The sequence below is a fragment of the Rhizobium sp. 2YAF20 genome (assembly GCF_052114685.1).
Classification (GTDB): domain Bacteria; phylum Pseudomonadota; class Alphaproteobacteria; order Rhizobiales; family Rhizobiaceae; genus Rhizobium.
In genome coordinates this window covers 57,672-111,634 of record NZ_JBFRFF010000019.1, presented here as the reverse complement: position 1 = coordinate 111,634, position 53,963 = coordinate 57,672, and the positions used below count along the sequence as shown (strand labels likewise).

The 53,963-nt window shown below is 60.4% G+C and carries 60 protein-coding genes and 1 tRNA gene (2 of these 61 cut by a window edge); 25 read left to right on the top strand and 36 right to left on the bottom strand.

Annotated features, from left to right (window positions below; translation table 11 throughout):
- The 3 genes from hisG to hisS all read right to left on the bottom strand — a co-directional run.
- Positions 1-618, bottom strand: the 5' portion of a protein-coding gene (gene hisG / locus AB4Z52_RS20885) for an ATP phosphoribosyltransferase (RefSeq protein WP_442219830.1). 78 nt of this gene lie to the left of the window's left edge; only the first 618 of its 696 coding nucleotides appear in the window; it begins with the start codon at positions 616-618; its stop codon lies off the left edge, out of view.
- Positions 615-1,736: an ATP phosphoribosyltransferase regulatory subunit gene (locus tag AB4Z52_RS20880; RefSeq protein WP_442219829.1), complete on the bottom strand. Its 1,122-nt coding sequence runs from the start codon at positions 1,734-1,736 to the stop codon at positions 615-617. Before AB4Z52_RS20880 ends, hisG begins: the two co-directional genes overlap by 4 nt.
- A gap of 97 nt (positions 1,737-1,833) precedes the next feature.
- Entirely contained in the window at positions 1,834-3,348 is a 1,515-nt protein-coding gene (gene hisS / locus AB4Z52_RS20875) for a histidine--tRNA ligase (RefSeq protein WP_442219828.1), read from the bottom strand.
- A gap of 149 nt (positions 3,349-3,497) precedes the next feature.
- On the opposite strand from hisS, the gene relB reads away from it, so the two are divergent.
- The 6 genes from relB (at position 3,498) to copM (ending at position 6,172) form a co-directional block, all read left to right on the top strand.
- Positions 3,498-3,728, top strand: a complete 231-nt coding sequence (gene relB, locus AB4Z52_RS20870; RefSeq protein ID WP_442219827.1) for a type II toxin-antitoxin system RelB family antitoxin — start codon at positions 3,498-3,500, stop codon at positions 3,726-3,728.
- A gap of 58 nt (positions 3,729-3,786) precedes the next feature.
- Positions 3,787-3,972, top strand: coding sequence for a type II toxin-antitoxin system RelE family toxin (locus AB4Z52_RS20865; protein ID WP_442219826.1), 186 nt, complete (start codon positions 3,787-3,789; stop codon positions 3,970-3,972).
- Entirely contained in the window at positions 3,969-4,748 is a 780-nt protein-coding gene (locus AB4Z52_RS20860) for a hypothetical protein (protein WP_442219825.1), read from the top strand. Before AB4Z52_RS20865 ends, AB4Z52_RS20860 begins: the two co-directional genes overlap by 4 nt.
- Positions 4,749-5,055: 307 nt before the next feature.
- The gene (locus tag AB4Z52_RS20855) at positions 5,056-5,313 is read left to right on the top strand and encodes a BrnA antitoxin family protein (RefSeq protein ID WP_442219824.1); all 258 of its coding nucleotides are present in this window, start codon (positions 5,056-5,058) and stop codon (positions 5,311-5,313) included.
- A 190-nt stretch (positions 5,314-5,503) separates the two neighbouring features.
- Complete coding sequence (locus tag AB4Z52_RS20850) at positions 5,504-5,752, top strand: hypothetical protein (protein WP_442219823.1); 249 nt, start codon at positions 5,504-5,506, stop codon at positions 5,750-5,752.
- 54 nt (positions 5,753-5,806) lie between these two features.
- Positions 5,807-6,172 (top strand): CopM family metallochaperone, encoded by a 366-nt coding sequence (copM, locus tag AB4Z52_RS20845; RefSeq protein WP_442219822.1) that lies wholly within the window; start codon positions 5,807-5,809, stop codon positions 6,170-6,172.
- Between the two features lie 73 nt (positions 6,173-6,245).
- Here the strand turns inward: copM and AB4Z52_RS20840 are convergent, their stop codons facing one another.
- Positions 6,246-7,292 carry an aldo/keto reductase gene (locus tag AB4Z52_RS20840; RefSeq protein ID WP_442219821.1) on the bottom strand — a complete coding sequence of 349 codons (1,047 nt, stop codon included), beginning with the start codon at positions 7,290-7,292 and terminating at the stop codon, positions 6,246-6,248.
- Between the two features lie 256 nt (positions 7,293-7,548).
- Between AB4Z52_RS20840 and AB4Z52_RS20835 the strand changes: the two genes are divergently transcribed.
- On the top strand, positions 7,549-8,253 hold the full coding sequence (locus AB4Z52_RS20835) for an HAD family hydrolase (RefSeq protein WP_442219820.1): 705 nt from the start codon (positions 7,549-7,551) through the stop codon (positions 8,251-8,253).
- Positions 8,254-8,283: 30 nt separating this feature from the next.
- Here the strand turns inward: AB4Z52_RS20835 and AB4Z52_RS20830 are convergent, their stop codons facing one another.
- Genes AB4Z52_RS20830 through AB4Z52_RS20820 form a run of 3 tightly spaced genes read right to left on the bottom strand, consistent with a single transcriptional unit; the run spans position 8,284 to position 10,112 of the window.
- On the bottom strand, positions 8,284-8,895 hold the full coding sequence (locus AB4Z52_RS20830; RefSeq protein ID WP_442219819.1) for a hypothetical protein: 612 nt from the start codon (positions 8,893-8,895) through the stop codon (positions 8,284-8,286).
- Positions 8,896-8,949: 54 nt separating this feature from the next.
- Positions 8,950-9,486 carry a hypothetical protein gene (locus tag AB4Z52_RS20825; RefSeq protein ID WP_442219818.1) on the bottom strand — a complete coding sequence of 179 codons (537 nt, stop codon included), beginning with the start codon at positions 9,484-9,486 and terminating at the stop codon, positions 8,950-8,952.
- Complete coding sequence (locus tag AB4Z52_RS20820; RefSeq protein ID WP_442219817.1) at positions 9,483-10,112, bottom strand: DNA-3-methyladenine glycosylase I; 630 nt, start codon at positions 10,110-10,112, stop codon at positions 9,483-9,485. The genes AB4Z52_RS20825 and AB4Z52_RS20820 overlap by 4 nt, the downstream gene beginning before the upstream one ends.
- 225 nt (positions 10,113-10,337) lie before the next feature.
- Here AB4Z52_RS20820 and AB4Z52_RS20815 point away from each other — a divergent pair, with 225 nt between their 5' ends.
- The 3 genes from AB4Z52_RS20815 to AB4Z52_RS20805 all read left to right on the top strand — a co-directional run bounded on the left by AB4Z52_RS20815 (position 10,338) and on the right by AB4Z52_RS20805 (position 12,622).
- Positions 10,338-11,090, top strand: a complete 753-nt coding sequence (locus AB4Z52_RS20815; protein ID WP_442219838.1) for a L,D-transpeptidase — start codon at positions 10,338-10,340, stop codon at positions 11,088-11,090.
- A gap of 117 nt (positions 11,091-11,207) precedes the next feature.
- Positions 11,208-11,888: a L,D-transpeptidase gene (locus AB4Z52_RS20810; RefSeq protein WP_442219816.1), complete on the top strand. Its 681-nt coding sequence runs from the start codon at positions 11,208-11,210 to the stop codon at positions 11,886-11,888.
- Positions 11,889-11,950: 62 nt separating this feature from the next.
- Positions 11,951-12,622 (top strand): outer membrane protein, encoded by a 672-nt coding sequence (locus AB4Z52_RS20805; protein ID WP_442219815.1) that lies wholly within the window; start codon positions 11,951-11,953, stop codon positions 12,620-12,622.
- Between the two features lie 21 nt (positions 12,623-12,643).
- Here the strand turns inward: AB4Z52_RS20805 and AB4Z52_RS20800 are convergent, their stop codons facing one another.
- The 4 genes from AB4Z52_RS20800 to AB4Z52_RS20785 form a co-directional block, all read right to left on the bottom strand.
- The gene (locus tag AB4Z52_RS20800) at positions 12,644-13,084 is read right to left on the bottom strand and encodes a hypothetical protein (protein WP_442219814.1); all 441 of its coding nucleotides are present in this window, start codon (positions 13,082-13,084) and stop codon (positions 12,644-12,646) included.
- Between the two features lie 39 nt (positions 13,085-13,123).
- Positions 13,124-14,452 (bottom strand): glycolate oxidase subunit GlcF, encoded by a 1,329-nt coding sequence (gene glcF, locus AB4Z52_RS20795; RefSeq protein WP_442219813.1) that lies wholly within the window; start codon positions 14,450-14,452, stop codon positions 13,124-13,126.
- Positions 14,453-14,572: 120 nt separating this feature from the next.
- Positions 14,573-15,775 carry an FAD-binding protein gene (locus AB4Z52_RS20790; RefSeq protein WP_442219812.1) on the bottom strand — a complete coding sequence of 401 codons (1,203 nt, stop codon included), beginning with the start codon at positions 15,773-15,775 and terminating at the stop codon, positions 14,573-14,575.
- Positions 15,772-17,211, bottom strand: a complete 1,440-nt coding sequence (locus AB4Z52_RS20785) for an FAD-linked oxidase C-terminal domain-containing protein (RefSeq protein ID WP_442219811.1) — start codon at positions 17,209-17,211, stop codon at positions 15,772-15,774. Before AB4Z52_RS20785 ends, AB4Z52_RS20790 begins: the two co-directional genes overlap by 4 nt.
- Positions 17,212-17,350: 139 nt before the next feature.
- Between AB4Z52_RS20785 and AB4Z52_RS20780 the strand changes: the two genes are divergently transcribed.
- Positions 17,351-17,605 carry a type II toxin-antitoxin system HicA family toxin gene (locus AB4Z52_RS20780; RefSeq protein WP_442219810.1) on the top strand — a complete coding sequence of 85 codons (255 nt, stop codon included), beginning with the start codon at positions 17,351-17,353 and terminating at the stop codon, positions 17,603-17,605.
- Positions 17,602-17,940: a type II toxin-antitoxin system HicB family antitoxin gene (locus AB4Z52_RS20775; protein WP_442219809.1), complete on the top strand. Its 339-nt coding sequence runs from the start codon at positions 17,602-17,604 to the stop codon at positions 17,938-17,940. The genes AB4Z52_RS20780 and AB4Z52_RS20775 overlap by 4 nt, the downstream gene beginning before the upstream one ends.
- A 20-nt stretch (positions 17,941-17,960) precedes the next feature.
- On the opposite strand, the gene AB4Z52_RS20770 is transcribed toward AB4Z52_RS20775, so the two are convergent.
- On the bottom strand, positions 17,961-18,812 hold the full coding sequence (locus AB4Z52_RS20770) for a LysR family transcriptional regulator (RefSeq protein ID WP_442219808.1): 852 nt from the start codon (positions 18,810-18,812) through the stop codon (positions 17,961-17,963).
- 124 nt (positions 18,813-18,936) lie between these two features.
- Between AB4Z52_RS20770 and AB4Z52_RS20765 the strand changes: the two genes are divergently transcribed.
- The 6 genes from AB4Z52_RS20765 to AB4Z52_RS20740 all read left to right on the top strand — a co-directional run bounded on the left by AB4Z52_RS20765 (position 18,937) and on the right by AB4Z52_RS20740 (position 25,678).
- Complete coding sequence (locus AB4Z52_RS20765; protein WP_442219807.1) at positions 18,937-19,935, top strand: zinc-dependent alcohol dehydrogenase family protein; 999 nt, start codon at positions 18,937-18,939, stop codon at positions 19,933-19,935.
- 390 nt (positions 19,936-20,325) lie between these two features.
- Complete coding sequence (locus AB4Z52_RS20760) at positions 20,326-20,838, top strand: NUDIX hydrolase (RefSeq protein ID WP_442219806.1); 513 nt, start codon at positions 20,326-20,328, stop codon at positions 20,836-20,838.
- A gap of 65 nt (positions 20,839-20,903) precedes the next feature.
- Positions 20,904-22,403: an inorganic phosphate transporter gene (locus tag AB4Z52_RS20755; RefSeq protein WP_442219805.1), complete on the top strand. Its 1,500-nt coding sequence runs from the start codon at positions 20,904-20,906 to the stop codon at positions 22,401-22,403.
- A gap of 15 nt (positions 22,404-22,418) precedes the next feature.
- Complete coding sequence (locus AB4Z52_RS20750) at positions 22,419-23,156, top strand: 16S rRNA (uracil(1498)-N(3))-methyltransferase (RefSeq protein WP_442219804.1); 738 nt, start codon at positions 22,419-22,421, stop codon at positions 23,154-23,156.
- 149 nt (positions 23,157-23,305) lie between these two features.
- A complete protein-coding gene (locus AB4Z52_RS20745) occupies positions 23,306-24,679 on the top strand; it encodes a glutamate--cysteine ligase (protein WP_442219803.1) in 1,374 nt (457 codons plus the stop codon).
- Positions 24,680-24,796: 117 nt separating this feature from the next.
- Positions 24,797-25,678 carry a DUF937 domain-containing protein gene (locus AB4Z52_RS20740; protein WP_442219802.1) on the top strand — a complete coding sequence of 294 codons (882 nt, stop codon included), beginning with the start codon at positions 24,797-24,799 and terminating at the stop codon, positions 25,676-25,678.
- A gap of 106 nt (positions 25,679-25,784) precedes the next feature.
- Here AB4Z52_RS20740 and AB4Z52_RS20735 read toward each other — a convergent pair whose 3' ends face one another.
- Positions 25,785-26,081 carry a DUF1127 domain-containing protein gene (locus tag AB4Z52_RS20735; RefSeq protein WP_442219801.1) on the bottom strand — a complete coding sequence of 99 codons (297 nt, stop codon included), beginning with the start codon at positions 26,079-26,081 and terminating at the stop codon, positions 25,785-25,787.
- A 203-nt stretch (positions 26,082-26,284) separates the two neighbouring features.
- On the opposite strand from AB4Z52_RS20735, the gene AB4Z52_RS20730 reads away from it, so the two are divergent.
- The gene (locus AB4Z52_RS20730) at positions 26,285-27,238 is read left to right on the top strand and encodes a LysR substrate-binding domain-containing protein (RefSeq protein WP_442219800.1); all 954 of its coding nucleotides are present in this window, start codon (positions 26,285-26,287) and stop codon (positions 27,236-27,238) included.
- A gap of 90 nt (positions 27,239-27,328) precedes the next feature.
- Here the strand turns inward: AB4Z52_RS20730 and AB4Z52_RS20725 are convergent, their stop codons facing one another.
- The 4 genes from AB4Z52_RS20725 to AB4Z52_RS20710 all read right to left on the bottom strand — a co-directional run bounded on the left by AB4Z52_RS20725 (position 27,329) and on the right by AB4Z52_RS20710 (position 31,051).
- The gene (locus tag AB4Z52_RS20725; RefSeq protein ID WP_442219799.1) at positions 27,329-27,760 is read right to left on the bottom strand and encodes an MAPEG family protein; all 432 of its coding nucleotides are present in this window, start codon (positions 27,758-27,760) and stop codon (positions 27,329-27,331) included.
- Positions 27,761-27,916: 156 nt separating this feature from the next.
- On the bottom strand, positions 27,917-28,486 hold the full coding sequence (locus AB4Z52_RS20720; protein ID WP_442219798.1) for a hypothetical protein: 570 nt from the start codon (positions 28,484-28,486) through the stop codon (positions 27,917-27,919).
- Positions 28,487-28,489: 3 nt separating this feature from the next.
- Complete coding sequence (guaB, locus tag AB4Z52_RS20715) at positions 28,490-29,995, bottom strand: IMP dehydrogenase (protein WP_442219797.1); 1,506 nt, start codon at positions 29,993-29,995, stop codon at positions 28,490-28,492.
- Positions 29,996-30,181: 186 nt separating this feature from the next.
- Entirely contained in the window at positions 30,182-31,051 is an 870-nt protein-coding gene (locus tag AB4Z52_RS20710) for an MBL fold metallo-hydrolase (protein ID WP_442219796.1), read from the bottom strand.
- 257 nt (positions 31,052-31,308) lie between these two features.
- Here AB4Z52_RS20710 and AB4Z52_RS20705 point away from each other — a divergent pair, with 257 nt between their 5' ends.
- Positions 31,309-32,733, top strand: coding sequence for a DHA2 family efflux MFS transporter permease subunit (locus AB4Z52_RS20705; protein WP_442219795.1), 1,425 nt, complete (start codon positions 31,309-31,311; stop codon positions 32,731-32,733).
- Positions 32,734-32,755: 22 nt separating this feature from the next.
- On the opposite strand, the gene AB4Z52_RS20700 is transcribed toward AB4Z52_RS20705, so the two are convergent.
- The 6 genes from AB4Z52_RS20700 to AB4Z52_RS20675 all read right to left on the bottom strand — a co-directional run bounded on the left by AB4Z52_RS20700 (position 32,756) and on the right by AB4Z52_RS20675 (position 37,710).
- A complete protein-coding gene (locus tag AB4Z52_RS20700) occupies positions 32,756-33,139 on the bottom strand; it encodes a VOC family protein (protein ID WP_442219837.1) in 384 nt (127 codons plus the stop codon).
- Between the two features lie 66 nt (positions 33,140-33,205).
- Complete coding sequence (locus AB4Z52_RS20695) at positions 33,206-33,925, bottom strand: RlmE family RNA methyltransferase (RefSeq protein ID WP_442219794.1); 720 nt, start codon at positions 33,923-33,925, stop codon at positions 33,206-33,208.
- The gene (locus AB4Z52_RS20690; protein WP_442219793.1) at positions 33,925-35,523 is read right to left on the bottom strand and encodes a Ppx/GppA phosphatase family protein; all 1,599 of its coding nucleotides are present in this window, start codon (positions 35,521-35,523) and stop codon (positions 33,925-33,927) included. Before AB4Z52_RS20690 ends, AB4Z52_RS20695 begins: the two co-directional genes overlap by 1 nt.
- Positions 35,524-35,680: 157 nt before the next feature.
- A complete protein-coding gene (locus tag AB4Z52_RS20685; RefSeq protein WP_442219792.1) occupies positions 35,681-36,484 on the bottom strand; it encodes an anti-sigma factor family protein in 804 nt (267 codons plus the stop codon).
- Positions 36,481-37,110: an RNA polymerase sigma factor gene (locus AB4Z52_RS20680; RefSeq protein ID WP_442219791.1), complete on the bottom strand. Its 630-nt coding sequence runs from the start codon at positions 37,108-37,110 to the stop codon at positions 36,481-36,483. Before AB4Z52_RS20680 ends, AB4Z52_RS20685 begins: the two co-directional genes overlap by 4 nt.
- 63 nt (positions 37,111-37,173) lie before the next feature.
- Positions 37,174-37,710 carry a tetratricopeptide repeat protein gene (locus AB4Z52_RS20675; protein ID WP_442219790.1) on the bottom strand — a complete coding sequence of 179 codons (537 nt, stop codon included), beginning with the start codon at positions 37,708-37,710 and terminating at the stop codon, positions 37,174-37,176.
- A gap of 196 nt (positions 37,711-37,906) precedes the next feature.
- Between AB4Z52_RS20675 and AB4Z52_RS20670 the strand changes: the two genes are divergently transcribed.
- The 3 genes from AB4Z52_RS20670 to AB4Z52_RS20660 all read left to right on the top strand — a co-directional run bounded on the left by AB4Z52_RS20670 (position 37,907) and on the right by AB4Z52_RS20660 (position 40,789).
- The gene (locus tag AB4Z52_RS20670; protein ID WP_442219789.1) at positions 37,907-38,959 is read left to right on the top strand and encodes a type III polyketide synthase; all 1,053 of its coding nucleotides are present in this window, start codon (positions 37,907-37,909) and stop codon (positions 38,957-38,959) included.
- Entirely contained in the window at positions 38,956-39,453 is a 498-nt protein-coding gene (locus AB4Z52_RS20665) for an isoprenylcysteine carboxyl methyltransferase family protein (RefSeq protein ID WP_442219788.1), read from the top strand. The genes AB4Z52_RS20670 and AB4Z52_RS20665 overlap by 4 nt, the downstream gene beginning before the upstream one ends.
- A gap of 88 nt (positions 39,454-39,541) precedes the next feature.
- On the top strand, positions 39,542-40,789 hold the full coding sequence (locus AB4Z52_RS20660) for an NAD(P)/FAD-dependent oxidoreductase (protein ID WP_442219787.1): 1,248 nt from the start codon (positions 39,542-39,544) through the stop codon (positions 40,787-40,789).
- Here AB4Z52_RS20660 and AB4Z52_RS20655 read toward each other — a convergent pair.
- From AB4Z52_RS20655 to AB4Z52_RS20615, 9 genes are all read right to left on the bottom strand, one after another.
- A complete protein-coding gene (locus tag AB4Z52_RS20655; protein ID WP_442219786.1) occupies positions 40,786-41,313 on the bottom strand; it encodes a gluconokinase in 528 nt (175 codons plus the stop codon). The two genes, AB4Z52_RS20660 and AB4Z52_RS20655, sit on opposite strands and share 4 nt — an antisense overlap.
- Before the next feature lie 28 nt (positions 41,314-41,341).
- A complete protein-coding gene (locus AB4Z52_RS20650; protein WP_442219785.1) occupies positions 41,342-42,295 on the bottom strand; it encodes a peptide ABC transporter ATP-binding protein in 954 nt (317 codons plus the stop codon).
- On the bottom strand, positions 42,292-43,305 hold the full coding sequence (locus AB4Z52_RS20645) for an ABC transporter ATP-binding protein (RefSeq protein ID WP_442219784.1): 1,014 nt from the start codon (positions 43,303-43,305) through the stop codon (positions 42,292-42,294). Before AB4Z52_RS20645 ends, AB4Z52_RS20650 begins: the two co-directional genes overlap by 4 nt.
- Positions 43,305-44,198, bottom strand: a complete 894-nt coding sequence (locus AB4Z52_RS20640) for an ABC transporter permease subunit (protein WP_442219783.1) — start codon at positions 44,196-44,198, stop codon at positions 43,305-43,307. Before AB4Z52_RS20640 ends, AB4Z52_RS20645 begins: the two co-directional genes overlap by 1 nt.
- Before the next feature lie 9 nt (positions 44,199-44,207).
- Positions 44,208-45,212, bottom strand: coding sequence for an ABC transporter permease subunit (locus AB4Z52_RS20635; protein WP_442219782.1), 1,005 nt, complete (start codon positions 45,210-45,212; stop codon positions 44,208-44,210).
- Positions 45,213-45,305: 93 nt separating this feature from the next.
- Positions 45,306-46,901 (bottom strand): ABC transporter substrate-binding protein, encoded by a 1,596-nt coding sequence (locus AB4Z52_RS20630; protein ID WP_442219781.1) that lies wholly within the window; start codon positions 46,899-46,901, stop codon positions 45,306-45,308.
- Between the two features lie 303 nt (positions 46,902-47,204).
- A complete protein-coding gene (gene rirA, locus AB4Z52_RS20625) occupies positions 47,205-47,693 on the bottom strand; it encodes an iron-responsive transcriptional regulator RirA (protein WP_442219780.1) in 489 nt (162 codons plus the stop codon).
- Positions 47,694-47,798: 105 nt separating this feature from the next.
- A complete protein-coding gene (locus tag AB4Z52_RS20620) occupies positions 47,799-48,146 on the bottom strand; it encodes a VOC family protein (RefSeq protein ID WP_442219779.1) in 348 nt (115 codons plus the stop codon).
- Between the two features lie 141 nt (positions 48,147-48,287).
- Positions 48,288-49,784, bottom strand: a complete 1,497-nt coding sequence (locus AB4Z52_RS20615; protein ID WP_442219778.1) for a CoA-acylating methylmalonate-semialdehyde dehydrogenase — start codon at positions 49,782-49,784, stop codon at positions 48,288-48,290.
- Positions 49,785-49,900: 116 nt separating this feature from the next.
- On the opposite strand from AB4Z52_RS20615, the gene AB4Z52_RS20610 reads away from it, so the two are divergent.
- Positions 49,901-50,782 carry a LysR family transcriptional regulator gene (locus AB4Z52_RS20610; protein WP_442219777.1) on the top strand — a complete coding sequence of 294 codons (882 nt, stop codon included), beginning with the start codon at positions 49,901-49,903 and terminating at the stop codon, positions 50,780-50,782.
- Here the strand turns inward: AB4Z52_RS20610 and AB4Z52_RS20605 are convergent.
- The 4 genes from AB4Z52_RS20605 to AB4Z52_RS20590 all read right to left on the bottom strand — a co-directional run bounded on the left by AB4Z52_RS20605 (position 50,737) and on the right by AB4Z52_RS20590 (position 53,407).
- Positions 50,737-50,949, bottom strand: a complete 213-nt coding sequence (locus AB4Z52_RS20605; RefSeq protein ID WP_442219776.1) for a hypothetical protein — start codon at positions 50,947-50,949, stop codon at positions 50,737-50,739. The two genes, AB4Z52_RS20610 and AB4Z52_RS20605, sit on opposite strands and share 46 nt — an antisense overlap.
- 633 nt (positions 50,950-51,582) lie before the next feature.
- Positions 51,583-52,230, bottom strand: coding sequence for a MarC family protein (locus AB4Z52_RS20600; RefSeq protein ID WP_442219775.1), 648 nt, complete (start codon positions 52,228-52,230; stop codon positions 51,583-51,585).
- Between the two features lie 521 nt (positions 52,231-52,751).
- Positions 52,752-52,828: transfer RNA gene (locus tag AB4Z52_RS20595), tRNA-His, on the bottom strand.
- Between the two features lie 129 nt (positions 52,829-52,957).
- Entirely contained in the window at positions 52,958-53,407 is a 450-nt protein-coding gene (locus AB4Z52_RS20590; protein ID WP_442219774.1) for a phasin, read from the bottom strand.
- A 232-nt stretch (positions 53,408-53,639) separates the two neighbouring features.
- On the opposite strand from AB4Z52_RS20590, the gene AB4Z52_RS20585 reads away from it, so the two are divergent.
- Positions 53,640-53,963 carry the beginning of an ATP-binding protein gene (locus AB4Z52_RS20585; RefSeq protein ID WP_442219773.1) on the top strand. Its footprint extends 3,366 nt past the window's final position, so the window shows 324 of its 3,690 coding nt (coding positions 1-324); the start codon lies at positions 53,640-53,642; its stop codon lies off the right edge, out of view.

The following is a 53,963-nucleotide window of genomic DNA, read 5'->3' as shown; positions in this document are numbered from 1 at the left end:
GAGGCAGGCTTCGGAACGCAGGATGATGCCATCCGAAAGCACCTTGAGATGGTTTGCCTGCAGCGTTGAACCGGTCGACGTGATGTCGACGATAATATCGGCGGAGCCCGAAGCCGGAGCGCCTTCGGTTGCACCCAGGCTTTCGACGATCCTGTAGAGCTGGATGCCGTGCTGGCTGGAAAAGAACTGCTGGGTCAGCCGCCAGTATTTCGTGGCGATCGTCAGCCGCCGGCCGTGACGGGTGCGAAAATCGGCAGCGACATCGCCAAGGTCGGCCATGGTGCCGACATCGAGCCAGATCTCCGGCACCGCGACCACCACATCGGCGCGGCCGAAACCGAGCCGGGCGCAAATTTCGACGCGCCGATCAGCTTCTGCCAGCCCCTCGCGGACAAGGTCCTCGCCGGTCACGCCGAAATCGACCGTGCCGTTGCCGATCTCGCGCGAGATCTCGGAGGCTGACAGGAAGGCGATCTCGACACCCTCCCAGCCTTCCACCCGGCCGCGATAGGAGCGGTCGTTGCCGACGGCGACGATGCTCAACCCGGCGCGCTCGAAGATATCGGAAGCCTCTTCCTTCATCCGTCCCTTGGACGGTAGCGCGATCGTAATGGTCATGCCCTCGCCCTCTCCGTTTCGATGCGATCGAGCCAGAGCGAGAAGCCGACGGCCGGAATGCGGTTTTTCGCACCGAGGAACGTCAGCAGCCGGTCAAAGCGACCACCGCCGGCCAAAACCGCTGACGAGCCTTCCGCCGCAACCTCGAAGACGAGGCCGGTATAATAATCGAGCGGACGGCCGAAGGCGGCACGGTATTCGACCACGGAGAGATCGACCCCTGCATTGGCAACCGCTGCAACGCGGCCGTCAAATCGGGAAAGCGCATTTCCAAGCTTGAGGCCCGCCGCGTCCGCAAAGCCGGCAAGTGCTGCCGACGCGTTTACCAGGGGTACGTTCAAGGACAGGAATTCCTGGAGAACGCGGAAGGCCGCATCGTCGAGCCGGGTCTCGGAAAGCACCAGCTTTTCCTTGAGCCGACGGGCGATCTCCACCGGCGAGCGGCTCGCATTCGTCGAATAGCCGGTCGCCTGCATGGTCTCATTGATATGGGTGACCAGTGCCGCCTCGTCATCGGCCGCGATCAGCCTTGCGACATCGTCGTCAAGATCGGTGACGAATTGCGGGCTGACGAGCCGGGCCAGCAGCGTTTCGATCTGCTCCATGTTGCCGAAGGCGTGGATCAGGCGCTTTTGCCAACCGAGCGGCAATCCCAGGGCCTGCACGACAGCCTCGAAGACCGCCTGATCCCCAAGCGTGATCCGAAGGCGGCGTCCAGGCAGCAGGCGGCGCAGAATGCCGGTCGCATCGGCGATCGCCCGCGCATCGGCACTTGATATGTTGATGTCGCCAAGATCCTCGATCCCGGCCTGATAGAATTCACTGGCACCATCACGGCGCTGGCGGAACACTTCGCCGAGATAGGAATAGCGCTTCGGGGTGCCGGTCGCCGTCTCGATGTGACGGATACAGACGGGAATGGTGAACTCCGGCCGTAGGCAAAGGCTCGCCCCCGTCTCGCTCTCGGTCATGAAGATGCGGCGGCGCAGGTCTTCGCCGGCGATATCAAGAAACGGCTCGGCCGGCTGAATGACAGGCGTGTCTACGCGGGTCGTTTGCCGCGCGGCAAATTCGGAGAGCAGATCGTCGGTGAAATTGGGGAGGTTGATCAGGGGCATGCTGCAAGGACCTCCCGTGTGTCCGTGAAGTACCCCCCTCCGTCAGCCTTGCTGACATCTTCCCCACGAGGGGGGTATCCTGGCACAATCGTCATGCTCAATCCGCCCTCTTGCGATCCTCGGCCTGGGCGGCGAGGATTTCGCGGACCTTGGCGACGAGTTCTTTTTCTGGCACGCTCTCCTGCGCAACCCGCGCTTCGCGCCAGGCCACGTTGTCTTCGATTTCGCCGGACAGGCGCTTGCCCTCGATCAGATCCTTGATCTGCACGACACCCTTCGCCCGCTCGTCTCCGCCCTGGATGATGGCGATCGGGCAGCCGCGGCGGTCGGCATATTTCAGCTGGTTGCCGAACTTCTTCCAATTGCCCTGATACATCTCGGCGCGGATACCGGCGGCACGCAGTTCCTGCGTCATTTTCTGGTAGCGGCCCATGGCGTCGATATCGCCATCCATGACAGTGACTAGCACCGGCTCGATCACCTCGTTCTGCCCGAGCTTGCCGAGGTTTTTGAGTGCCGTCATCAGCCGCGAGACGCCGATGGAGAAACCGGTCGCAGGCACCGGTTGCCCCATAAAGCGTGACACCAGGCCATCATACCGCCCGCCGCCGCCGACCGAACCGAAAACGACCTTTTCGCCCTTTTCGTTGGTGACGTCGAAGAGGAGTTCGGCTTCATAGACGGGGCCGGTATAATATTCGAGGCCGCGGACGATCGAGGGGTCTATCTTGATGCGGTCGGACTGGTAGCCGGCGCTGGCGACGAGGCCGCCGATGAAATTCAACTCATCGACACCCTCGCCGCCACGTGACGTGCAGGCAACGAGCTCAGCGAGCTGGCGGGCACTCTCGGCATAATCCTTGATCCCGACGAAGAACAACACCTTGTCGATCTGAGCCGCATCGAGACCCGCGCCCTTGGTGAAGTCGCCTGATTCATCCTTGCGGCCCGGACCAAGCAGCAATGCGACGCCATCGGGGCCAAACTTGTCGAGCTTATCAATCGCCCGCAGCACGTTCAGCCGCTGGACCGCCTTGTCGTCGCCACCAAGGCCGATCGCCTCGAGCACGCCGTCCAGAACCTTGCGATTGTTGACGCGGATAACGTAATCGCCGCGCTGGATGCCGAGCGCCTCGAGAGTGTCGGCCATCATCATGCACATTTCCGCATCGGCCTGGACGCCGGGCGCGCCGACCGTATCGGCATCGAACTGCATGAACTGGCGGAAGCGGCCGGGGCCGGGCTTCTCGTTGCGAAACACGTAGCCGGCGCGATAGGTGCGGTAAGGAAGCTGTATCTCGTTGAAATTCTCGGCTACATGACGGGCAAGGGGCGCTGTAAGGTCATAGCGCAGGCTCATCCACTGCTCGTCGTCGTCCTGCAGCGAGAACACGCCTTCATTCGGACGGTCAGCATCGGGCAGGAACTTTCCGAGCGCATCAGTATATTCGAACAGCGGCGTCTCGACCGGATCGAAACCATAATGCTCGTAGACCTTGCGGATCTTTTCGACCATCTCGTTGACGGCGCGGATATCGCCAGCCGACCTGTCGACGAAGCCGCGCGGGAGACGGGCCTTGAGCTTTTGCGGTTTCTTCTGCTTATCGTTCATTTCTGCTGCAATCCGGTCATTATGACAGAGGCGGTTTCGTAGCGGATTGGGCGCAGTGCGGCAAGGGTTGCAACGGGAATTCGAGCGGTCGCGGTGGCCGTGGTGATATGCTATAATAAGGTGCCTGTATCTCAACAGGAACTCCGGCCATGAGCAAGCACATCGCCATTCGGCTACCCGACGAAACCTATGGGCGCCTGCAGGCGCTGGCAGAGCGAACCGGTCGTACCGCAACCTTATTATATATTCGCCAGGCGATAGAAACGCATCTGGAGGACCTGGGAGACATTTATCTCACCCAGGCCGCAATGGAGCGGATTCGCAGCGGTGAATCCAAGATCATCAGTGGTGAGGAATTCTGGCGTGGCATGGACGATTGAATTTGACTTTCTAGCTCGAAAACACGTCCAAAAACTTGATCCGCAAACTCGAAAGCGAATGCGCTCGTTGCTTTATGAACGGCTTGCGCTGCTCGATGATCCCATGCGGCTCGGCGATGCATTGCAGGGATCAACGCTCGGCAAATTCTGGCGCTACCGCGTCGGGGATTATCGGACCAGCGACCTTCAAGACCGCCGTCTGGTCGTCGATGTCGGCCATCGCTGCGATGTCTATCGATCATGATCATCGAAGCTGTCCAGTATCTCGCCACGCTGCCCGTTACCGCAAAGCCTTTTCGACCGTTCATCCGCTCCTCGGTCAATCTCTGGTCGCGTGCCGGGCGATGCCGGAAGGCGTGGGCGGATCATGAAGCGCATAGCCGGCAGGCGGTGCTCGACGCGATATCCGGCTTGAGGCAAAGACGCACCGCCGTCGTGCTCGGTTCGGGCCTGCTGCGGGACGTGCCGATCGACGTGCTTTCCAGGGAATTCGACACCGTCGTCCTCGTCGATCTCGTTCACCTCGCCTCCGTCCGTATCTGGTTGAAAGCCACGGGGTATCGCAATGTCCGCCTGATCGATCGCGATCTTACCGGTTTTGAAGAATTGGCCGGTTATAACGAATTGGCCGGCGCAGGAGCGCCAGAGCCACTTGGGTTTCTCCGCCAGGTGCCCTATCTCGATTTCGTTCTGTCCGCCAATTTGCTGTCGCAGATCGGCCGCGGTATCAGCCGACGTCTGCTGGCCGAGCCTGCCGGCAAGATGCCGGCAGATGCCGGGAGACGGTTACTATCGGCTCATATCGAAGGCCTGCGCGGCTTGCCATGCAGGACCTGCCTGATCACCGATATCGCATACTCCGTGGTCGATCGGACGGGCGCGACGCGTGAGGAGGCCGACTTGCTGCTGGGTGCTACGCCACCGGAAGCGCTTCAGCGTTGGACCTGGCCGGTCGCGCCGCTTGGCGAAGAGAGTCCCGACTACGAGATCGTTCACCAGGTCATTGCCGCCTTATCATAGTTCTGGTTGCGTCGTTGCAACCATAAATTTATTGTAGCACTTTTATTATCGACAGACATACGCTTTGCGATGAAGATCACCTGGGACGAGCCGAACCGGCTAAAGAACATCGAGAGACGTGCTGGATTTAGTCGACATCGGGCTCGAGTTCTTTTCGGAAACACTCGTCCTTGAGGCACGACAGCGGCGATTTAAGGCCGTAGGTATTTTTTCGATGACGTCATCGCGTTTATCTTCGTTACTCTCGGCGTCGAGGGGATTTCGCTCATCTCGCTGCGCCGGGCCAGTCGGCAGAAATGGAACATTTGTGCACAGCACCGACCGGAAACTCCGTACACTCACTGACGAGGAAGAGGCTCGTATCCAGAAGGGAATCGCCGAAGATCCAGACAATCCCGAATGGACCGGGAGCATCCGGCGTCAACGCGGCCGGCCGGCCGTCGAGGCCCCCAAGCGGCAGATTTCGCTGCGGCTCGACCCCGATGTCATCGATGCCTTCAAGGCGACCGGCAAAGGCTGGCAGGGCCGTATCAACGAGGCACTACGCAAGGCGGCAAAGCTTTGACGGGGTTTCGTGAAATTTGCGCCTGCGAACCGCTGGATTTCACCTGGCGTTTCACTATGTTGGAAACATGCGCCATTTTGCCGTACTGACAATGATTTTTGCCTGGTTCCTTTATGGAGCCATGCCTGCGCTCGGGGCCTGCCCGATGTGCAATCGGACCGTTGCGGTCCAGGCGCAGTCGGAAATGAGCATGTCGTCGGATATGCCTGGAATGAGCGGGCATGGTGACATGGCCGCCAGCCATGTCAGGGGCGAAAGCACGCCCTGCGACGGGGCGATGGGGCACGCATCCTTTTGTCCAGCATGTCTTGTCATACCGCAGGTCGTGGCGGTCCATGGCGACAAGCCGCTCGCCTTCTCCTATCCGGCACCCGGTCTCGTCAATCCGTTGAGCGATAACAGCCCTGCGCCTGCGTCCCCTCCTCCCCGCTGCGTTTGATCGACGTTAACTGCACCCACGAATTTCAAATTGCAGACAGCGGAAAGGAATCCCATGTCTTTGAAAACCATTCTCACCGCGAGCGCATTCGCCCTCGCATTCTCCACCGCAGCCTTTGCCGACGACATGTCGGGCATGGACATGAGCAAGCCGATGGGCGACCAGGGGCTCTCCAGCCAGGCTTTCGCCGGCGCCAATGCCAAGATGCACAAGGATATGGCGATCAGCTATAGCGGCGATGCCGACGCCGATTTCGTGCGCGGCATGATCCCGCATCACCAGGGCGCAATCGACATGGCCAGGGTGGAACTGAAATACGGCAAGGACCCCGAATTGCGAAAGCTTGCCGGAATGGTCATCAATGCGCAGGAAACCGAGATCAAGGAAATGAATGCCTGGCTGAAGAACCACAGTAAATAGCTCGGACCCTGCTCCCTTGAATTGAAAGGATATGCCGGACCAGGTGCCGGCATATCTATCTTTAATTCCGTGATCAGGCCTTCGGCTCAAAAGCCTCCGGGCGGCGGTTGGCGTTCTGGCGCGGAACCATCCAGCTTGGATATTCGGCCTCAAGGGCGCTGACCTCGTCGAGCTTGGCCATGTCGCCTGCGTCAAGTTTCAAATTGACGGCAGCAAGGTTCTGATCGAGCTGCTCAATCCGTTTTGCGCCGATGATGATGCTGGTAACGAAGGGTTTTGCCAGGACCCAGGCAAGCGCCACCTCAGCAACGCTTACGTCATGCTTGCCCGCGACCTCGCGCATGGCAGCAACGCATGCCCAGGCACGGTCCTTGTTGACGGGCGGGAAGTCGAAATTGGCGCGGCGGCCTTCGCCGTTACCAGGGGCGCCAGGGCCGTACTTTCCGGAAAGCAGACCGCCTGCCAGCGGCGACCACACCATCAGGCCGAGCTTTTCCTCCGCCATCATCGGCACGATCTCGCGCTCGAGATCGCGGCCGGCAATCGAATAATAGGCCTGCACGGTCTCGAAACGAGCAAAGCCGCGGCGCTCCGAAATGCCAAGCGCCTTTTCGATGCGCCAGGCCTGCCAGTTGGAAACGCCTATGTAGCGCACCATGTCGCTGGAGACGAGATCGTCGAGCGCGCGCAGGGTTTCATCGATCGGGGTGATCTGGTCGGTGGCGTGGATCTGATAAAGATCAATGTGATCAACCTGCAGACGTTCGAGGCTGGCCTCTACCGAATCCATGATGTGGCCGCGGGAAGCACCGCGGTCGTTCGGCTTGTCGCCCATGACGCCGTAGAATTTCGTGGCGATGACGACGTCCTTGCGAGGAACCTCGAGGTTCTGCAAAGCCTGCCCAAGGATCGTCTCGGAATTGCCCGACGAATAGACGTCAGCCGTATCGATGAAATTGACGCCCGCGGCAAGCGAACGCTCGACGATCCTGTCAGCAGCATCCTGGTCGACATCGGCAATGGCGCCCCATATGCCAGTGCCGGCGTCGCCGAACGTCATGGTTCCTAGGCAAAGCTCGGAAACGAACATGCCGGTATTTCCCAGTTGATTGTAGCGCATCTTCAAAATTCCCTGTGTTCAGCCGCGGGCTCGATAGCCGCCGGCTGGTGAACGTGGATTGCATATCGCTTTTTGATTGGTCCGTTGTGACAGGCGGCAGCAGCCTTTATTGTGCTGAGAACGGTGACATAATGCACCCGCATGACATTTCAACGCGATCCCCCCTGCCCCTCACAAAGGCGTTACTGCTGGATCGCATTCCAGAACACGGGAGCGATGATTTCGATCTCCCAGCCTTGTAACTAGGAAGAGGCAGATGACCCTCCGCCCGCTGACGACCATAGGCTTCGATGCCGACGATACGCTTTGGCAGAACGAGCAGTTCTACCAGCTGACCGAAAAGCATTTCACCACGCTTCTGGCCGACTATGCCGACGGCGTGCAGATTTCGGGCCGGCTGCTCGAGGCGGAAAGGCGTAATCTCAGGCATTATGGTTTCGGCATCAAGGGCTTCACGCTGTCGATGATCGAGACGGCGATCGAGATCACCGAAGGCCATGTCCCCGCCAAAGTCATCGCCGAAATCCTCGATATCGGTCGGGACTTGTTGTCCCATCCGGTCGAAACGATGCCGCACGTGCATGAAACGCTCGAGGCCCTGACCGGAAACTACCTTCTCGTGTTGATTACCAAGGGCGACCTGTTCGACCAGGAGCGCAAATTGGCGCAATCGGGGCTTGGCGACTTCTTCGATGCCGTGGAAATCGTATCGGACAAGACTGCCGTCACCTACCGGCGCGTGTTTTCCAAGGTTGGCGACGGGCCGGAGCGGGCGATGATGGTGGGCAACTCGCTCAAATCCGACATCGTTCCCGCAATTGCAGCCGGCAGCTACGGCGTTTTCGTGCCGCATGCGCTGACCTGGGTGCTCGAACATGTCGAGGAGCCGACAGACGCGCCGCGGTTTCGCAAGATCGAGCATCTGGGGGAATTGAGGGCGCTGATCGAGCGATTGGCGTGATCGCCCTTTAACTTGACCCGGGAACGGCCGTTACTGCCTCGGCGCAATATCACGCAGGTGAGCGGCGTAGTGCCGCATCGCCTCTGGCGCCAAGTTTATGAGATCCTTGGAGTTCTCGCGCCCAGCCAACTCGATATAGAGACTGCGATCCCTATCCGGCTGCGATATCGCAAGGTAGTTGTCCTCTCCCGAGTCCGGTCGGCTGTGATATCGTCTGGAACGAAAAAACCACGGAGTGACCTCGGTAACATGCCGAACGGTCGCCTTTGCTCTGTCAAGCTTGAACTCGGCGGCAAAAGGCCCAACGCAACTGGTCTCGACAATGAAATTGGAATCCATGCCGATCATTGTTTCGGTGCGTGACAACATGCAGACGATAGCCACGGTAGCAACGATAGCGCTCCAGATCGCGAAGCCAATCAGCCGCTTCCGCGAAAAGAACGGCGTTTCGTCCAACGTCTCGATCTTGTAGGTGGCGTTATAGCCGAAACCATAGCCATACATGCGTTCGGAAGAATAGCCCAACCGCATTGTAAGCAGAACTAGAAGTGCCGCTTGCAGGAGCGTCATGCCAACGAAGACGACGGCCATGCGTTGACCGCACGAGAAATTCGATAGCGTCCCTTGATCCAGGACCTGCATGACATTCACCCCACCGACTGCAAGCTTACATAACAGTCGTTGTTCAATGAAATCTTACTGGGGTTGTGCAGGCGTGGCCGGTTTTGGTGGAAACAGTGATGGCCCCGGAGTAGGTGGCGGGGTCGAGGGCTGAACCTGCGATGGCGGCAAAGCCGGTTGCGGATCGATGACAATGGTGTAGGGGGCGCCGAGGCCGCGTCTGCGGGTCACGCGGGAATAATAGGGCTTGATCAGCCAGGTCGTGTCCTCGTTGACGGTGACGTTGGCGGTCATGCCGTCTTCGTCTGTGCCGAAAAAGGCCTCGTCGGCACTGGAGGTCAGGTCGAAAATCGCCATGTAAGCGTATTGGCTCTTCGAGTTGAACGTCACCTTGACATGCTGGCCTTTCTTGACCGGCAGGGTATAGACCTTGCCCTTGCCAAACTTTGTCCAGCCCTTCAGCTGCATGGTGACGGCGGGAAAACCGAGCTTTTCGAGGGTCTCGCCCTGATCGAGTTGTGGCGGTTGAACCGCGGGCGTTGCCGCACGCAAAGGCGCGGCAGCAGCAAAGATAAAGACAAGGACGGCAATTGCGGAGGCGAATGCCTTCATGGTCTCACCAGTGCTTTTCGCATCGCTTCCACATCAGTGCGGCAATAGCAGCCTTCGATGTGATCGTTGACGAGGCCCATCGCCTGCATGAAGGCATAGACGGTGGTCGGGCCGACGAACGACCAACCGCGCTTCTTCAGGTCCTTGGAAATGCGCACCGACGTCGGCGTTGTCGGATTGGCCGACAGCGTCGGATAGTCGATCATGGCAGGACGATCGCCGGGCTGCGGCTCTTGGCTCCAGAAATAGCGCGCGAGCGAACCGAATTCAGCTCTCATATCGATGGCGCGGCGGGCATTGTTGATCGTCGAGACGATCTTGCCGCGATGGCGGATGATGCCGGCGTCGCCGAGGCAACGCGCGATATCGGCATCGTCGAACAGCGCCACCTTCTCGAAATCAAATCCCGCAAATGCTGCGCGGAAATTCTCGCGTTTGCGCAAGATCGTCAGCCAGGAAAGGCCGGACTGGAAGCCCTCCAGGCAAATCTTTTCAAAGAGCCTGATATCGTCGGTGACGGGGCGTCCCCACTCTTCGTCGTGATAGCGCAGATACTCCGGCAGATTGCCATGCCAGAAGCAGCGATCCCTGCCGTCGTCGCCGGTAATTAAGCCCGTTCCGGTCATTTCAGCGATTCGTTCCTTGTTTTCTTAAGGCTTTACCATTTGCAAACCCTGTTTCCAAACCGACCGGTAACCCTGACGGAAAGTTTATGGATATCGCGGCATTTTCATGATCCCGCATTTACCATTCGCTGGTCGCGCGGTGTCACCATCATTTGGAAAGCAGGCGCCCATCCCCAGATAGGAGCGCCTGGTCCTCCAGGTGCATTGTAGAGAGTTCGCCCGATGATTAGAAAGTGTATTTTGGCAGCTGCCGGGATGATCGGCATGATTTCCTCCCCGGTCCTTGCCAACGACCGCTACCAATCGCGGCCGCCCGTCGTCGTAAGCTCAGACCTTACCGCTCCCTGGGTGACGCAGCTTGGCGGGGCGCGGGTCCAGCCTGTCGTCTATCCGGTTCGGCCGATGACACCACAGCAGCGCGGACTTTTTGCTCCACGCGTCATTCATCCTCTGTTCGGCGGCGCGCCGTTGCAGCCGGTCGTCAACGTTCGCCCCGGCATACCGGCAATCCACTCGACTTTCGATCCGCAATACCTGCCGCAGATTGTCGAGTACCAGACCAAGGAGCGGCCCGGCACAATCATCATCGATACCAACAACCGCTTCCTCTATCTGGTCATGGGCGGCGGCAAGGCTCGCCGTTACGGCGTCGGCGTCGGCAAGCCCGGCTTCGAGTGGGCGGGAGCCCACACCATTACCCGCAAGCAGGAATGGCCGGATTGGACGCCGCCGTCCGAAATGATCGACCGCGAATCCGTCAAGGGACACTATCTTCCGGCCCACATGGAAGGGGGCGTCGGCAATCCGCTGGGCGCCCGCGCCATGTATCTGGGCTCAACGCTCTATCGTATCCACGGGACCAACGCGCCCTGGACAATCGGCAGCGCCGTGTCGTCGGGTTGCATTCGCCTGCGCAATGAGGACGTGTCCGACCTTTACGATCGCGTAAAGGTCGGTACACGCGTCGTCGTGATGTAATTTTGCAATAGATGGCGACGACCGCAGCTCAAAGTGCCGCTACGGTCGTCGCCTGAGCTTGAATTCCAACTCCATTTGATTAGCCTCTCCTCACTTTTGCGTATGAAGGAATCAGGGATGAGGCATTTTATCCAGCTGGCGGCGGCAACAGCTGTCGCGCTAAGCTGTCTGATATCAGCGGCGGATGCGGGTCCGAGTACAACGGCCAGCGATGCAGTCCGCAACGTTCGGCCGACCCGCGAGGTCCCGCCCCAGTTTCACAAGCGCCTCGTCAGGCTCGCGACCGACGAGGCTCCTGGCACCATCATCGTCGATACCAACAACAAGTTTCTCTATCTCGTCGAAGGCAACAACCGCGCCACGCGATACGGCATCGGCGTCGGGCGCGACGGCTTTGGCTGGTCGGGCATAGTGAAGGTCGGGCGCAAGGCGGAATGGCCGGGCTGGACGCCCCCACCTGAAATGCGCGTTCGCGAAGCCAAGGAAGGCCACAAGCTGCCGGCCTTCCAGGAAGGCGGCGAAACCAATCCGCTCGGCGCGCGGGCGATGTATCTCTATCAGAGCGGCCACGACACGGCCTTCCGCATCCACGGCACAAACCAGCCTTGGACGATCGGCCTCAATCTTTCCTCGGGTTGCATCCGCATGATGAACCGCGACGTGACGGAGCTTTACGACCGGGTGTCTGTCGGCACCAAGGTCGTCGTCGTCGGCCCCGGCAACAAGCAGGGCGACATCAGCTATCAGGATCGCGGCATCGATATTTTGCGCACCATGTTCGGCGGGCTGGGCGGTTGAGCTGTAATCGGCCTGTCATATTATTTATCCATCAATGACGGCATCGCCATCGGGGACTAGACATGATCAATAGACTCAGCATTCGCCAGTCCGGTCTCGCCGCGCTGGGTTTCTGCCTTCTCGGCTTTGCTGCAGGCAGCGCCTCGGCGGAAATGCAGTTTTCCGGCTACGGCGGCGTTCAGAGCGCGACAGGCAACAACGTCACACTTTCGGACGGCACGTCCTTTGACCCCGATTGGTCCGGAAAATCCTTCAGCAATCCGCCCTATTACGGCTTTCGCGGCACCTGGTGGCTGGACGGCATGAACCAGCCGAACTGGGGCATTTCGCTCGATTACACCCACGCAAAGGTCTATGGCAACCTCGCCAACACCCCCGGCTGGTCGCACTTCGAATTCACAGACGGCCTGAACCTGCTTACGGTCAACGCGCTCTACCGTTTCCAGGATCCGAGCCGCGACTGGACACCCTATGTCGGCCTCGGCGCCGGCATCAACGTCCCGCATGTCGAGGTGACGCGCGCATCCGGAAAGACCTTTGACTACCAGTTCGGCGGGCTATCGCTCCAGGCGCAGGCCGGCGTCAGCTACAAGATCAGCAAGCACTGGGCGACCTTTGTCGAATACAAGGGCAACTACTCCTTCGTGAACAATGTTTCGATCGACAGCGGAGATACGCTGAAGACCAATGTCTTCACCAACGCGGTGGATTTCGGCGTCTCTTTCAGCTTCTAAGACGGTTTCACACCCGAAGGGCTATTTGACAGAGCAGGTCAGGTGGCCCTTCAATTCCAGCGGCGCCGCATCGGGCACATTGAACGTCAGCACATAGTTGCCGGACATGGGGGCAGCACCGTTCTTGCCGGACGACATGACAATTAGGTCGAAGCTTTTTCCGCTGTCCTGGTCTTCGCCGCGGGCAAAGACTTCGAGCCTGAGGTCGCCATCATAGATCCAGTGGTGAACAAGCTGGCCGGAATCGAGCATCAGCGTCTTGAAGCCGGCGGGCACTTCGGCGGATTTGGCAATCAGCGCTCCGCGAAAATGGTTGAGCTTGGTGGCGCCCGTTTCCTCGAAGCCGGCGTCGATGCTGAGCTTGATGTTGCTGTCATCGGCGGCGCAATAATAACGACCCGCCGAAAAAGCTGGAACGGCGCTTCCAAGCATCGTCACAGATAGCAACAACCTACGCCACATACCGGTATTCCCCGAGCCTATGCCCGCTGGCACGCTGCCTCAGGCCGTTTCGTGGCCATTATGCGACAAAGGCCTTAATTTTTCAGGTATTTCCCCTCCATAGGCCCAATCAATGAGTTCGACGGTGTGTAGGATCGGCATGGCCGTGCCGCTGGCGATCTGGGTGATGCAGCCGATGTTGCCGGTGGCGATGATATCGGCCTTCGTGGCATTGAGGTTTTTCACCTTGCGCGTCTTAAGCTCCGCGGAAATTGCCGGTTGCATGATGTTGTAGGTGCCGGCCGATCCGCAACACAAATGACCCTCGGCAGGATCACGAACAGTAAAGCCCGCGGCTTTCAACAGCTGCTTCGGCGCCATAGTGATCTTCTGGCCATGCTGCATCGAGCAGGCAGAGTGATAGGCGACGACGATGCCTCTCGGCATTTGCGATGGCAAATCAAGGCTCACCAGGTATTCGGTGATATCCTTTGCGAGGTCCGAGACCTTTTTCGCCTTTTCGGCATAGGCCGGATCGAGCCGCAACATATGGCCGTAGTCCTTGATCGTCGTGCCGCAGCCCGACGCCGTGATGATGATGGCATCCAGCCCGCCCTCTTCGATCTCGCGGCTCCAAACGTCGATATTGGCGCGAGCACTTGCGAGCGCCTGGCTTTCTCGACCCATGTGATGCACCAGCGCACCGCAACAGCCTTCGCCCTCCGGCACCACGACCGCGACGCCGAGGCGGGTCAGAAGCCGGATGGTTGCCTCGTTGATTGCCGGATAAAGAACGGGTTGGGCACAGCCGGTGAGGATTGCTACACGTCCGCGGGGCTGCGTCTCTGCATGATGAATCGCCGGCTTGGCAAAGCGCGACGACGCCGGAATGCAGCGCGGCGCAAGGTCCAGCATCGCGACGAAGGGTGCAAGCTTCGGCGCCCGCTTGAGCAGCCCCTTGAAGGGCCGACCGAGCCTTGCAAGCGTCAGCGCCAGGCGAAACCGGCCGGGATAGGGCAGAACGGCGGCAAGGATATTGCGCGTCAGCCGATCGACGAAGGGTCGCTCATACGTTTCCTCGATATGGGCGCGGGCATGGTCGATCAGGTGCATGTAATCGACGCCCGACGGACAGGTCGTTACGCAGGCGAGGCACGAAAGACAGCGGTCGATATGGGTCACGACTTCGGCATCGGCGGCCCGCCCGTTCTCCAGCATATCCTTGATCAGATAGATGCGGCCGCGCGGGCTATCGAGCTCGTTTCCAAGCGTAACATAGGTCGGACAGGTCGCCGTGCAGAAGCCGCAATGGACGCATTTGCGCAGGATCTGCTCTGATTCCGCCACATGCGGATCGGCAAGTTGCTCGGCGGTGAAGTTGGTTTGCATTATCGGCGCCTCTATCTGTCGAGCGTTTCGCCCCTCATCCGGCCTTCGGCCACCTTCTCCCCGCAAGCGGGGAGAAGGGACGAGAGAGGGGCATTCCCGCGCCAAACCAAATCATCTCCCTCACCCCATCTTCCCCGGATTGAAAATCCCCGCCGGATCGAATCTCTTCTTCACCCGCTGCGATAGCAGTGCAATCGCCTCGGGCTCCGGTTGAAAAGCTGCAATCGACGCGCGATCTGTGGCCGTGGCCCGGAGCAGGGTCGCATGACCGCCGCCGAGCGCTGTGACATAGCGGCGGACGAGATCGCCATCCGGTTCGGCCTCCATGCGCAGCCAGACAAGGCCGCCCTGCCAATCATAAAACGCATCGACACCGGCTTTCAGCCGGAGGGCTGCGACCAGCTGATGGCCGATGCTCGGGGCGACCGACACCCGCCAGACGGGGCGCATCGTACCATCGGCAAAAGGCTGTACGTCACGAATATTGCGCCAGAGCTTTCGGCTCTCGTCCTCCTCAAGCTGCACGACGGAGCCAAATGCTTTCATCGCCGCTGCCAGCTTTTCCATCCTGACCGCGACGGAGGCAGCCAAACCCTCGACGCGCAGGACCGTCGCCTCGCCTTCCGGCAGCTTGCCGCCGGCAAATTTCCAGACAACCGTCAGTGGCAGGTGCGCCGCGCCGGAGACTTCCATGGGCAAAGCCATTGCCGTCGCCATCGCTGCTGTCGCGGCCGCGTCGTTAAGACCGGACATGACCAGCGTCTGCTCCGTCTTCGGCCGCGGCGGCACGCGAAAGGTGACCTCGCTCAGCAGGCCAAGCGTGCCGTGCGATCCTGCCAGCAGCTTGACCAGATCGAGGCCCGTGACATTCTTCATCACCCGGCCGCCGGCCTTGACGATCTCGCCGCGGCCATTGACGAATCGCACGCCGAGAAGGCTGTCCCGCGCGGCACCCGCCAGGATCCGACGCGGGCCGGAGACATTGGCGGCAAAGACGCCGCCGATCGTCGGCTCGCCCGACGTGCCCATCAGTGACCGATGATCCATCGGTTCGAAGGCCATCATCTGGTTGTTGGTATCAAGTGCTGCCTGAACCGTGGCAACCGGCGTGCCAGCGCGCACCGTCATGACCATTTCGCCCGGGTTATAGCCGACGATGCCGACAAGGCCCGTCGAGCGTAGGCTGGTCTTCGCCCCGACTGCATTGCCGAAACCGGACCTCGTATTGCCACCGGCAATCGACAGTGGCGTTCCGCGCTCCGCGTGATCGCGGATAATCGAAGCCGCTTCCTCTTCCGTTTCAGGCACTTTAACGTCGTTCATGCGGGTGTTCTTCCATCGAGCGGAAAGACTTTGGAGGGATTGAGTATCCATCCGGCATCGAAGGCGCTGCGCACCGCCATCATCTGCTGGAGGTCGACCTCCGCATACTGGTGGCGCATCAGGTCGCGCTTTTCGATGCCGACCCCATGTTCGCCGGTCAGACAGCCGCCCGCGTCGACGCAGAGCCTGAGGATATCCATGCCCGCAGCCTCGGCCTTGGCGGATTCGTCGGCGTCATTGGCGTTGAAGAGGATGAGCGGGTGCATGTTGCCATCGCCCGCATGGAAGACATTGGCGACCCGAAGGCCGTAATGGGCGACTATCTCCGAGGTCTTCTGCAGCACATTGGAAAGCTGGCTGAGCGGCACTGTGCCGTCCATGCAGATGTAATCGGCGATGCGGCCGGTGGCCCCGAAGGCAGATTTGCGGCCCTTCCAGATCAACGCCGCCTCGGCGGCTGACTGGCATTCGCGCACCGTCTTTACAACGTGCGCCCTGGCAATCTCGACAATGCTCTTCAGCATCAGGTCCATTTCCGCTTCGGAACCCTCGACCTCGACGATCAGCAGTGCGCCAACATCGAGCGGGTAGCCGGCCTTGGCAAAAGCCTCGCAGATCTCGATTGCCGGCTTGTCCATGAACTCGATCGCCACAGGGATGATACCGGCCGCAATGATGTCTGAGACACAGGCGCCCGCCTGTTCCGACGTATCGAAGCCGAAGAGCACGGGGCGCGTTCCCTCGGGCTTGGCGATCAATCGCACGGTCGCCTCGGTGACGATGCCGAGCTGACCTTCTGAGCCGCAGACGAGGCCGAGAAGATCATAGCCGGCCGCATCGAGCGCCTTGCCACCGAGCTCTATGACGGTGCCATCGACGAGCACCAACTTGACGCCGAGGAGATTGTTGGTCGTCACACCATATTTGAGACAGTGCGCACCGCCCGAATTCATGCCGATATTTCCGCCGATGGTGCAGGCGAGCTGCGAGCTCGGATCAGGCGCATAGAAGAAACCGTCGGCAGAGACGCTTTCCGATATATTGAGGTTGGTGACGCCTGCCTGGACGACTGCCGCGCGATTGGCGAAATCGATCTCGAGGATGCGGTTCATCTTCGAGAGACCGAGGACGACGGCATCCTCCTGCGGTATCGCACCGCCGGACAGCGACGTACCCGCGCCACGGGGAACGACGGGAATGCCGTATTTGTGGCAATATTTCATGACTGCTGCAACTTCCGCCGTGCTGCGCGGCAGGGCCACGGCGAGCGGGACGCGCCGATAGGAGACAAAGGCATCCGTCTCGAACGGCACAAGCTCGCGCGCCTCGTGGATCAGACACTCGGGCGGCAGAAGATCGATGAGATCGGCAACGATCTCCTTGCGACGCGCGAGCACCTCGGCACGCGGCGGCAGAAATGAAATGGCCTCCGCCATGGTCCTCCTCGCACGACCCGAACAAAGGTCGTGTCATTTGTTTTAATAGCCTCGGGGGAGATTACAACCTCATTCCTCCAAGCGAGGATAGGCATCAGATGCGATTGCTAGCAGTACCATAATGTAGTACTAATCCTTTATGAAACGAAAGCATCGCGCGACGCTCGTACAGATCTTTGCCCGTCCGGTCAGCGCAACAATTCATTGGCCTGACATCTACGCTTTATTCGTTGCATTGGGTGCGGAGGTCAGCGAGCGCGAGGGACCGCGAATAAGCGTCGTACTTTTCGGCGAGGTCGGGGTATTTCATCGCCCTCATCCCTCGCCGGAAACGGATAAGGGCGCAGTTGCAAGCGTTCGCAAATGGCTCGATGCCAATGGAGTTAGAGTATGAACAACATCATCGAAATCGACGGTCACAAAGCGGTCGTGTCGCTCGATCCCGACATCGGACAATTGCGGGGCGAGTTTCTGGGATTGAATGGCGGCGCCGATTTCTACGCCGACAATATCGCCGACCTGCACAAGGAAGGTTCGCTATCGCTGAAGGTTTTCCTTGAAGTATGCGCCGAAAAAGGCATCTCGCCCTTCCGCAAATTTTCCGGGCGGTTCAATGTCAGGCTTAACACCGAGACCCATGAGGCGGCAGTCGTGGCAGCCAGGGCGGCGAACAAGAGCCTGAACGAATGGGTTGCCGATGTTATCGAGAGTGCCGCACACGAAGAGTGATGGACCATCCTCGATAGGCCTCACCCTCCCAGGCGCGCGATGACGGTATCCAGCAACGCGCGCAGTCTTGCCAGCCGCTTCAGATCGCGATGATAGCCGATCCAAGTGTCACGACCTGGTGGACTATCCGACATTTCGATGCGCTCGATAGCGGCGATCTTATCGCCTAGCGGGCGTGGCAGGACGGCAAGGCCGGCGCCCGATGCGCAGAGTGTTGCCTGGACATCGCGGTTGTTGCTGCCCATTGCGACGTCCGCCTTCGGCAGGACGCGTTTCAACCAGGCAACGTCAGGCATGCCGCCGAAGGCCTCGTCCATGGTGATCAGCCTTGCGCCCGCGCCGTCGCCTTGGCGCGGATGATCGTCGCCTTTTCTGATATAGAGGGCATAGTCAATGTGCATCAGCTTGCGGGAAATGACCTCGGGCTCGGTGAAAGGCGTGATGCGGAAGACGAGATCGGCTTCCCGGCGCGACAGGCTGAGCAGTCGGCTTTCGGTGATCAACTCGATCAGAATTTTCGGATGGCTTTGCGAAAAATCGGCAAGCACCGGCGAAAGGATATGCGCGCCGAACCAGTCGGAGGATGAGAGCCTCAAAGTTCCGTCGAGCTGTCCGCCCTGACCGGAAAGCGAGCGCCGCAACGCCAGCGCCTCCTCCTCGATCCGCTCCGCATGCCCAAGGATAGCGGCACCTTCATCGGTCAGCACGAAACCGTCGGCGGTGCGCTGAAACAGGGTCTGGCCGACCGCAGCCTCGAATGTCCTGAGACGCCTGCCCATGGTCGGTTGGGTCAGGTGAAGCTTTCTTGCTGCCGCCCCCAGCGTCCCCTCGCGGGCAATCGCGAGGAATATCTCAATGTCACTCCATTCCAAGCTGCACCTGTCGAGTTCGAAGTGAGGATGCCAAACGTAAACGCATGGATATCGTGCAATCTAGTTCATTTCCATTCCTTCTTCGACGGACCATCTTGGCGCCTATCCAAACAGGAGAAAAATGATGAGCATCCAGTCAACCATGAAGGCACTCATTGTCGAGAATGCGAATTCGCCGTTTCACCTCACCGACATTCCCCGACCGGCGGCCAAGGCCGGCGAGGTACTGGTTCGCATCATGGCGAGCGGCGTCAATCCGCTCGATACCAAGATTCGTGCCGGTGCCGCCGCACATGCGCGCCATCCCCTGCCCGCTATTGTCGGCATTGACCTTGCGGGCATCGTCGAGGAGGTGGGCGCCGGCGTCTCGGGCTTTCGCCGCGGCGACGAGGTCTACGGCATGACCGGCGGCGTCGGCGGTATTCAGGGATCGCTGGCAGAATATGCGGCCGCGGATGCTCGCCTTGTGGCGTTGAAGCCGCACAACATGTCAATGCGCGAGGCGGCAGCCCTGCCGCTGGTGTTCATCACCGCGTGGGAGGGACTGGTCGACCGAGCCAATGTCAGAGCTGGCCAGAGGGTTTTGGTTCTTGGCGCTGGAGGCGGCGTCGGCCATGTCGCCGTGCAGATCGCCAAGGCGTTTGGCGCCGATGTCTATGCGGTCGACGGAGCGTCGAAAGCGGACTACCTCAGGGGCCTCGGAGCGACGCCGATCGACTACAAGACAGAGACCGTCGAGGGTTACGTTCAGGCCCATACCGCAGGCAAGGGTTTCGATCTCGTCTATGATACCGTCGGCGGGGAGAGCCTCGACACGGCCTTCCATGCGGTGGGCCGATTCGGCCATGTGGTCAGCAGCCTCGGCTGGGGCACGCATGCGCTGGCGCCGCTATCCTTCAAGGCCGCAACCTATTCCGGCGTATTCACGCTGCTGCCGCTGCTGACCGGCGAAGGCCGTGCGCATCACGGCGCTATCATGCGGGAAGCCACCGGGCTCGCCGAATCCGGGCAGGTCATGCCGAAACTGGACGCACGGCGCTTCACGTTGGCAAATGCCGGCGAAGCACATGAGCTGCTTGCCAACCGCCAGTCGACGGGCAAGCTGGTCGTCGATGTCGGCTGAGCGAAGGCGCATTCCTTTGCGCGACCCGTGACGCGCGCGCAACAGGTCCCACTTATTGCTGTCGAAAATGAATTTGGAGGGCCTGACTGCCTCAAAAAAGGCATTTGAGGCCTTCATCGAAGCGATGTCGCGCTCAAGACTGAACGTGACATCGGCTACTTAAAAAATTTAAGCTAAAATTGCAATTTTTCGTAATTGCCGTCACCGGCAATGGCGCTAAATGAACAATGAATGGCGTCGATCTGGTGCCTCATCACTGGATATTTTTATATTTAACAATCTTCAAATGTTTAGCCGACGACGTTTTTTTATCGCATCGAATAACAAGTTTAACATATAATACTTATATAAGAATGATTCTCGATTTGACCAACAAAGGTGACCCGATCATTGACCCTTCTCGCCCGACTTGCATCTGATGTACAATTGATGTTCCGGCGTCCGCCGCGGCAGCAATATGGTGCGCTTTGCTATCGGCTGAAGAAGAAGACGGGCGAGCTTGAAATGCTGCTATTGACCAGCCGCGATACTGGCCGCTGGGTTATTCCCAAGGGCTGGCCGATGGCTGGCAAGCTGTCGCACGAGGTGGCGGCGCGCGAGGCTTTCGAGGAAGCCGGTGTGCGCGGAACCGTGGAAACGGCGGCGCTCGGTGCCTTTAGCTATGCCAAGATGCTCAAGGACGGGCTGAAGGTCGGCTGCAGGGTGCAGGTCTTTGCGCTTGAAGTCACCGATCTTGCCAAGAGCTTCAAGGAACGCGGCGTGCGCACACTCGAATGGGTTTCCTGCGACGAAGCCGTCAGGCGCGTCAACGAACCGGAACTTCGGGACCTGATCCTCGTTTTCCAGCAGCGCATGGCAAATCGCGCGCCGTTAAGTAACACCAAGCAGACTGCGCCGGAATGATCCGTCCATCCGTTGCGCGCCCGGGCCGGGGGCGCTAGTCAGCGGAATGCGACAGAAAGAATGGAATGCCTGACCGACCGGCGACAACAACGAAATGGACGCTCGACAAGGACCTCGACAAGCTCAGCTTCGTCGAGGATGCCACCGAGCATGTCTTACGACGACTGATCGCGCCGGGCTTCGCGCTGATCTTCCTCGGCATCGCAATGCTGTTTGCCGGGATCTACGTCCTGGATCGCCCCGGCGCGACGCTGATCATCGCGGCGGTGGCGCTTGCCGGCTACATGGCGCTCAATATCGGCGCGAAGGACGTCGCCAATACGGTCGGCGCCGCGGTCGGCGCGCGGGCGATCACCATGACGCAGGGCCTCGTCATGGCCGCCTTCTTCGAGATTCTCGGCGCGACGGTTGCGAGCGGTCCGGTCATCAAGACCATTTCCTCGGGTATCGTCGATCCTTCGCAGATCCCCGATAGCGGAACGCTTGCCTGGCTGATGATGGCGGCGCTGATGGCCGCTGCTGTCTGGATCAATGTGGCTACCTGGATGAACGCGCCGGTCTCCACGACGCATGCCATCGTCGGCGCGGTCGTCGGGGCGGGTGTTGCCGCCGTTGGCGTCGAGCCGATCCACTGGCGCGTCCTGCTCGGAATATCGGCAGGCTGGATGATCACGCCGCTTCTCGGCGGCGCGATCGCGGCGGGCTTCCTCTATTTCATCAAGAGTTTCATCCTTTATCGCGACGACAAGATCGCGGCCGCGAAATACTGGATCCCGATCCTGATCGGCGTCATGGCCGGCACGTTTGCTGCCTACCTGCTGCTGCAGACGGCGGCTGCAGGGTTCATGTCCGGCCGCATGATGCTTGCTGCGGGCATTGCCTGCGGCGCGCTCGCCTGGCTGGCCGCGCGGCCTTTCGTCGCCCGGCAATCGATCGGCTGCGAGAACAAGAACAGTTCGCTGCGCAAGCTGTTCCGCCTGCCGTTGATCGGCTCAGCCGCGCTGCTTTGCTTCGGGCATGGGGCAAATGATGTTTCCAACGCCATCGGGCCGCTTGTCGCCATCGTGCGCGTTGCCGAAACACATGTCGTCACCTCGCGTTACGACGCGCCGTTCTGGGTGATCCTGATTGGGGCCTGCGGGCTTTCCGTTGGCATTCTTCTGTTTGGGCCGCGCCTTATCCGGCTCGTCGGCGAACAGATCACCAAACTCAACCCCGTGCGCGCCTATTGCGTGGCGCTCTCCGCTGCCTCCACCGTCATTGTCGCATCCTGGTTCGGCTTCCCGGTTAGCTCCACGCATATCGCGATCGGCGCGGTGTTCGGCGTCGGCTTCTTTCGCGAATGGTACACTCGAAATTCCGCGCGGCGCCTGGCCTATATGCGCATGAAGGCCGACCAATGGGATATCGAGCCGGAAGAGCGCAACCCGGATGAGATCCGCCGTCGCCGGCTCGTTCGCCGCTCGCATTTCATGACCATCATTGCCGCCTGGGTGGTCACAGTTCCGGCGGCCGCGACACTTGCGGCGGTGATTTATTGGGCTATGGTCGCGCTCTTTGTTTAAGGGTTCGGGGTAACCATGCGCGCCAATTTTCGCATGCAGCGTCTGTTCGTGGACGCTGACATCGTCGAAGCCAGCCCGATCGAGGCTGGTCAGGATCAATTCAACTATCTGGCCAATGTCCTGCGGCTGGAAGGCGGCGCCGAGGTCCTGACCTTCAACGGGCGCGACGGCGAATGGAGAACCGGCATCTCCTTTCCGAGCCGCAAGCGCATCCAGCTGACACCAATCGAGCAGACCCGCCCCCAGCCGGCGCCATCCGATCTTCACTATCTTTTCGCGCCGCTGAAAGTCGGCCGGCTCGACTATCTTGTCCAGAAGGCCGTGGAAATGGGAGCCGGACTGTTGCAGCCTGTCATGACGCAACATGTCCAGGGAAAGATCACCAACATCGACCGCCTGAAGTCCAACGTCGTCGAGGCAGCGGAGCAATGTGGCATACTCGCCATTCCTAACGTGACCGAGCCTGTCAAGCTTACCGACCTTCTGCAGCGCTGGCCCATAGAGCGCCGGATCATCTATTGCGACGAGGGCGACGCCGGACAAAACCCGCTGCCATTACTGCGAACGATCAAGGAAAAACATCTGGCACTGCTGGTCGGCCCTGAGGGCGGCTTCTCCGAGGACGAGCGCGCCCTGTTGCGCGGCCTCGATTTCGTCACTGCCATTCCGCTTGGACCGCGTATTCTTCGCGCCGACACAGCAGCTGTCGCGGCGATGGCGGTGATCCAGGCTGCAATCGGCGATTGGGAATAGACGGACTGTGGCGGCAAAGATCCGCAGGTGCTAAATTTTTGATCGAGCCTTGAAAGAATTTCACTTGCACCGTACCTCAATCCGGCCCTATCAGCCTTCCAATCGGCCTGTGTTTCGCCCAGGCTCCGTTCCGACATCAAGGTAGTTCCATGGCCCGCGATACCACCGACCAGACGCCGATCCGATCGGTTTCGGAGCTGACCGAATATCTCGATGCTGGAAGCAAGCCGAAAGAGCGGCACCGTATCGGCACCGAGCACGAGAAGTTCGCGTTTTTCCGCGCGGACAACAGTCCTGTCCCCTATTTTGGCGATGCTAGCATCTCGGCACTGCTTTCGGGCATGCGCGAGAAGCTTGGGTGGGAAGAGATCATCGATGCCGGCCATGTCATCGGCCTTGCCGAGCCTCATGGCATGGGCGCGATCTCGATCGAGCCAGGCGGCCAGTTCGAACTTTCCGGCGCACCGCTCGAGACGCTGCACCAGACCTGCAAGGAATCGAACCAGCACCTGGCGACGGTTCGCGAAGTGGCCGAGCCGATGGGCATCCGCTTCCTCGGGATCGGCGGCAGCCCGAAGTGGACGCTTGCCGAGACGCCGCGCATGCCGAAATCGCGCTACGACATCATGACCCGCTACATGCCGAAGGTGGGCAGCCACGGCCTCGACATGATGTACCGCACCTGCACGATCCAGGTGAACCTCGACTTCTCCTCGGAAGCCGACATGCGGCAGAAGATGCGGGTGTCGATGAAGCTGCAGTCGCTGGCAACCGCGCTGTTTGCCTCCTCGCCCTTTACCGAGGGAAAGCCGAACGGCCTGCTCTCCTGGCGCGGCGACATCTGGCGCGACACCGACAACCAGCGTTCCGGCCTGCTCAACTTCACCTTCGGCGACGATTTCCGCTTCGAGCACTATGTCGAGTGGGCGCTCGATATCCCGATGTATTTCGTCGTGCGCGACAGCCGCTATCACGACTGTACGCATGTCACCTTCCGGCAATTCATGAACGGCGCGCTCAAGGGCGAAATCGCCGATTGGGAGCCGACGATGGGTGACTGGACCAACCATCTCTCCACCCTCTTCCCCGACGTGCGGCTGAAGCGGTTTCTCGAAATGCGCGGTGCCGACGGCGGGCCCTGGCGGCGGATCTGTGCGCTGCCAGCCTTCTGGGTCGGCCTTCTCTATGACGATGCGGCACTTGATGCGGCAGACGAGCTGACGAAGGACTGGAGCTTTGCCGAGGTAGACACGCTGCGAAACGCGGTCCCGGTCGAGGGCCTCAACGCCCGCTTTGGCGCACGTTCGCTGCACGAGATTGCCAGAGAGGTGGTCGGCATTTCGCGCGCTGGCCTCAAGTCCCGGGCCCGTCTTAACGGCGAAGGCCAGGACGAAAGCGTCTTCCTGGCGCCGCTCGAAGAGGTGCTGGCAAAGAAGGCGACGCTGGCCGACGACCTCTTGATGCTCTATCACGGCCGCTGGAGGCAATCCGTCGAGCCGGTCTTCGAGGAATACCAATATTAAGTTCTGCTTGGTCAGTTCCTGCTGACAATCGCAAGCCGGTAAAAACCGGTTTGCGCGTGGGCTTTTCCGGATATAGTGGCGTTACAGCAAGTGCGCCGTCAGGAGAAAGGGACTTCCATGCTGCCACTCTTCGACATGATGATGCAGGCGCAGAACGGCTCTGCCATGGACGTCGTCTCCAAGCAGTTCAACCTTGCGCAGGAGCAATCGGCAAAGGCCATCGCCGCGTTGATGCCGGCCTTTTCCTCCGGTTTCAAGCGCAGTGCCAGCGATCCTTACAACTTTACCGGGGTCATGCAGGCGATCGGCTCGGGAACCTACGCCAAGTATTTCGAGGATGTCGGCAAGGCCTTTACGCCTGAGGGGATCGCCGACGGCAACACCGTGCTGCAGCGGCTGTTCGGCTCGAAGGAGGTATCGCGGGCGATCGCCGCGCAGGCGGCCCAGATGACCGGGATAGGCCAGGAAATCTACAAGAAGATGCTGCCGGGAATGGCAGATACGCTGATGGGCGGCCTGTTCAAGGAGACCAGCGGCCAGCTGCAGATGCCGGCAAATCCCTTCGTCAACACCGACATGGGCGAGATAATGCAGAACTGGCTGCAAACCATGGGCTTTGCGCCGAAGAAGGCGCCAATGCCGCACCAAAGCGTATTCGACAATCCATTCACCCAGGCAATGAGCGTGATGTTCGGTGCGCAGACGCCGGAGCGGGATACGGCAGCGGGAAATCCGTTCCTCGACAACCCCTTCGCCAAGTCGTTCCAGGACATGATGCGCGGCTTCCCCTTCCCGGCCGAACCGCCAAAGGAGCCGCCGTCCAAGTCTGACGCTCCGGCATTCGACGTGGCGCAATATTCGACAATGCTGAACACCATGTTCGACAGCGGGCTTGAGGTGCAGAAGAACTATCAAAAGAGCATGGAAAGCATCTTCGAAGGTTTCGCGCAGCCGGACCCTTCGCCTTGGCCGAAGCCGACTGCGCCGAAGGACAAGTAAGCGCCTGCCAGATCCGGCCTAGAAAAAACCCGGTGTCGGGAAACCGAGCACCGGGTAAGAGGCAGGGCTATTGGCTATCACCCTGCGGGGAAACACTGCCTTCGGTTCAGTAGCGCATGGAACCGAAGGATGAGAGACGAGAGCGACGGCGCGAATTCGTCAGGTGCGCGGACGGGTCTTCGAAGAAGGTCGACGTCGTCAGAGCGCTTTCCAGGTCATGTCGGGTGAGCCCGATATCCTTCAGCTGGCTGTCGGTGAGTTCGTTCAAGCCGTTGACTTCGCGTCGATTGCGGAGAACGCGCCAGACGGAAGCCACCTTCGCGAAAGCGAGCGTCAGGCGCCCAATCAGCGATGAAGTGGGCTTTGCGAGACCGAGGTCCATTGTCCGTTCTGTCGTGCGCATTTGGGTATCCTTTCCTGCAGGCACGCGATGACCCTTCTCCTCCGAGGCTATCCACGGAGGACGAAAGGCTAAAACCGACCGGATAGGCAGAAGGCCGTCCGGATTGCTTTCTTGATTTGCAATTGGAAGATGCCAAAACGCTATTGATCAGTCCAACGAATGTTTCTAATGGTAAGTATCAACCTCTCTTATAGGTGACCGCTATGGCATCGCCGCTCGACCTAGACCAGTTGCAGACATTCATCGCCATCGTCGACTCCGGCAGCTTCACGAAAGCCGCCGACCGGGTCTTCAAGACGCAGTCCGCGGTTTCGATGCAGATGCGGCGTCTGGAGGAGCGCGTCGGAAAGCAGCTCTTCATCAAGGACGGACGCGGCAACCGGCTGACAGCTGAGGGCGAGAAGCTTTTGAACTACGCTCGCCGCATCATCCGGCTGAACAACGAAGCGATCGCCGCCTTCGACGACAATCGGCTAGAGGGGACGCTGCGCATTGGCACGCCGGACGACTATGCCGACCGCTACATGCCCGAAATCATCGGCCGCTTCGCCAAGACCCATCCGAATGTCGAGCTCTACATCGTCTGCGAACCCTCGGTCGACCTGGCCGAAAAGATCGGCAAAGGCGAGCTCGATATCGCGCTCGTCACGCATAATCCGCGCGAGCGCATTTCGGATGTGGTGCGCACCGAGCCGCTCTGCTGGGTAAGCTCCGCCAACCATCCGCTGCGCGACGACGCGCCGGTGCCGCTTGCGGTCGGACGTCGCGACTGCCAGTGGCGTCAGGTCGCCTGTTCCTCGCTCGATGCGGTCGGGCGGGACTATCAGGTGCTGTTCACCAGCTGGTCCTGCACTGTGGTCGCCGCTGCGGTGCTTGCGGGAATGGCCGTCTCAGTAATGCCGGAATCGGCGCTTCGAACCGGCATGAAGGTGCTGAGCCAGGCGGACGGTTTTCCTTCGCTGCCGCCAGTGCAGATCGGCATCATGAAACGCCCCGGCGTTTCCGCCTCGTTGATGAATGCCATAACAGCCCATATCTCGGCCTGTCTCGACAACATCACACCGGCATCGGTCGACGACGATCTCGACGGGGAAACGAAGACCTTCAACCGCTATCATCCGCGCGCAAGGGCCGGGCAGGTGTTGCCGAGCTGGTGATATCCAGAAGTCGGGCAGCCCCTCATCCGGCCTGTCGGCGGGGAGAAGGGATAGGGTGAGGGGCATGCGGCATCTAGGGCCGCTGCCTGACTACAACGGGTTTGCCGTGGAAAAGGTCAGCCACACCGCCAGCCAGACCAGCATTCCCACCACCGCGAGATAACCCAGCGCAAAGAGCGGGCCGCGATAGCGCAGGTTGTTGCTGGTCACATGCACATAGGCGTGGGCGTAGCGGCTGATCACGAAAAGCCAGGCAAGCGCCAAGGCAGGAAGATTATCCGCCTGCGTCGTGTAGAGGATCATCGAGATGACATAGAAGAGGACGGGCAGTTCGAACTGGTTGGCGAGGCTATTGCGCACGACCAGGCTCTCGGCCGGCTCGTCGCGGTTCTCGCGAAATTGATGCGGAGCGGCCTTGCCGGCCTTGACGACAGCGGAGCGGCGAATGCTGAGCAATCCATAAAGAATGATGACGAGCACGGCATGCGCCACGATGGGCCAGAACATTTCATAGCCGGTCATGCGGCGGACTCCGTGGGCTCTTGAACACCGCATGACCACTAGTCGAAAATATTCTCCCCTGCCAGAGGCCGGGACAGGCCATCCGCCGTAAACCAACGGCAAATGGCCTGTCATACTGTCACACCTTGCGAAAGGACGAAGCGCCGGCCGCCTTGATCAGGGCGCGTCGGAAGGCGGGCCGCGCAGGACTGTGAAGCGGATCAGCAGAATGAGCGTGATGGCGAGCGCTGCGAATTTCAGCCGAACGAGGATTGGCAGCGCGTGCGAGAGCGCCGCGACGGTGGCATCGGACGGTGTTGAAGGCGGAAACAGCAGCAGGCTGGCGATGTTTTCCGCGTAGTCTGCGAACCCGTAAAGCACGGGCAACAGGAAGATCACTGAGATGACCGCAGCGGGAATCTGGCGTCCGAAGAATGAGCCGCCCGGCCGGGCAAGCCGCAGCAGCAAAATCAACAGCATCGTCAACGGCGCCGGGAAGAGCAGTTCCGGGCCGAGATAGAGCGAATGCTGTATTGCCGCCGCATCTGGGTGACCGCGCAGAAAATCGAGCATGGACAGGACATCACCGGTCTCATAACCGGATATCCTGACATCAAGCAGTTCCCGCCCTGCCGCGGCGGCGCGAAACGGGATGACGAAGCCCAGATAAATCCAGCCTAAGAGCGCGAGGCAGAGCACTGCCAGACCGATGACAAGCCCATTCGACGGTCCGCGATGCGCCGGCATCTATCAGGAGCCGCCGCCGGGATAGTTCGGGCTTTCGCGGGTGATCGTCACGTCGTGGGTATGGCTTTCGCGCAGGCCCGCGCCGGAGATGCGCACGAAGGTGGCGCGTTCCTGGAAGTCTTTGAGGTCCTTGCCGCCGACATAGCCCATCGCCGCCTTGAGGCCGCCGCCGAGCTGATGCAGTACACCGGATACCGGGCCCTTGTAGGGAACCTGGCCCTCGATGCCCTCCGGCACCAGCTTCAACGTGTCGCGAACTTCGGCCTGGAAATAGCGGTCGGCCGAACCGCGCGCCATGGCGCCGACAGATCCCATGCCGCGGTATGCCTTGAAGGAGCGGCCCTGATAGAGGTAGACCTCGCCCGGGCTTTCGTCGGTTCCGGCCAGCAGAGAGCCAACCATGCAGGCGGACGCGCCGGCAGCGATCGCCTTTGCAAGGTCGCCGGAGAACTTGATGCCGCCGTCGGCGATAACAGGGATATCCTGGGCCCGCGCCGCCTCGACGGCGGACATGATCGCCGCCAGCTGTGGAACGCCAACGCCGGCAACGATGCGGGTGGTGCAGATGGAGCCCGGGCCAATCCCGACCTTGACGGCATCGGCGCCTGCATCGATCAGAGCCCGCGTGCCGTCATATGTGGCGACATTGCCGGCCATGATGCGCACCGAGTTCGACAGGCGCTTGACGCGGGTGACGGCGTCGAGCACGCGCTGCGAATGACCATGGGCGGTATCGACGACGAGAAGGTCGACACCGGCTTCGATCAGGCGCTCGGCGCGCTCGAAACCGTCATCGCCGACATTGATGGCGGCAGCGGCGCGAAGGCGGCCCTGCGAATCCTTCGATGCATTTGGGTTCAGCTGCGACTTCTCGATGTCCTTGACGGTGATGAGGCCGACGCAGCGGCCTTCGCCGTCGACGACGAGCAGCTTCTCGATCCGGTGAGAATGGAGAAGACGCTTGGCCTCCTGCTGATCGACGTTTTCCTTGACGGTGATAAGGTTTTCACGCGTCATCAGCTCGTAGATCTTCTGGGTCGGATCGGAGGCGAAGCGGACGTCGCGATTGGTAAGGATGCCGACGAGGCGACCCGGCTTCTTTGTGCCGCTGCCGGGGCTTTCGACCACTGGAATGCCCGAGATATGGTAGGTCTTCATCAGATGGAGAGCATCGGCGAGCGTCGCATCGGGGCCGATGGTCACCGGATTGACGACCATGCCGCTTTCGAATTTCTTGACCTGCCGGACCTGCTCGGCCTGCTCGATGGGGGTCAGATTGCGGTGGATAACGCCGAGGCCACCAGCCTGCGCCATGGCGATCGCGAGACGCCCTTCGGTGACGGTATCCATCGCCGCCGACAGGATCGGCAGGTTGAGCTCGATGTCTTGGGCGATTCGCGTTGCGACATTCGTCTGGCCCGGCATGATTTCGGAGTGCCCCGGCTGCAGGAGCACGTCGTCGAAAGTCAGGGCTTCCAATCCGGTTGCCGTTTCAATGATGCGGGCCATGGCCAATTCCTTCATTTAAGAAAAAGCAGGAGCGCTCCGGAACGAATCGTCCGCCCGGGCGGGCTTGCAAAAGTTGCTAGGAAGTTGGCGAGGGCTCGTAACACGTCTATGACAGGAAGGGAATAGCAAAAGCATATCGCGACGGCGCCGTCATCGCGATGTCGCTTTCCGGCAATTGCGACCCGTTCAGAGATCGAACTGGTAGGTCTTCGGCACGTAGCGAAACCCGATCGGCAGCTTCTCGACGAAGCCGACAGACGGGAACGGCATGTGATAGCCGAGAAAGGCGATGCGATCCTTGGCTATCATGTCGAAGATCCGGTTGCGGGCCCGCGCTGCCTCCGCCTTGTCCATATCGAAGCGGACTTCCCAGTCCGGACGCTGCAGCGACAAGACGTAGTGATTGGCCGTGTCGCCGGTCATGACGAGCTGCCTGCCTTCCGATTCGATATGGAAGACCATGTGGCCGGGCGTGTGGCCGGACGCAAGCAATGCCGTTATGCCGCTTACGACCTGATCGCCTTCCTTGATGAACCTCATGCGGTCGGCAATCGGTGCAACGTTGGCCAGAACCGATTTGTGGTTGCCTTCGCCCGGCGTACCCTCGCGCGCCTTGTCGGTCCAGAAATCATATTCCAGCTGGCCGCCGACATATCTGGCATTCGGGAAAGTCGGCGCGCCGTTTTCCATGATGCCGCCGATGTGGTCGCCATGCAGATGCGTCAGCGCCACGACGGTGATCTGCTCCGGCGCATATCCCGCCGCCTTCAGTCCGGCCAGAAGCATGCCGGACCCCCTCTCGCGACCCGCTGCCCCGAAGCCGGTATCGACGAGGATCACCTCGCAGCCAGTGTCGATGAGCGTGGGAGAATAGCTGTTCACGAGTTTCTCGGTCGGCAGGAAGTTGTCGGCCAAGAGCGCCTGAACTATCTCCGGCGACTGGTTGGAACCAAATGTCTCCCAGGGCTTTTCAAGGACGCTGCCGCCATCCCGGACAACGGTGAACTTGAAGGAACCCAGCTTGAACTGATGAACCTGGGGTATTGCTGCAGTCATGTCCGCACTATCTCCTGATGTCTCTTCCAAGGCGCCGCTTAGCGCAAGCATTGGGATGCGTTTAGCATTTCGATGCGCTTGGCATATGTCAAACCTGCATGAATACATGGGGCGGCGGGCGATCTCACGAAGACTTGATCCTGCTGCGGCTACCCATCGATTTCAGGGATTGGCAGCGGCGGCGAGGAGGACTACAGAGCGAAGGCTGCGTTGGTAGCGCCTTCCAGATGACCACACCATCCAAGGCAAAAGGCCTCATGAATCGTATCGTTCCCCTGATCCTTGCCGTTGCCCTTTTCATGGAACAGATGGATTCTACCGTAATCGCGACGGCGCTGCCGTCGATCGCGGCGGATCTTCATGTCGGGCCGATCACGCTGAAGCTTGCCCTTACCTCCTACATGGTGGCGCTCGCGGTTTTCATTCCGATCAGCGGCTGGATGGCCGATCGCTTCGGCGCCAAGCGCATCTTCCGCCTGGCGATCTGCGTCTTCGTCGTCGGCTCGGTTCTTTGCGCCATGTCCTCGGACCTTATCCAGTTCGTCTGCTCGCGCTTCCTGCAAGGGCTCGGCGGCTCGATGATGACGCCTGTAGGGCGACTGGTGCTGGTGCGCACGACGAAGCGTAGCGACCTGGTGTCGGCGATGGCGTTGCTCTCCATTCCGGCACTTGTCGGGCCGCTGGCCGGGCCGCCGCTCGGCGGCTTCATAACCACCTATTTTTCCTGGCACTGGATCTTTCTCATCAATGTTCCGGTCGGCATCGTCGGCGTCACGCTTGCCAGTATCTTCCTGCCGGAGGTCGAGGCAACCAGGCCGCCAAAACTGGATTTTACGGGCTTCCTGCTGACGTCTTTTGCCGCTGCGGGCATCGTCTTCGGCATGTCGGTCGTCAGCTTGCCGGCCCTCCCACCCGTGATCGGCATCGCCTCCATCGTCATCGGTTTCGTCTGCGGCTTTCTCTATATCGGCCATGCGCGGCGTCACCCGGCGCCGATCCTTGACCTGACGCTGCTTCGCAACGGAACCTTCAGGGCCTCGGTGACCGGCGGAACGTTGTTTCGCATCTGCATCGGGGCCATGCCGTTCCTGACGCCGCTGATGCTGCAGCTCGGCTTCGGGCTCAATCCGTTCCAGTCCGGTCTCATCACCTTTGCCGGCGCGATCGGGGCGATCAGCACCAAGTTCATCGCCAAGCGGGTATTCGCAGCCGTCGGCTTTAAGACTGCGCTGCTCTCGGCGGCCGGCGTCACGACGCTGACGACGATCACAACCGGCTTGTTCGAGCCGACGACACCGCATCTGATTATCATCGCCGTACTGCTCGTCGGCGGATTCTCACGCTCGTTCTTCTTCACTGGCATCAACGCGCTAGCCTTTGCCGATATCGACGACAGACAGGCGAGCCAGGCGACCTCGATGAGTTCGGTCATGCAGCAGATCAGCCTGGCGCTTGGTGTCGCGGTCGCCGCCGCCATCCTCGAAACCACGACATATGTCAGCGGAACGTCGCTGCAGGTGGTCGATTTCCATATCGCCTTCTTCGCAATCTCGATCCTGACGGTGGTTGCAACGATCCCGTTCATCCGCATGGACAGCCGCGCCGGCGCGCTGGTCTCAGGCCATAAGCCCAGCTTGAAGGACACGGCGCCACTACCGCCTGTCCAGCCGGCGGCCGAATAACGATTTTCAGATATGGGGAAACCTATTCCGGGCTTTCGCAGACGGCGCTGATCTTATTGCCGTCGAGGTCCCTGACATAGGCCGCGTAGAAATGGGCGTGATAGGAGCGAAGGCCGGGCGCGCCCTCGTCGACGCCGCCACTTGCAAGCGCTGCCGCATGAAACGCGTCGACGCCTGCGCGCGTGGTCGCCTCAAGCGCCACCATCGAGCCGTTGCCGATCGACGCCCGGCGCTTGTTGAAGGGCAGTACGATCCAAAGACGGCAGCGGCTGTCGCCGTCAGCGGCATAACCGATCTCTTCTTCGGAATCGCGCTGGCGTCGATAGCCGAGGATCGGCAGAGCCGCGTCGTAAAAGCGACGCGCCTCGTCGATGTTGTTGGTGCCTAAGGTGACGTAGAGGAGCATGGTCAATTATTACGCAGACTGAAACGCCGATCGAAATTGCATCATCGAACGAAAGCGGCCTCTAAATCAAGCATCTGTTGCTTCGCCGTCCGCCTTACGGCCCTTGAAGCCCTTGGCCAGCAAGAACATCTCGACTGATTCCGCGCGCGATGAAGCTGGTTTGACATGGACGACCTGCTTGAAATTCTGCTTCAGCAGAGCCAGGAGATCACGCTCTGTGCCGCCCTGAAAGGTCTTCGACAGGAAATGGCCGCCTTCGGCCAGCACCTCGACCGCGAAATGCGCTGCGACTTCGCAGAGATGCATGGTGCGCAAATGGTCGGTGCGGTGGTGGCCGGTCGTTGGGGCCGCCATGTCTGAAATGACGAGGTCCGGTGCGCCGCCAACGGCGTCCAGCAGCATCTGCGGTGCTGAAGGATCGAGGAAGTCGAGCTGCAGGATCTTGACGCCAGGCAGCTGCGTCATCTCCAGGAAGTCGATGGCAGCGACGCGGACATCCTCATCGGTCGAGCCTGTCACTTTGGCGGCAATCTGCGACCAGCTTCCTGGGGCAGCGCCGAGGTCGATGATGCGACGCGCGCCCTTCAGGATATGATGTTTCTCATCGATCTCCAGCAGCTTGAACGCGGCGCGGGCGCGATAGCCCTCCAGCTGCGCGCGCTGCACATAGGGGTCGTTGATATGGCGATGCAGCCACTGCCTCGACGAGGCCTTCATCTTTTTTTTCAGCACGCGCTGGCCGAGCTTGCGTCCGGTACGGTTACCGCCGATCGGTGGCTTGGTCATCAATTCGGCCCTTTCAAATCTCTCGGACGATAGCCGCGACGCGAGCGACCGCGCCGCCAGACGCCGTCGTCGGCCATCATATCGGTGAGCAATCCCTCGCGCAGGCCACGATCGGCGACACGCATGCGCGGGCTCGGCCAGCGGCGGCGAATGGCCTCAAGGATTGCACAGCCGGCCAGCACCAGATCGGCGCGATCCGGGCCGATGCACGGATTGGCAGCGCGCCCGGCAAAATCCCAGGACAACAGCTTTGATTGCATCGCCGTCACCTCGTCATCGGACAGCCAGACGCCGTCGACCTTGCGGCGATCGTAACGCGGCAGATCGAGATGGACACCAGCAAGCGTCGTCACCGTCCCCGATGTGCCGATTAGATGGAAATCGGCGCTGTCGAGCGAGGCGCCGGCAACAGGCGGGCATTCGAACTTGTCGAGCATCGCTTCGACTTCATTGATCATCGCCTCGAAAACGGTCGGCGTCACGTCGCGCCCGCCATGGCGTTCGGACAGGGTCACAACGCCGACGGGCAGCGACGTCCAATGGGTGATATGATTTGCAAGGCGGCTGGAGCGATTGTCGTCGATGCGGATGACCGCAATTTCGGAGGAACCGCCGCCGATATCGAAGAGAACGACAGAGCGCGCCTCCGGACCGACCAGCGACGAGCAGCCGGAGACGGCAAGGCGGGCTTCCGTCTCGCGATCGATGATTTCGAGATCGAGGCCGGTCTCTTCGATCACCCGCGCGAGGAACGCCTCGCCGTTTTCCGCGGCCCTGCAGGCTTCGGTGGCAATCAGGCGGGCACGGCGGATTTCACGGGCCTTCAGCTTGGCAGCGCAGATGCGCAGGGCCTCGACGGCGCGGTCCATCGCGTCGCTCGAAAGCCGCCCGCTGGCGCCGAGCCCCTCGCCCAGCCGCACGATGCGGGAAAAGGCATCGACCACGCGGAACTGACCCGGTCGCGTCGGCTGCGCGATCAGCAGGCGGCAATTGTTGGTGCCGAGGTCGAGCGCTGCATAAAGATCGACCGGACGATGGTTCTCGCCGTCCGAATGATTGCGCTGCTGCTGCTGCAAACCGTCGTGGCGCTGAGCCTGGTGCGGACGTTCATGGCCTCGATGATCGCCATGCTCATGCGCCTGCTCGCCCGGCCTGCCGGGCGTCGGAGCGACGATCTGCGGCGGCTTCTCATGGACGAGCGGACGACCCTGCAATCCACGCTTGCCGCGATGCTTGCGCCGGTGCTTGGTGCTCTTGGCAGACGACGCGTGATCAGGCTCTGCCGAGACCGGCTCGGCCGGGGCAACTGCGGCATGTTCCAACGTCTGGATAGGCTTTGGAGCGCCATCGTGCGGCGAGCCGTGCGAGCGTCGGCGCCGCTTTCGCTTGCGCGCTAAGGAACCTGTGCTGTTTTCTTCCGGGCGCGTCGCCGTCAAACCAGGATTTCCAGCCTGACTGGGCACGGCAGAAACAGCGGGATCGCGGGCGTTGCCGCCACGTTTACGCTTTGCGCGCCGGGAGGATTTGCCCTTCCTGCGCTCTTCTGCCACCGACGCCCCGCCTGATTGCGGCTTTTCACCGCTTACGGGGTCTCTCACGTGTCTTTTTCCATCGCGCCGCGCAAGGCCGTTTGAGGCATGCAGCAGGCGCTCATTCGATTTTCGTTGGCGCGAGAATACCAGCAGGACGTGTTTTCGCCAAACTGTTTTTGGCGCATGCGAACTTGGTTATCCGCCAGGCCCGACGACCGGCCGTTCAAGTGGCCAATCGGGCACGAACGCCATCGGCCATTGTTTTCAACCGGTCGGCGGTCGAATGGCCGATCAGCATGAAAGCGTGGGTGGCATTCGACCAATAGACGACATTCATGCCGTGCCGCTGCTCCATATCGGGTTCTTTCGCCCCGGCCTGCCAGGGGACGATGCAGAGCGCCATAGGACCGTCATCGGGATCGAGGTAGGCAATCTGCGCCAGGGGCTTGCCGTCATATTCCAGCAGCTGCGCCCGGCGGAAATCGGCACCGGGTACCGCCACAGTTTCGGGCGTGAGGACCATACCCAGCTTGGAGCCGACCTGATCGAGCTGTGCCACCTGCGCTGCCCTGTCGCCTGCAGGCGCGCCTAGCGTATCGGTGGTGTAAAGCCCGAGATATTCGGCAACGACGGCACGCCACTCGGCGCTCTCGTCCGGTTTTGTCACGCTGCGATTGACTTCGATGATCCCCCTGTCGATCGCAATCCCGGCGACAAGGCAAGCGGCAGCGGCAGCAAGGAAGCCGCGGCGGTTCATGCCGGAGGCGGATGCCCCCTGTGGCTTCGATGGCGGGATGGCGGCCAGCATGGCATTGAGTTTCGCAGCGGGGGCCGCAGTCAAAAGCGGGGCGAAGGCCTCGGTATAGGGCAGATCGCTGCGCGACAGCAATTCGACGCGCTCGGCCACACTCTCGTCTGCGTTGATAAATCTCTCGATCTCCGCACTCTGCGCGGCATCCAGCTCGCCATCGATGAAGGCAACCAGCATCTCGTCGCAGGGCAATGTTTTTTTATCCTGTTCGCTCATTCGCGTCCCCCATTCGACAGTCTTGCGCCGTTCGCCGGCGCGAGCCCTTCGGCCAGTTTGGCGCGGGCGGCCGCCAGCCGGCTCATCACGGTTCCGATCGGAACATTCAAGACATCGGCGACCTCGCGATAGGACAGGCCCTCCACATAGGCAAGGAACACCGCGGTGCGCTGCGCTTCCGGCAGGGCCTGCACATGCTGCAAAACCTGGCCGGCGAGGATATGCGTCTCCGTTTCGTGTGCGCCGTCGAAAACCAGTGTCTCGTCAGCGTCGACAAAGCCCTGCCCCATGCGCACCCGCCGCGAACGAACCTCGTTCAGCCAGATCGAATGCAGGATCGAGAACAGCCATCGGTCGAGGCGGGTGCCGGCGATATATTGGCCGGCTCTCTCCAGCGCCCTGACGCAGGTTGCCTGGACGAGGTCGTCGGCGACGTCACGCTGGCGCGACAGCACGATGCCGTAACGCCACAGCCGTGCCAAATGTTGCGAAAGCCCCGCTCTGATATCGTCTTCGTTGGCGATGACATCCTCCACACCGACTTGTGCCTTGAAAACCGCCGGTCTCGCCGGCGATTCCGCTTTGGCCCTAATATAGGCAGGAAACGGGAAATGAGCGACTGACACGCATACGACCTTTCACAGACGTCGATAACCTTGCCCTGCCCACCGATGTCGGCGGGGCCGATGTCAGATCTTCGACGGGTCCTGGATGGCCTCGTGGAGATCCTGATATTCTTCGCAGCTCGTGCCGCAGATCGACTTGATGGTGTTCAGCTGATCCTCGGCAAGGTTGACCTGGCCCTTGATGACATAGGCTTCACCAAGATATTCGCGGACCTTTGCGTATTTCGGATCGAGCTGGACGGACTTCAGATAGTAGGAGATGCCTTCGTCGGTGCGGCCGAGCTTGCGGGTGGCGTAGCCGCGATAGTTCAAGGCTTCAGCGGTATTCTGGTCCTTCAGCGTGTCGAGCATGGCAAGCGCTTCTTCATAGCGGCCTTCCTGGGCCAGCGAATAGGCGTAGTCGGCGCGGTTTTCGTCGGTGACGTTGGCGCCCTGCTGCTTGACGCACTTCTGGGTCTTCTTATCGTAGATTTCACCCTTCTTGCAGGTCGGCGTCGTACTCGAGCTGTCGCCTGCGGCAAGCACGGGAATGGTGAAGGCACCGAGCGTCAGGCAGGTACCAAGCGCGATCGAGGCGAGGCGGATTGCTGTGGTCGTCATCAAGTTTCTCCTTGGCAAAATGAATGTTGCGGCTGGAGAACACCCCATCCCCCAGGTTTATTCGGTTGGATCGCTATTTTTCTTCGCCTCGGAGCGTCTGCACCCATCACGCTATCGTGAACCTGGGCTTGCGAATATTTCCTGATGTAGAAGTGTTTTGAGCCTGTGCCCGGGTGGGACACCAAGGAGATTGAGAGTGACCGATACCGTTAAGCTCGTGAGCCTGGCAGTGGCCAATCCCGAGCATGTTATTTTTCAATCGGATGCGGGCCAGACGGCGGCTCGGCTTTTTTCGGATCGCTACGCGGATTTCAAGCTTCTGGCGCGGGTCTTTGACAATGCCGGCATCTTCAAGCGGCATGCCGCTCGTCCGCTTTCATGGTTCTGCGAGCCCCATGGCTGGCAAGATCGGATGGAGGCCTATGCGCAGGTTGCGAGCGAGCTTTTCGTCAAGGCAACGACGGAGGCGCTGTACCGGGCGGGCCTCAACGCTGCCGATGTCGATTGCATCGTTACCGTTTCCTCGACCGGTTTCACGACGCCGAGCCTGGAGGCAAGGCTTGCCGGCTATCTCGGCTTTCGCAGCGACATCGAAAGGGTGCCGATCTTTGGGCTCGGCTGCGCTGCCGGCGTCTCCGGCTTTGCCATCGCCTCCCGGATGGCAAAGAGCCGCCCCGGCGCGACCGTGCTTTTCGTCACCCTCGAGCTATGCTCGCTTGCGTTCCGGCTCGACGAGCTGACCCGCCCGAACATCATCGCAACGGCTCTGTTCGGCGATGGTGCGGCGGCCTGCATCCTGCGCACGCAAAGCCAGGGACTGGCGGAGGTAGAATCGAGCGGCGAGCATCTCTTTCCCGATACTCTCGGGATCATGGGCTGGAAGATCGACAACACCGGCTTCGGCATCATCCTCGAACAATCGCTGCCAGCGTTTGCTCTGGAGAATATCAAGCCCGCCGTCAGCACCATCCTCGCGCGGGCAGGCCTTACGATCGCCGATATCGACCGCTTCATCTGCCATCCGGGCGGCAGCAAAGTGCTCGCCGCGCTCGAGACCGCATTCGCGCTCGAGCCTGGTTCTCTCGACCACGAACGCGACATCATCAGGAATTACGGCAACATGTCGTCGCCGACCGTCCTGTTCGTGTTGCAGCGGGCGATCGCCGCCGGCCTGCCCCGTCGCTCGGCGATGATCGCCATGGGGCCGGGATTCACAGCAAGCTGCGTCACCTTGAGGAGCGTTGCATGATGTGGCCCTCACTGGCTCTCCTAATCTTCGTGACGCTGCAACGGCTCGCCGAGCTGTTTCATGCACGGCGCAACACGCTGTTGCTCCTTGCCAGGGGCGGACGAGAGGTCGGCGCCGAGCATTATCCCTATATGGTCATACTGCACACGTTCTGGCTCGCGGGGCTCTGGGTGGCCGCCCCCGGCCGCCCGATCAGTCTCTTCTGGTTAGCGGTCTTCGTGATGTTGCAGTTGCTGCGCGTCTGGGTTTTGGCGACGCTGAAGGACCGCTGGACGACGCGGATCATCGTGCTGCCCGGTGCGCCACTGGTGCATTCCGGACCCTACCGTTTTCTCAATCATCCGAATTATGCGATCGTCATTGGCGAGATCGCCGTGCTGCCGCTAGCCTTCGGACTTGCCTATTACGCACTGGCTTTTTCCCTGTTGAATGCCGCGATGTTGGGCGTGCGTATCCGCGAGGAAAACGCAGCCCTTGCCGGCAATATACCTTAAGCTTGAACAATCATATTTTTCATTTGCGCACCAGCGGTTCGACAGGCATTTTCGCAAGTTGAAACGACCGGGAAGACCGCAGGGAATCATGAGCAAAGACGCACTTGTACTTGGCGCCGGCATTGTCGGCGTATCGACGGCAATTCATCTCCAGCGGCGGGGCCGGCAGGTCACCCTGATCGACCGCAAGACACCCGGCAAGGAAACCTCCTACGGCAATGCCGGGCTGATCCAGCGCGAAGGCGTCGTGCCCTACGGCTTCCCGCAGCAGCTCGGTTTGCTTCTGCGCTACGCCATCAACAATCGCATCGACGCGGCCTATCACATGCGGGCGCTACCGGGGCAGCTCGCCTTTCTTGCCCGGTACTGGTGGAACTCCAACTCCAAGCGGCACGAAATGATTTCGCGCGCCTATGCGCCGCTGATCGAGAACTCGGTGCTGGAACACAGCGACCTGATCCTTGCCTCGCAGGCAGAAGCGCTGATCCGCAAGGATGGCTGGATGGAAATCTTCCGTTCCGACGTGAAGCGCGACGAGGAACTGACCGAGGCCGAGCGGCTGCGGCGGGAATTCGGTGTCGATTACGAAGCACTGAGCGCGCAGGATATCGCCCGCATCGAGCCGAATATTTCCGGTCCCTTCATCGGCGGGTTGCGCTGGCGCGACCCGTGGTCGGTGCTCGACCCGCTGGGGCTGACCAGCGCTTACCTCCGCTATTTCGAAAGCCTCGGCGGCCGGTTTGTGAATGGCGATGCGGCGTCGCTTGGCCAGTTCGGCAGCGGCTGGAAGGTCATGACCTCCGAAGGGTCTATCGAGGCGGACGATGCGGTATTGGCGCTTGGCCCCTGGGCCGATACCGCTGCCTATCGCCTCGGTTACAGCTTTCCGCTTGGGGTCAAGCGCGGCTACCACATGCACTATGCCACCGAAGGCAATGCGGTGCTAAACAACTGGACGCTCGACAAGGAGCGCGGCTATTTCCTGGCGCCAATGAACCAGGGGATAAGGCTGACCACCGGCGCAGAATTCGCCAGGCGGGATGCACCGAAGACGCCGGTCCAGCTCGACCGGGCCGAGAAAGTCGCGCGCGAGATTTTTCCGCTCGGCAAGCGGCTCGATCCGGAACCATGGATGGGCGCTCGCCCCTGCACGCCTGACATGATGCCCATCATCGGCAAGGCGCCACGCCACGAGGGCCTGTGGTTCGCCTTCGGCCATGCCCATCACGGCCTGACGCTTGGTCCGGTCACTGGCCGCGTGCTTGCCGAATTGATCACCGGCGAAAAGCCGTTCATCGACATCTCGGCCTATGCGCCGGAGCGTTTTGCTCCTTAAGGGAGCGCTGCGAGAGCCTCGACAGCGGCGGCGGCAATGCCTTCGACCGTGGCGTCGATACCGACGGTAACGACGCCGGGCTCTCCGGTCGGAACCTCCAGCGTCTGGAGCTGGCTTTCGAGCAGCGACGGCGGCATGAAGTGGCCCTTGCGGGCGCTCAGCCGCAACAGGAGCAGCGCCTTGGAGCCTTCCAGATAAACGAAATAGAGCGGGCCGCCGGCCTCCCGGCGAAGTCGGTCGCGATAGATCTTCTTCAGCGCCGAGCAGGAGACGACGATCCCCCTGCCCTCTTCGATCGCCGCTGCAATCTCGGCCCCGATGAGATCGAGCCACGGCATGCGGTCGTCATCGGTGAGCGGGATGCCCTGGCTCATCTTTTCGACATTCGACGCCGGATGAAGCGCATCACCCTCGACGAAATGCAGGTCAAGCGCTTTCGCAAGAGCCTCGGCAACCGAAGTTTTGCCGCTGCCGCTGACCCCCATGACGATGATTGCGGCTAAAGCCTTCTCTCCGCTTAGCATTTTCGCTCCGTCAGTCGCAATACCGGCTTCAATCCAGTGGGAAGTAGCAGGCAAAATGCTGCGTCCCCTCACCCGAAAGCTCGGGCGTCACCTTGCGACAGACATCCTGGGCCTTCCAGCAGCGCGGATTGAAGTGACACCCGGTCGGCGGTTTGAGAGGCGACGGCAGCTCGCCCTGTAGGCGGATGCGGTTCTTCTCGCGCTCGGGATCGGCGATCGGCGTCGCGGACAAAAGGGCCGCGGTATAAGGATGGCGCGGATGGGCGAACACCTCGGCCGCCGTGCCGGTTTCGACCGGTCGTCCGAGATACATCACCATCACGTCGTCGGCGATGTGACGCACGACCGACAGGCCATGCGAAATGAACAGATAGGCAAGCCCCATCTCCTTCTGTAGATCCATCAGCAGGTTAAGCACCTGCGCCTGGATCGACAGATCGAGTGCCGAGACGGGCTCGTCGAGCACCAGCACCTTCGGCTGCAGCATCAGCGCCCGGGCAATGGCGATGCGCTGCCGTTGGCCGCCGGAGAACATGTGCGGATAGCGATCATAGTGCTCCGGCCTCAGCCCGACGCGCTCCATCATCGCCTCGGCCTTGCGGCGGCGCGTTGCAGAATTGTCGCTTGTGTTGATCTTCAGAGGCTCTTCGAGAATGGAGCCGACCTTCTGGCGCGGATTGAGCGAGCCATAGGGGTTCTGGAAGACGATCTGGACGAGGCTGCGCAAGCTCGGGTCGCCGATGCGGGCCGGCCTGCCGTCGATCAGGAGTTCGCCTGCCGTGGGGTCCTCGATCATCGTAACGAGACGGGCAAGCGTCGACTTGCCGCAACCGGATTCGCCGACCACGGCGAGCGTCTTGCCGGAATAGAGGCTGAAGCTGACGCCGTTCAGCGCCTTGACGGTCGCTTCCGGTTTGAACATGCCGCGGTTAACGTTGTAGAAACGGGCGAGATCGCGCCCTTCGAGAATTGCGTCGGTCATGCGAGGCCTCCCGCGGATAGCGCCATAAGGCTCGGGTGACCGAGCGGCTTGCCGTCCTTCAACGGATAGTTGCAAAGTGCCGACCCTAGCTCGGGGGCCTGGCGCTTGACGCCGCGGTCGCATTCCGCAGTCGCGAACGAACAGCGCGGCGCAAAGAGACAGCCGGTCGGCCGGTCATGCTGGCCGGGCACGACGCCGGCGATCGACGGCAGCCGCTGGCCGACGACGGCCCGCTCGGGCAGTGCCGATAGAAGGGCTGCGGTATAGGGGTGATGCGGATCGCGAAACAGGTTTTTCACCGACTGCTCCTCGACCTTCTGGCCGGCATACTGGACCTGCACGCGCTCGGCGGTTTCGGCCACCACACCCATGTCGTGAGTGATGAGGACCAGCGCCATGCCTTGCTCCTGCTGCAACCGCACGAGCAGGTCGAGGATCTGCGCCTGGATGGTAACGTCGAGCGCCGTTGTCGGCTCGTCGGCGATCAGGAGCTTCGGATCGCAGGCGAGCGCCATGGCGATCATCACGCGCTGGCTCATGCCGCCCGAAAGCTGATGTGGATAAACCGACAGACGCTCCTCCGGGGCAGGAATGCCGACGAGTTGCAGAAGCTCGATCGAGCGATTGCGACGCTCCTGGCGATTGAGTCCCATGTGAACCCGCAAGGTTTCGCCCAGTTGGAAGCCGACGGTGAAACAGGGGTTGAGGCTCGACATCGGCTCCTGGAAGATCATCGCCATGTCCTTGCCGATAATCTTGCGGCGTTGACGCGCAGACAACTGCCTCAGGTCCTTGTCGTCGAACGACATACGGTCGGCGGTGATCTTCGCCGTCCAGGGTAACAGACCCATCAGCGCCAGCATCGACACTGACTTGCCGGAGCCGGACTCGCCGACGATGGAGAGGATTTCACCCTTGTCGCAGCCGAGCGACACGCCGTCGACGGCGCGAAACAAGCCGGACGATGTCTGGAATTCGACGGTGAGATTTTCAATATGGAGAAGCGGCATTAGGACCTCTTCAGCTTTGGATCAAGCGCGTCGCGCAGGCCGTCGCCCATCAGGTTGATGGCAAGGACGGTGATGAGAATGCACAGGCCGGGGAAGGTCACAAGCCATGGATTGCTCTGAATGAACTCCCGGGCGTCGGCGAGCATTGTACCCCATTCCGGCGTCGGCGGCTGGGCGCCCATGTTGAGAAACCCTAGCGCTGCCGCATCAAGAATGGCGGACGAGAAGGCGAGCGTTGCCTGGACGATCAAAGGGCCGAGACAGTTGGGCAGGATCGTCTTGAACATCAGCCTGACATTGCCGGCGCCGGAGACACGGGAGGCAATTACATATTCCTTGTCACGCTCGCTCAAAACCGAGGCTCGGGTGAGGCGCACGAAATGCGGCTGATTGACGATCGAGATGGCGATCATCGCATTGGTAAGGCCTGGGCCGAGGATGGAAACCAGCACCAGCGCCAACAACAACGATGGAATGGCGAGGATGATGTCCATGAGGCGCATGATGATCGTATCGGCTTTGCCGCCGACATAGCCGGCGACAAGCCCGATCAGGATGCCGGCGAGCGCCGACAGCGAGGCGACGACGAGGCCGATGAACAGCGAGAAACGCGTGCCATAGATCAGGCGCGACATGAGATCGCGGCCGTTGGCGTCCGTGCCAAGCGGAAAGGAGCCGTTGCCGCCTTCCGCCCATGCCGGCGGCAAACGCTGCGACGCGCCGCCGTAAGGCAGGATCGGATCATGCGGTGCGACCAGCGGGGCGAAGATCGCCAGCAGCAGCACGAAGAGAAAGATCGCTAGGCCGACGACCGCGCCCTTGTTGCGCGAGAAGTAATACCAGAACTCCGCCAATGCGGAGGGTCGGTCAGATTTGGCAATAGCCACGCTCATGAGCCGCTCCTAATGACGAATACGGGGGTTGATGAAGCCGTAGAGAAGATCGACGACCAGATTGACGAACATGACGATGCACGAAATCAACAGCAGACCGCCCTGCACGACGGGATAGTCGCGCTTGAAGACCGCCTCGATCATCCATTTGCCGACGCCGGGCCAGGAAAAGATGCTCTCTGTGAGGATCGCGCCGCCAAGCAGCACGCCGATCTGCAGGCCGATGGTGGTGACGACCGGGATCATCGCATTGCGCAGTGCATGGACGTTGATGACGCGTGCCGGCGACAACCCCTTGGAGCGGGCGGTGCGGACGTAATCCTCGCCGAGAACCTCGAGCATGGCCGAGCGCGTCTGGCGAGCGATGACGGCGAGCGGGATCGTGCCGAGCACGATCGTCGGCAGGATCAGCGAATTGACAGCCGACCCGAAGGCGCCCTTCTGGCCGGACAGCAGGCTGTCGATCAGCATGAAGCCGGTCACCGGCTTGAAGAAATAGATGAGGCCGATGCGGCCTGACACCGGGGTCAGGTGCAGATATCCATTGAAGACGATGATCAGCAGCAGGCCCCACCAGAAGATCGGCATGGAATAGCCGACGAGGGCGACGCCCATGACGCCCTGGTCGAACCAGGTGCCGCGCTTGACGGCGGCAAAGACGCCAGCCGGCATGCCAAGACAGATCGCCAGGATCATGGCGCAGATCGACAGCTCGAGCGTCGCCGGAAAGAAGGTGAAGAACTCGGTCAGGACAGGCTTCTTCGTGAAGAGCGAAACACCGAGATCACCGTGGACGATGTTATTGAGATAGCTCAGATACTGCATCACGATCGGGCGGTCGTAGCCCAGATCGTGCATGATCTGGGCATGGCGCTCCGGCGCCATCACGCGCTCGCCGGACATCAGCATGACCGGATCGCCCGGAAGCAGGCGGATGAAGGAAAAGGCGATGATCGATACGCCGATAAATGTCGGGATCAGCACCGCTAGGCGCCCAAACAGAAATCGCAACATGGCAGGTGTCCAATATTTTTCCGGCGGTCAGGAAAAATAATTCCTGACCGCCGGTTGCGCCCGGCTTTCCCGGGCATTCTTGCATAATGTTTCTTATTCGGCGATATCGACGCCGTCAAAACGATGAACGCCGACTGGGTCCTGCACATAGCCGGAAACCTTGGTGCTCATCGGGACGAATTCGGTCGAGTGATCAAGCGTCGCCCACGGGGCTTCCTTCTTGAAGACGACCTGCGCCTGTTCGTAAAGCTTGGTCCGCTCGCCGATGTCGGCGGTCCGCTTGGCCTTCTTCGTCAGCTCGTCGAACTCCTTGTTGCACCACTGCGCACGGTTGTTGCCGCCGACGGCATCGCAGCCGAGCAGGGTGTCGAGGAAGTTGTCCGGATCGCCATTGTCGCCGGTCCAGCCGAGGATGGCTGCGCCATCGCGGTCCTTGGCAGACGAGAGCTTCAGGTACTGAGCCCAGTCATAGGAGACGATCTCAACCTTGACGCCGATCTTTGCCAAGTCAGCCTGCATCAGCTCGGCAGCGCGGCGGGCGTTCAGCATGTAGGGGCGAGACACGGGCATTGCCCAGATCTTCATGCTGAGGTCCTTGACGCCGGCCTTTTCGAGCATCTTCTTGGCTTCGTCCGGATCGTATTTGTCGTCCTTGATGTCCTTGTTATAGGACCACATGGTCGGCGGGATCGGGTTGGTCGCGACCTGGGCAGAGCCCTGGAAGACGGCATCGACGATCGCCTGCTTGTTGATCGCCATGTTCAGCGCCTTGCGGACTTCCGCCTTGTCGAACGGTGCGACCAGCGCATTGTAGGCGAGGTAGGAAACGTTCAGGCCCGGCTCTTCGAGAACCTTGAGGCTCTTGTCGGCCTTGAGATCCTTGATATCGGCTGCGTTCGGATACGGCATGACGTTGCATTCGCCCGCCTTCAGCTTCTGGGCGCGAACCGATGCATCGGGCGTGATCGCGAAGACGAGGTCGTCGATCTTTTCCTTGCCCTTGAAGTAGGTCTCGTTGGCCTTGTAGCGGATGACGGCATCCGGCTGGTAGGCGACGAAGGTGAAGGGGCCCGTGCCGAGCGGCTGCTGGTTCAGCTGCGTCATCTTGCCGTCGGCTGCCAGCTTGTCGGCATATTCCTTCGACATGATCGAGGCAAAGTCCATGGCGAGATCGGCCATGAACGGCGCTTCCGGCTTGTTCAGCGTGAACTTGACCGTCAGGTCGTCAACCTTGGTGATCGACTTGACAAGGTCGGGGAAGCCCATGCCGGCTGCATATTCATAGGAACCGCCGGAGACGTACTTGGCCCAGGGGCTGTCGGCCTTGAGCTGGCGCTCGAAGGAGAAGATCACGTCGTCGGCGTTGAGATCACGCGTCGGAGTGAAGTAATCGGTGGTCTGGAACTTCACGCCCGGACGAAGCTTGAAGGTATATTCCTTGCCATCGTCGGAAACAGTCCAGCTCGCCGCAAGGCCAGGTTCGATCTCGGTCTTGCCGTGCTTGAACTCGACAAGGCGGCTGTAAACGGTGCGCGAGGACGCATCGAACGTGGTACCGGCGGTATAGATCCCGGGATCGAAGCCTTCCGGCGATCCTTCCGAGCAATAGACAAGCGTTTTTGACCAAGCCGACGTCGCCATGACCGAAGCCAAGGCGGTCACTGCCATCAGGACAGAGATCTTTTTCATGTTCGTTTCCCAGGTTTGTTCTTGTTTTAAAGTTGTGGTTTCCGGGCATCACAATCCGGAACGACGGGCAGATGGAACGATATTTAATTTATGAAAGCAACATGGACCGGCGAAAAATTTTCCAAATGGTTCACTTTAGGAAATTTCCGATAAAAATGGCGGTGGATTGGCAATAATCGGACAAAAAGAAGGCCATTTTTGACGTTTGTGCAATAAATTAGGTTTTCCTAATATTAATGTAGAAACGAAAACCACGGTTGCCGAGACAACCGCAGTTGATAATGCGCCGATCGACGTTGACGATCAGGCTGCGGGGATGCTGAACGCAACCCTCTTGTTGAGAGCATTGTGATCCCGATCGGTGATGCCGAGCAGGAAATTGATCTGCGGACGCGCCTTGACGAGATCGTCGATCGAATATTCGGCAAGCACGTCAAAGAAGGCGTTCAGTGCCTTGCGCAGCGCTGAGTTCAAGCCGCAGCTATCGACCAGCGGGCATTCCACGGCGCCATCTTCGAAGCATTCGGCCATGGCGAAACTATCCTCGGTCACCTTGACGACGTCGAAGAGGCTGATCTTGGTGGCAGAGCGCCCCAGACGCACGCCGCCGTTGCGGCCGCGAACCGTCTCAATAAGACCTGCCTTGGTCAGCGGCTGGAGGATCTTGAAAAGAAACAGCTCGGAAACGCCGTAAGCCTTGGCGATCTCCGGGATGCGGCTGAGGTAACCATCGTTGGCAGCGCAATACATCAACATGCGAACTGCGTAGTTGGTCTGCTTCGTCAAACGCATGTGAGTCTCCTGATCGCGGCCTTACGGGTGCTATATAGGACCTTTCCTAGTTTTGAACAATTCCAAAATATGAAATCTGCAGTCACGTTATGGCGAAGCCGATCCTCACGGTATCGCGATCCAGACCGCCATCTCACTGCCGCCGGGTTCGCGAAAGTGGAATCGGCGACCGCCGGGGAAATTGAAGGCGGGACGGGTGACCACGCCGCCGGAGAGTTCGACCGCGCGCTGCGCTGCCTCCAGATCCTCGGTTCTGACGATCGGAAGCGGAGCGACCGTCGTCTCCTGGCTGTCGCCCTGGATTCCAGCCTCGATGCCGGCGGCCTCGAGCGCGTGGTAGGTCGGGCCGTAGCTCACGGAATTCCATCCGAATGCTTCCTCGAAGAAACGGCGGGTCTTCAGCCCATCCGTCGATGGAAATTCGATGTAGTCAATCTGGTAGTTGCCGGTCATGTCAAGCTCCTCTCGTTCGCCTTTTGTTCTAACATCTCGCAGGCGAGGCTGCAAGGCTGAGAAAGGTAAGTACTTCTAAAAGACGAGAGCCGCCGCTTTTCGATGGCGGCGGCTCTCAATTCTACTGGTCTGGTTCAGCGCTTACTTCATCGTCGGCATGACGAATTCAGCACCGTCCTTGATGCCCGAGGGCCAGCGCGCGGTAATCGTCTTGGTCTTGGTCCAGAACTTGATCGAGTCGGACCCATGCTGGTTGAGATCGCCGAAGCTCGAAGCCTTCCAGCCGCCGAAGGAGTGGTAGGCGAGCGGAACCGGGATCGGCACGTTGATGCCGATCATGCCGATATTGATGCGCGAGGCGAAATCGCGCGCAGCATCGCCGTCGCGGGTATAGATGGCGACGCCGTTGCCATATTCGTGCTTCATCGGCAGATCGAGCGCTTCTTCGTAGTTCTTTGCGCGCACGACCGAGAGGACCGGTCCGAAGATTTCGGTCTTGTAGATGTCCATGTCGGGAGTGACATGATCGAACAGGCAACCGCCGACGAAATAGCCATCCTCATAGCCCTGGAGCTTGAAGTCGCGGCCGTCGACGACGAGCTTTGCGCCCTCTTCGATGCCGCGATTGATAAGACCCGTGACGCGAGCGTGGGCCTCCTTAGTAACGAGCGGGCCGAGGTCGGCCTTGTCATCGGTATAGGGACCGATGCGAAGCGCCTCGATCTTCGGCGTCAGCTTCTCGACGAGACGGTTTGCCGTGTCCTCGCCGACGGGAACTGCCACCGAGATCGCCATGCAGCGCTCGCCGGCCGAGCCGTAGCCGGCGCCCATCAGCGCGTTGACGGCCTGGTCAAGGTCTGCGTCCGGCATGATGATCATGTGGTTCTTGGCGCCACCGAAGCACTGGGCGCGTTTGCCGTTCATCGCGGCGGTGCCATAGACATAGCGGGCGATCGGCGTGGAGCCGACGAAGGAGACGGCGCCGATATCGGGATCAGTGAGGATCGCGTCGACGGCGGCCTTGTCGCCATTGACGACGTTGAGGATGCCGGCCGGCAGCCCGGCTTCGATCATCAGTTCGGCAAGGCGCATCGGCACGGACGGATCGCGCTCGGAGGGCTTGAGGATGAAGGCGTTGCCGCAGGCAATCGCCGGCGCGAACATCCACATCGGGATCATCGCCGGAAAATTGAACGGGGTGATGCCGGCGCCGATGCCGAGCGCCTGGCGCATGGAATACATGTCGATCGCCGGGCCGGCACCTTCGGTGAACTCACCCTTCTGCAGATGCGGGATGCCGCAGACGAACTCGCAGACTTCGAGACCACGGACGACGTCGCCCTTGGAATCGTCGATGGTCTTGCCATGCTCGCGCGAAAGAAGCTCGGCGAGCTCGTCCATATGCGTGTTCAGAAGCTCGACGAACTTGAAGAAGACCCGGGCGCGGCGCTGCGGATTGGTTGCGGCCCATTTTGGCTGGGCTGCCTTGGCATTCTCGACGGCCGCGCGCAGCTCGCCGACGCTGGCAAGCGCGACGGTTGCCTGCACTTCGCCGGTGGCAGGGTTGTAGACGTTGCTTGTGCGTCCGCTGGTGCCGGCAACATGCTTGCCGCCAATGAAATGACCGATCTCACGCATGGTATCTCCTCCTTTTGGATTTATTGAATGATGCAGTTTCGCACTTCAATTTGCACAAATCAATGCGCTACTATAAGCATCCGTTGTGCAAAAATCGAAGTCCGTGGAGCCGATATATGGATTGGGATGACGTCCGCATGTTCCTCGCGGTCGCTCGTACAGGGCAAATCCTCGCTGCCTCGAAGCGGCTCGGGGTCAACCATGCGACACTCAGCAGACGAGTGACGACGCTTGAAGAGCGGCTGAAGGCGCGCCTTCTCGTCCGCCGCACCAATGGCTGCGAGCTGACCTCGGAGGGAGAGATATTCCTACACGCCGCCGAGCGCATGGAGACCGAAATGCTGAGGGCTCAGGCAAGCGTCGGACATCTCGACAGTTCGATTTCCGGCACGGTGCGCATTGGCGCACCCGACGGTTTCGGTGTCTCCTTCCTCGCGCCCCGTCTCGGCCGCCTGATCGCCCGCCATCCGGAATTGCGCATACAGCTGGTGCCTGTGCCGCGCTCCTTCTCGCTGTCTCAGCGCGAGGCGGACATCGCAATCACGCTCGAACGCCCGGAGCAAGGTCGCCTCATCTCCTCGAAGCTGACGGATTATACGCTCGGCCTCTACGCTTCGAAAGGATATCTCGAAGACGCAGGCACCCCGACAGGCGTCGAGGATCTGAAGAACCATCCGCGCATCGGCTATGTCGAGGATCTGATCTTCACGGCATCGCTCGATTTCACCGGCGAGGTGATGCGCAGCTGGGACGCCTCCTTCGAGATATCCACGTCCATCGGGCAGACCGAAGCCGTGCGCTCGGGCGCCGGCATCGGCATCCTGCACGATTATATCGCCCGCCGATTTCCCGAACTGATCCGCATCCTGCCCGACATCGCAATTCGCCGCGGCTATTGGACGACCTATCACGAAAGCGCGCGTGATCTGGTCCGCGTGCGGACCGTCGTCGACTATTTGCAGGAACTGGTCAGCGCGGAACGCCAGATATTTCTATAAGCGACCGGCCGGACATGCTGCGGCGGTTGGTCGTTCTCATCAGGATTGGGCAACGGCACCTCGTCCGGCAGGGTATCAGGCTCCGGCTCCTTGACGGGCACGTTCGGCGGCAAGCCCGGCGGCGGCATCGGCGGCTGGTCGCGGTTCGGCTCGTTTGGAACGGACATGGCCAAACTCCTCTTCGTCATGGGCACCTCTCCTGTCCTTGGGCAAACGAGGAGAGGTCGGGACGGTTCCAATGTTTATGCGGGAAGATCTGCGATTGTGGGGTTCATGAGAAGCCCCGCCCCGCACCACACTTGCAGCCCGCACGCCATGTGCGAGCTGCAACCATCCTACTATTCGTCCGCAGCCATCAGAATTCCTGCCAATCCGCTGGCTGTTGCGCGGTTGCGGCGGATCCGAAGAGGAAAAATGCGAGACTTCCGACGCTGAGAACAGCTGCCGCCAGCAGGACAAGGAGATGATCGTGTTGACGCAGAACGCAGTCGATCACAACAAACGGAGAACCTCCCAAGGACATATATTATATATTCATAACTCAATCATAGAGAGAATGCGTTGACGAGAAGTGACTGCACCTGTGCCAGGATGGGAGGTCGGGCAGCATGTGGCCAAGACACGCTTGATCGCGAGCCAACGCCGACTGTCCCGAGCGCGGGCTCTTGGAGATAACCCAGCAACTGAGAGCAAGCCTTGATGAATGTGGCTCACAGGCCGTCGGGATGCACGCAAGGTCCAGATTGCCTTGCTGGAAAAGTGCCAAGCAGTAACCGCTCTTACAGCCGATCCCTCTGAATTCAATGTGCGCCTGTCGCGGAGATGATCCCCAGTCTGCCAAGGCCACTGACGAACAACTGGACTGCTACGGCGGTCAGGAGAATGCCGAACACGACCTCCGAGACGACGAGGCTTGCCGGCTTCATTCGCTTGGCCAAGGCGTCGATATTCGTGAACACCAGATAATCGAGTGCAGCAACGATGAGGATCAACCCGACGACGAGCGCTGCGCTCGCGATCGAGACGACTTCGTCAGATGCAATGATAAGGACCGTCATGCCGACAGGATTAAGAAGGTAAGGGACAGCGAGTGGAAACACTGCAATCTTGTCCGGATCGACTGGCAGTCCCAGATCTTCGCTAGGCTTCTCGGTTGGGCCTGCCGCCATTTTCAGCGCGAGGAGCGCGAGCACAATGCCACCGGCGACCGCGACCGCACCGCCGGTGATGTGCAGCAGCCGCATTAGCAGCGCGCCGGTGACAAAAAGGATCAGAGCGGTGATGAGAGCTGTCAAGACCATCTTGCGGCCCGTCGCGACCTTCGTCTTCGCATCGAGCTTATGGGTCATTTCCAGGAACGGAACCAGCGCAATCTTCGGCCCCATACCAATCAACAGGAGCAGGAGAAGCTTTGCGACCAAAGCCGCATCAATAACCGTCAAGTCCATCGAAAAACTCCCCCGAGCCCCTGCTAATTTAGGACTATCATCAATACGAAAGGAATTGTCCAGCTACCGGTGGCCCGCACCCGCAACTACGCGAGACATCCCTGTGTTTTCAGGTCGGAGATCAATCGGATCTTTTCACGAGGGGCGTAAATTGGAACAAATATCCGGACCGAACGTTTCTTTCGATAGCGAAGGATCAATCTGAGGTAACCAACCCAAACGTGATTGAGCACCCGCCGTCGGCCTATGGGAAGGGAGGAAGCTCATGGACACCCGATATGTCATAAGCGGACTTGTCGCCGTTTTAGCGATAGGCTTCATTTTCGTTGTCGTCCATTCATTCGGCCACGATGTGCCTGGGCAACAAGCGCAGCTCGCCCCTCCCGCATCGTATCAGGCAAAGTGAGATAGCCACGAAGGGAGGGTGCAGCTTCTTTGAAGCTGATCCGCGCGAAGTCGGACGGAATCATAAAGGCCGGTACTCGGCACCGGACTGCGACGACCTGATCTATGTGGAAAAATGGTACGGTTGGGGGGTCTCGAACCTCCGACCTCAGGTGCCACAAACCTGCGCTCTAACCAACTGAGCTACAACCGCACTTTATCGCGTATCGACGCGACGGGGGTGAAATACGAGGACTTCAGATTTTTTTCAAGTCTTATCTAGCCTTAATACGGAAAAAGGCCGGAAGCTAGTTCCGGCCTTTGCCTTGGGAGGCTTTTGCGGTCAAGCGGCCTTGAAGGATGCCATTGCCTTTTCGGCGGCGGCCTTGGCCGGCTTCGTGAGCGTCTCGACGACCTTGCTCGAGGTTTCCTGGATCGACTTTGCCTGTTCGGCGGTCACTTCAGCCTGCTTGCGGATGAAGGCGGTCTGCAGCTCGAAGAACTCTGCAACGGACTTGACGCCAAGCAGCGCTTCCATGTGCGACAGCGAGTTTTCAGCGTTTGTGCGCAGCGCGTCGATTGCCTTGAGGCCGAGCTCGACGGAGCCGGCCTGCGCCGTCTGCATCGTCGACTGAACGGTCTTGGTGGCGTCGTCAGCAGCGGTCTTCATCTTTGCAAAGGCGTCCTTGGACTGCTTTGCGCCCTGTTCGGCGAAATCACGAAATGATTCGGAGAACTTTGCCGGATCGAAGGCGGCAATTGAAAAAACGTCATCTCTCTTTACAGTAGCCATGGTCAGCGCTCCTATTGGGTGGGCGGGCTCCTTCCAAGGGCGCCCGGAATTTATCTTGTGAGACTGATATAGTCGATCTTATTGTGCATTGCAACAATTTTGTGCGCTGCACAACGCATTAACCTTGCCGGCCGAAAGCGGGGTGCCGTCGCTAGACCTGCAATCGGGGGCCCGTTATTAATAAAGCGTTAAAGACGAGAGAAGGCTTGAAGCCCGAACAACAGGTTGGATAATGCCCGCAGTCCAGTACCCGTTCATCGATATCGCAGTGCATCCGCGCATTCGCGAGCGCTTCTCCCGCGGCGAAGCGATGGTGTTGTTCTCGACCGGTCTTGACCGGGTGCTCTGGGCCAATGGCGCCGGGGCGGATCTCTTCGGCTATTCGGCGATTTACGACTTTCTCGACCAGGGCACCAAGCCGGGGGACGTTTCGTTCCGCCAGATCGAGGCGACCGCGCGCCAGCTTACAGCCGTCGGCGACAGCCGCAGCTTCCTCATTCGCATGACCTCCGGCTTTCAGCGCGCCGTCGCCAACGCTGCCGTCGAGATGATCGGC

What these genes read in the sequence shown, in the direction of transcription:
- AB4Z52_RS20880 (WP_442219829.1), bottom strand. Translation starts at nt 1,736, where the DNA reads ATGCCCCTGATCAACCTCCCCAATTTCACCGACGATCTGCTCTCCGAA.
- hisS (WP_442219828.1), bottom strand. Translation starts at nt 3,348, where the DNA reads ATGAACGATAAGCAGAAGAAACCGCAAAAGCTCAAGGCCCGTCTCCCG.
- relB (WP_442219827.1), top strand. Translation starts at nt 3,498, where the DNA reads ATGAGCAAGCACATCGCCATTCGGCTACCCGACGAAACCTATGGGCGC.
- AB4Z52_RS20865 (WP_442219826.1), top strand. Translation starts at nt 3,787, where the DNA reads ATGCGCTCGTTGCTTTATGAACGGCTTGCGCTGCTCGATGATCCCATG.
- AB4Z52_RS20860 (WP_442219825.1), top strand. Translation starts at nt 3,969, where the DNA reads ATGATCATCGAAGCTGTCCAGTATCTCGCCACGCTGCCCGTTACCGCA.
- AB4Z52_RS20850 (WP_442219823.1), top strand. Translation starts at nt 5,504, where the DNA reads ATGTCGTCGGATATGCCTGGAATGAGCGGGCATGGTGACATGGCCGCC.
- copM (WP_442219822.1), top strand. Translation starts at nt 5,807, where the DNA reads ATGTCTTTGAAAACCATTCTCACCGCGAGCGCATTCGCCCTCGCATTC.
- AB4Z52_RS20840 (WP_442219821.1), bottom strand. Translation starts at nt 7,292, where the DNA reads ATGCGCTACAATCAACTGGGAAATACCGGCATGTTCGTTTCCGAGCTT.
- AB4Z52_RS20835 (WP_442219820.1), top strand. Translation starts at nt 7,549, where the DNA reads ATGACCCTCCGCCCGCTGACGACCATAGGCTTCGATGCCGACGATACG.
- AB4Z52_RS20830 (WP_442219819.1), bottom strand. Translation starts at nt 8,895, where the DNA reads ATGCAGGTCCTGGATCAAGGGACGCTATCGAATTTCTCGTGCGGTCAA.
- AB4Z52_RS20825 (WP_442219818.1), bottom strand. Translation starts at nt 9,486, where the DNA reads ATGAAGGCATTCGCCTCCGCAATTGCCGTCCTTGTCTTTATCTTTGCT.
- AB4Z52_RS20820 (WP_442219817.1), bottom strand. Translation starts at nt 10,112, where the DNA reads ATGACCGGAACGGGCTTAATTACCGGCGACGACGGCAGGGATCGCTGC.
- AB4Z52_RS20810 (WP_442219816.1), top strand. Translation starts at nt 11,208, where the DNA reads ATGAGGCATTTTATCCAGCTGGCGGCGGCAACAGCTGTCGCGCTAAGC.
- AB4Z52_RS20805 (WP_442219815.1), top strand. Translation starts at nt 11,951, where the DNA reads ATGATCAATAGACTCAGCATTCGCCAGTCCGGTCTCGCCGCGCTGGGT.
- AB4Z52_RS20800 (WP_442219814.1), bottom strand. Translation starts at nt 13,084, where the DNA reads ATGTGGCGTAGGTTGTTGCTATCTGTGACGATGCTTGGAAGCGCCGTT.
- glcF (WP_442219813.1), bottom strand. Translation starts at nt 14,452, where the DNA reads ATGCAAACCAACTTCACCGCCGAGCAACTTGCCGATCCGCATGTGGCG.
- AB4Z52_RS20790 (WP_442219812.1), bottom strand. Translation starts at nt 15,775, where the DNA reads ATGAACGACGTTAAAGTGCCTGAAACGGAAGAGGAAGCGGCTTCGATT.
- AB4Z52_RS20785 (WP_442219811.1), bottom strand. Translation starts at nt 17,211, where the DNA reads ATGGCGGAGGCCATTTCATTTCTGCCGCCGCGTGCCGAGGTGCTCGCG.
- AB4Z52_RS20780 (WP_442219810.1), top strand. Translation starts at nt 17,351, where the DNA reads ATGAAACGAAAGCATCGCGCGACGCTCGTACAGATCTTTGCCCGTCCG.
- AB4Z52_RS20775 (WP_442219809.1), top strand. Translation starts at nt 17,602, where the DNA reads ATGAACAACATCATCGAAATCGACGGTCACAAAGCGGTCGTGTCGCTC.
- AB4Z52_RS20765 (WP_442219807.1), top strand. Translation starts at nt 18,937, where the DNA reads ATGAGCATCCAGTCAACCATGAAGGCACTCATTGTCGAGAATGCGAAT.
- AB4Z52_RS20755 (WP_442219805.1), top strand. Translation starts at nt 20,904, where the DNA reads ATGCCTGACCGACCGGCGACAACAACGAAATGGACGCTCGACAAGGAC.
- AB4Z52_RS20750 (WP_442219804.1), top strand. Translation starts at nt 22,419, where the DNA reads ATGCGCGCCAATTTTCGCATGCAGCGTCTGTTCGTGGACGCTGACATC.
- AB4Z52_RS20745 (WP_442219803.1), top strand. Translation starts at nt 23,306, where the DNA reads ATGGCCCGCGATACCACCGACCAGACGCCGATCCGATCGGTTTCGGAG.
- AB4Z52_RS20740 (WP_442219802.1), top strand. Translation starts at nt 24,797, where the DNA reads ATGCTGCCACTCTTCGACATGATGATGCAGGCGCAGAACGGCTCTGCC.
- AB4Z52_RS20735 (WP_442219801.1), bottom strand. Translation starts at nt 26,081, where the DNA reads ATGCGCACGACAGAACGGACAATGGACCTCGGTCTCGCAAAGCCCACT.
- AB4Z52_RS20730 (WP_442219800.1), top strand. Translation starts at nt 26,285, where the DNA reads ATGGCATCGCCGCTCGACCTAGACCAGTTGCAGACATTCATCGCCATC.
- AB4Z52_RS20725 (WP_442219799.1), bottom strand. Translation starts at nt 27,760, where the DNA reads ATGACCGGCTATGAAATGTTCTGGCCCATCGTGGCGCATGCCGTGCTC.
- AB4Z52_RS20720 (WP_442219798.1), bottom strand. Translation starts at nt 28,486, where the DNA reads ATGCCGGCGCATCGCGGACCGTCGAATGGGCTTGTCATCGGTCTGGCA.
- guaB (WP_442219797.1), bottom strand. Translation starts at nt 29,995, where the DNA reads ATGGCCCGCATCATTGAAACGGCAACCGGATTGGAAGCCCTGACTTTC.
- AB4Z52_RS20710 (WP_442219796.1), bottom strand. Translation starts at nt 31,051, where the DNA reads ATGACTGCAGCAATACCCCAGGTTCATCAGTTCAAGCTGGGTTCCTTC.
- AB4Z52_RS20705 (WP_442219795.1), top strand. Translation starts at nt 31,309, where the DNA reads ATGAATCGTATCGTTCCCCTGATCCTTGCCGTTGCCCTTTTCATGGAA.
- AB4Z52_RS20700 (WP_442219837.1), bottom strand. Translation starts at nt 33,139, where the DNA reads ATGCTCCTCTACGTCACCTTAGGCACCAACAACATCGACGAGGCGCGT.
- AB4Z52_RS20695 (WP_442219794.1), bottom strand. Translation starts at nt 33,925, where the DNA reads ATGACCAAGCCACCGATCGGCGGTAACCGTACCGGACGCAAGCTCGGC.
- AB4Z52_RS20685 (WP_442219792.1), bottom strand. Translation starts at nt 36,484, where the DNA reads ATGAGCGAACAGGATAAAAAAACATTGCCCTGCGACGAGATGCTGGTT.
- AB4Z52_RS20675 (WP_442219790.1), bottom strand. Translation starts at nt 37,710, where the DNA reads ATGACGACCACAGCAATCCGCCTCGCCTCGATCGCGCTTGGTACCTGC.
- AB4Z52_RS20665 (WP_442219788.1), top strand. Translation starts at nt 38,956, where the DNA reads ATGATGTGGCCCTCACTGGCTCTCCTAATCTTCGTGACGCTGCAACGG.
- AB4Z52_RS20660 (WP_442219787.1), top strand. Translation starts at nt 39,542, where the DNA reads ATGAGCAAAGACGCACTTGTACTTGGCGCCGGCATTGTCGGCGTATCG.
- AB4Z52_RS20655 (WP_442219786.1), bottom strand. Translation starts at nt 41,313, where the DNA reads ATGCTAAGCGGAGAGAAGGCTTTAGCCGCAATCATCGTCATGGGGGTC.
- AB4Z52_RS20650 (WP_442219785.1), bottom strand. Translation starts at nt 42,295, where the DNA reads ATGACCGACGCAATTCTCGAAGGGCGCGATCTCGCCCGTTTCTACAAC.
- AB4Z52_RS20645 (WP_442219784.1), bottom strand. Translation starts at nt 43,305, where the DNA reads ATGCCGCTTCTCCATATTGAAAATCTCACCGTCGAATTCCAGACATCG.
- AB4Z52_RS20640 (WP_442219783.1), bottom strand. Translation starts at nt 44,198, where the DNA reads ATGAGCGTGGCTATTGCCAAATCTGACCGACCCTCCGCATTGGCGGAG.
- AB4Z52_RS20635 (WP_442219782.1), bottom strand. Translation starts at nt 45,212, where the DNA reads ATGTTGCGATTTCTGTTTGGGCGCCTAGCGGTGCTGATCCCGACATTT.
- AB4Z52_RS20630 (WP_442219781.1), bottom strand. Translation starts at nt 46,901, where the DNA reads ATGAAAAAGATCTCTGTCCTGATGGCAGTGACCGCCTTGGCTTCGGTC.
- rirA (WP_442219780.1), bottom strand. Translation starts at nt 47,693, where the DNA reads ATGCGTTTGACGAAGCAGACCAACTACGCAGTTCGCATGTTGATGTAT.
- AB4Z52_RS20620 (WP_442219779.1), bottom strand. Translation starts at nt 48,146, where the DNA reads ATGACCGGCAACTACCAGATTGACTACATCGAATTTCCATCGACGGAT.
- AB4Z52_RS20615 (WP_442219778.1), bottom strand. Translation starts at nt 49,784, where the DNA reads ATGCGTGAGATCGGTCATTTCATTGGCGGCAAGCATGTTGCCGGCACC.
- AB4Z52_RS20610 (WP_442219777.1), top strand. Translation starts at nt 49,901, where the DNA reads ATGGATTGGGATGACGTCCGCATGTTCCTCGCGGTCGCTCGTACAGGG.
- AB4Z52_RS20605 (WP_442219776.1), bottom strand. Translation starts at nt 50,949, where the DNA reads ATGTCCGTTCCAAACGAGCCGAACCGCGACCAGCCGCCGATGCCGCCG.
- AB4Z52_RS20600 (WP_442219775.1), bottom strand. Translation starts at nt 52,230, where the DNA reads ATGGACTTGACGGTTATTGATGCGGCTTTGGTCGCAAAGCTTCTCCTG.
- AB4Z52_RS20590 (WP_442219774.1), bottom strand. Translation starts at nt 53,407, where the DNA reads ATGGCTACTGTAAAGAGAGATGACGTTTTTTCAATTGCCGCCTTCGAT.